This window comes from Myroides sp. LJL115 (assembly GCF_054871665.1).
The window spans coordinates 1-57,671 of sequence record NZ_JBTXLS010000007.1; the positions used below are offsets into that span (position 1 = coordinate 1).

At 33.3% G+C, this 57,671-nt stretch carries 44 protein-coding genes and 1 tRNA gene (1 of these 45 running past the window's edge); 16 read left to right on the forward strand and 29 right to left on the reverse strand.

Annotated features, from left to right (window positions below):
- Positions 1-604: 604 nt before the first annotated feature.
- From ACYSNX_RS02915 to recO, 4 genes are all read right to left on the reverse strand, one after another.
- On the reverse strand, positions 605-1,198 hold the full coding sequence (locus ACYSNX_RS02915; protein ID WP_461753190.1) for a lipoprotein signal peptidase: 594 nt from the start codon (positions 1,196-1,198) through the stop codon (positions 605-607).
- A gap of 81 nt (positions 1,199-1,279) precedes the next feature.
- Positions 1,280-1,666 carry a TraR/DksA family transcriptional regulator gene (locus ACYSNX_RS02920; protein WP_461753191.1) on the reverse strand — a complete coding sequence of 129 codons (387 nt, stop codon included), beginning with the start codon at positions 1,664-1,666 and terminating at the stop codon, positions 1,280-1,282.
- Positions 1,667-1,673: 7 nt separating this feature from the next.
- Complete coding sequence (ileS, locus tag ACYSNX_RS02925; protein WP_461753192.1) at positions 1,674-5,075, reverse strand: isoleucine--tRNA ligase; 3,402 nt, start codon at positions 5,073-5,075, stop codon at positions 1,674-1,676.
- A 100-nt stretch (positions 5,076-5,175) separates the two neighbouring features.
- Positions 5,176-5,889, reverse strand: coding sequence for a DNA repair protein RecO (recO, locus tag ACYSNX_RS02930; RefSeq protein ID WP_461753193.1), 714 nt, complete (start codon positions 5,887-5,889; stop codon positions 5,176-5,178).
- 276 nt (positions 5,890-6,165) lie between these two features.
- Between recO and ACYSNX_RS02935 the strand changes: the two genes are divergently transcribed.
- Positions 6,166-6,915: a PdaC/SigV domain-containing protein gene (locus ACYSNX_RS02935; RefSeq protein ID WP_461753194.1), complete on the forward strand. Its 750-nt coding sequence runs from the start codon at positions 6,166-6,168 to the stop codon at positions 6,913-6,915.
- Positions 6,916-6,949: 34 nt separating this feature from the next.
- Positions 6,950-8,410: a lipopolysaccharide biosynthesis protein gene (locus ACYSNX_RS02940; RefSeq protein WP_461753195.1), complete on the forward strand. Its 1,461-nt coding sequence runs from the start codon at positions 6,950-6,952 to the stop codon at positions 8,408-8,410.
- A 55-nt stretch (positions 8,411-8,465) separates the two neighbouring features.
- Here ACYSNX_RS02940 and ACYSNX_RS02945 read toward each other — a convergent pair whose 3' ends face one another.
- The 7 genes from ACYSNX_RS02945 to ACYSNX_RS02975 form a co-directional block, all read right to left on the reverse strand.
- Positions 8,466-10,064, reverse strand: a complete 1,599-nt coding sequence (locus ACYSNX_RS02945) for a DUF4139 domain-containing protein (protein ID WP_461753196.1) — start codon at positions 10,062-10,064, stop codon at positions 8,466-8,468.
- A gap of 10 nt (positions 10,065-10,074) precedes the next feature.
- Positions 10,075-11,448: a DNA repair protein RadA gene (gene radA, locus ACYSNX_RS02950; RefSeq protein WP_461753197.1), complete on the reverse strand. Its 1,374-nt coding sequence runs from the start codon at positions 11,446-11,448 to the stop codon at positions 10,075-10,077.
- 96 nt (positions 11,449-11,544) lie between these two features.
- Entirely contained in the window at positions 11,545-11,826 is a 282-nt protein-coding gene (locus ACYSNX_RS02955; RefSeq protein WP_461753198.1) for a F0F1 ATP synthase subunit epsilon, read from the reverse strand.
- Between the two features lie 22 nt (positions 11,827-11,848).
- Positions 11,849-13,360, reverse strand: a complete 1,512-nt coding sequence (atpD, locus tag ACYSNX_RS02960) for a F0F1 ATP synthase subunit beta (RefSeq protein WP_461753199.1) — start codon at positions 13,358-13,360, stop codon at positions 11,849-11,851.
- Between the two features lie 154 nt (positions 13,361-13,514).
- Entirely contained in the window at positions 13,515-15,359 is a 1,845-nt protein-coding gene (gene glmS / locus ACYSNX_RS02965; protein WP_461753200.1) for a glutamine--fructose-6-phosphate transaminase (isomerizing), read from the reverse strand.
- 12 nt (positions 15,360-15,371) lie between these two features.
- Positions 15,372-17,054, reverse strand: coding sequence for a DUF4270 domain-containing protein (locus tag ACYSNX_RS02970; protein ID WP_461753201.1), 1,683 nt, complete (start codon positions 17,052-17,054; stop codon positions 15,372-15,374).
- 32 nt (positions 17,055-17,086) lie between these two features.
- Complete coding sequence (locus ACYSNX_RS02975; RefSeq protein ID WP_461753202.1) at positions 17,087-17,890, reverse strand: glycogen/starch synthase; 804 nt, start codon at positions 17,888-17,890, stop codon at positions 17,087-17,089.
- Positions 17,891-18,000: 110 nt separating this feature from the next.
- Between ACYSNX_RS02975 and panC the strand changes: the two genes are divergently transcribed.
- From panC to ACYSNX_RS02990, 3 genes are read left to right on the forward strand one after another with little or no spacing between them, the layout of a single operon-like run.
- Positions 18,001-18,849, forward strand: a complete 849-nt coding sequence (panC, locus tag ACYSNX_RS02980; protein WP_461753203.1) for a pantoate--beta-alanine ligase — start codon at positions 18,001-18,003, stop codon at positions 18,847-18,849.
- Between the two features lie 12 nt (positions 18,850-18,861).
- The gene (gene panD, locus ACYSNX_RS02985; protein WP_461753204.1) at positions 18,862-19,212 is read left to right on the forward strand and encodes an aspartate 1-decarboxylase; all 351 of its coding nucleotides are present in this window, start codon (positions 18,862-18,864) and stop codon (positions 19,210-19,212) included.
- 10 nt (positions 19,213-19,222) lie between these two features.
- Positions 19,223-20,185, forward strand: a complete 963-nt coding sequence (locus tag ACYSNX_RS02990; protein ID WP_461753205.1) for a lysylphosphatidylglycerol synthase transmembrane domain-containing protein — start codon at positions 19,223-19,225, stop codon at positions 20,183-20,185.
- 166 nt (positions 20,186-20,351) lie between these two features.
- On the opposite strand, the gene ACYSNX_RS02995 is transcribed toward ACYSNX_RS02990, so the two are convergent.
- The 3 genes from ACYSNX_RS02995 to ACYSNX_RS03005 all read right to left on the reverse strand — a co-directional run bounded on the left by ACYSNX_RS02995 (position 20,352) and on the right by ACYSNX_RS03005 (position 22,470).
- Positions 20,352-20,425: transfer RNA gene (locus ACYSNX_RS02995), tRNA-Asn, on the reverse strand.
- Between the two features lie 87 nt (positions 20,426-20,512).
- The gene (locus ACYSNX_RS03000) at positions 20,513-21,151 is read right to left on the reverse strand and encodes a trimeric intracellular cation channel family protein (RefSeq protein WP_461753206.1); all 639 of its coding nucleotides are present in this window, start codon (positions 21,149-21,151) and stop codon (positions 20,513-20,515) included.
- A gap of 23 nt (positions 21,152-21,174) precedes the next feature.
- Positions 21,175-22,470, reverse strand: a complete 1,296-nt coding sequence (locus ACYSNX_RS03005) for an NAD-dependent succinate-semialdehyde dehydrogenase (protein ID WP_461753207.1) — start codon at positions 22,468-22,470, stop codon at positions 21,175-21,177.
- Between the two features lie 92 nt (positions 22,471-22,562).
- Between ACYSNX_RS03005 and ACYSNX_RS03010 the strand changes: the two genes are divergently transcribed.
- Complete coding sequence (locus ACYSNX_RS03010; protein ID WP_461753208.1) at positions 22,563-22,733, forward strand: hypothetical protein; 171 nt, start codon at positions 22,563-22,565, stop codon at positions 22,731-22,733.
- 239 nt (positions 22,734-22,972) lie between these two features.
- Here ACYSNX_RS03010 and ACYSNX_RS03015 read toward each other — a convergent pair whose 3' ends face one another.
- Positions 22,973-23,926, reverse strand: coding sequence for an NAD-dependent epimerase/dehydratase family protein (locus ACYSNX_RS03015; RefSeq protein ID WP_461753209.1), 954 nt, complete (start codon positions 23,924-23,926; stop codon positions 22,973-22,975).
- Positions 23,927-24,079: 153 nt separating this feature from the next.
- Here ACYSNX_RS03015 and ACYSNX_RS03020 point away from each other — a divergent pair, with 153 nt between their 5' ends.
- From ACYSNX_RS03020 to ACYSNX_RS03030, 3 genes are read left to right on the forward strand one after another with little or no spacing between them, the layout of a single operon-like run.
- Entirely contained in the window at positions 24,080-24,664 is a 585-nt protein-coding gene (locus tag ACYSNX_RS03020) for a hypothetical protein (RefSeq protein ID WP_461753210.1), read from the forward strand.
- Between the two features lie 16 nt (positions 24,665-24,680).
- Positions 24,681-28,031 carry a transcription-repair coupling factor gene (gene mfd / locus ACYSNX_RS03025; protein ID WP_461753211.1) on the forward strand — a complete coding sequence of 1,117 codons (3,351 nt, stop codon included), beginning with the start codon at positions 24,681-24,683 and terminating at the stop codon, positions 28,029-28,031.
- A 33-nt stretch (positions 28,032-28,064) separates the two neighbouring features.
- Positions 28,065-28,757: an HAD family hydrolase gene (locus ACYSNX_RS03030; RefSeq protein ID WP_461753212.1), complete on the forward strand. Its 693-nt coding sequence runs from the start codon at positions 28,065-28,067 to the stop codon at positions 28,755-28,757.
- A 272-nt stretch (positions 28,758-29,029) separates the two neighbouring features.
- Here ACYSNX_RS03030 and pafA read toward each other — a convergent pair whose 3' ends face one another.
- The 7 genes from pafA to ACYSNX_RS03065 form a co-directional block, all read right to left on the reverse strand.
- Complete coding sequence (gene pafA / locus ACYSNX_RS03035; RefSeq protein WP_461753213.1) at positions 29,030-30,679, reverse strand: alkaline phosphatase PafA; 1,650 nt, start codon at positions 30,677-30,679, stop codon at positions 29,030-29,032.
- 222 nt (positions 30,680-30,901) lie between these two features.
- Positions 30,902-31,582 carry a porin family protein gene (locus ACYSNX_RS03040; protein WP_461753214.1) on the reverse strand — a complete coding sequence of 227 codons (681 nt, stop codon included), beginning with the start codon at positions 31,580-31,582 and terminating at the stop codon, positions 30,902-30,904.
- 7 nt (positions 31,583-31,589) lie between these two features.
- On the reverse strand, positions 31,590-32,882 hold the full coding sequence (locus tag ACYSNX_RS03045; RefSeq protein ID WP_461753215.1) for a TolC family protein: 1,293 nt from the start codon (positions 32,880-32,882) through the stop codon (positions 31,590-31,592).
- A 4-nt stretch (positions 32,883-32,886) separates the two neighbouring features.
- A complete protein-coding gene (locus tag ACYSNX_RS03050) occupies positions 32,887-35,997 on the reverse strand; it encodes an efflux RND transporter permease subunit (protein ID WP_461753216.1) in 3,111 nt (1,036 codons plus the stop codon).
- A 16-nt stretch (positions 35,998-36,013) separates the two neighbouring features.
- Positions 36,014-37,132, reverse strand: a complete 1,119-nt coding sequence (locus ACYSNX_RS03055) for an efflux RND transporter periplasmic adaptor subunit (protein ID WP_461753217.1) — start codon at positions 37,130-37,132, stop codon at positions 36,014-36,016.
- A 409-nt stretch (positions 37,133-37,541) separates the two neighbouring features.
- Positions 37,542-38,906 carry a sensor histidine kinase gene (locus ACYSNX_RS03060; RefSeq protein ID WP_461753218.1) on the reverse strand — a complete coding sequence of 455 codons (1,365 nt, stop codon included), beginning with the start codon at positions 38,904-38,906 and terminating at the stop codon, positions 37,542-37,544.
- A complete protein-coding gene (locus ACYSNX_RS03065; protein ID WP_461753219.1) occupies positions 38,896-39,582 on the reverse strand; it encodes a response regulator transcription factor in 687 nt (228 codons plus the stop codon). Before ACYSNX_RS03065 ends, ACYSNX_RS03060 begins: the two co-directional genes overlap by 11 nt.
- Before the next feature lie 134 nt (positions 39,583-39,716).
- Here ACYSNX_RS03065 and ACYSNX_RS03070 point away from each other — a divergent pair, with 134 nt between their 5' ends.
- The 3 genes from ACYSNX_RS03070 to ACYSNX_RS03080 all read left to right on the forward strand — a co-directional run bounded on the left by ACYSNX_RS03070 (position 39,717) and on the right by ACYSNX_RS03080 (position 43,483).
- Complete coding sequence (locus tag ACYSNX_RS03070) at positions 39,717-41,246, forward strand: bifunctional GNAT family N-acetyltransferase/carbon-nitrogen hydrolase family protein (RefSeq protein WP_461753220.1); 1,530 nt, start codon at positions 39,717-39,719, stop codon at positions 41,244-41,246.
- Positions 41,247-41,522: 276 nt separating this feature from the next.
- Positions 41,523-42,692, forward strand: coding sequence for a PCMD domain-containing protein (locus ACYSNX_RS03075; RefSeq protein WP_461753221.1), 1,170 nt, complete (start codon positions 41,523-41,525; stop codon positions 42,690-42,692).
- An 11-nt stretch (positions 42,693-42,703) separates the two neighbouring features.
- Positions 42,704-43,483, forward strand: coding sequence for an outer membrane beta-barrel protein (locus tag ACYSNX_RS03080; RefSeq protein ID WP_461753222.1), 780 nt, complete (start codon positions 42,704-42,706; stop codon positions 43,481-43,483).
- Positions 43,484-43,665: 182 nt separating this feature from the next.
- Here ACYSNX_RS03080 and ACYSNX_RS03085 read toward each other — a convergent pair whose 3' ends face one another.
- The gene (locus ACYSNX_RS03085) at positions 43,666-44,934 is read right to left on the reverse strand and encodes an alkaline phosphatase family protein (RefSeq protein WP_461753223.1); all 1,269 of its coding nucleotides are present in this window, start codon (positions 44,932-44,934) and stop codon (positions 43,666-43,668) included.
- 100 nt (positions 44,935-45,034) lie between these two features.
- On the opposite strand from ACYSNX_RS03085, the gene ACYSNX_RS03090 reads away from it, so the two are divergent.
- On the forward strand, positions 45,035-45,826 hold the full coding sequence (locus tag ACYSNX_RS03090; RefSeq protein WP_461753224.1) for an NAD-dependent epimerase/dehydratase family protein: 792 nt from the start codon (positions 45,035-45,037) through the stop codon (positions 45,824-45,826).
- Between the two features lie 86 nt (positions 45,827-45,912).
- Positions 45,913-46,785 (forward strand): universal stress protein, encoded by an 873-nt coding sequence (locus ACYSNX_RS03095; protein ID WP_461753225.1) that lies wholly within the window; start codon positions 45,913-45,915, stop codon positions 46,783-46,785.
- Between the two features lie 36 nt (positions 46,786-46,821).
- Here the strand turns inward: ACYSNX_RS03095 and ACYSNX_RS03100 are convergent, their stop codons facing one another.
- The 5 genes from ACYSNX_RS03100 to ACYSNX_RS03120 all read right to left on the reverse strand — a co-directional run bounded on the left by ACYSNX_RS03100 (position 46,822) and on the right by ACYSNX_RS03120 (position 52,678).
- Positions 46,822-47,478, reverse strand: a complete 657-nt coding sequence (locus ACYSNX_RS03100) for a CoA transferase subunit B (protein ID WP_461753226.1) — start codon at positions 47,476-47,478, stop codon at positions 46,822-46,824.
- A gap of 20 nt (positions 47,479-47,498) precedes the next feature.
- Complete coding sequence (locus tag ACYSNX_RS03105) at positions 47,499-48,200, reverse strand: CoA transferase subunit A (protein ID WP_461753227.1); 702 nt, start codon at positions 48,198-48,200, stop codon at positions 47,499-47,501.
- Between the two features lie 73 nt (positions 48,201-48,273).
- Positions 48,274-50,589, reverse strand: coding sequence for a penicillin-binding protein 1A (locus tag ACYSNX_RS03110; RefSeq protein WP_461753228.1), 2,316 nt, complete (start codon positions 50,587-50,589; stop codon positions 48,274-48,276).
- Positions 50,590-50,607: 18 nt separating this feature from the next.
- Positions 50,608-51,117, reverse strand: a complete 510-nt coding sequence (locus ACYSNX_RS03115) for a gliding motility lipoprotein GldH (protein WP_461753229.1) — start codon at positions 51,115-51,117, stop codon at positions 50,608-50,610.
- A complete protein-coding gene (locus tag ACYSNX_RS03120) occupies positions 51,089-52,678 on the reverse strand; it encodes a PSP1 domain-containing protein (RefSeq protein WP_461753230.1) in 1,590 nt (529 codons plus the stop codon). Before ACYSNX_RS03120 ends, ACYSNX_RS03115 begins: the two co-directional genes overlap by 29 nt.
- 265 nt (positions 52,679-52,943) lie before the next feature.
- On the opposite strand from ACYSNX_RS03120, the gene ACYSNX_RS03125 reads away from it, so the two are divergent.
- Positions 52,944-53,705 carry a 5'-methylthioadenosine/adenosylhomocysteine nucleosidase gene (locus ACYSNX_RS03125; RefSeq protein ID WP_461753231.1) on the forward strand — a complete coding sequence of 254 codons (762 nt, stop codon included), beginning with the start codon at positions 52,944-52,946 and terminating at the stop codon, positions 53,703-53,705.
- A gap of 68 nt (positions 53,706-53,773) precedes the next feature.
- On the opposite strand, the gene ACYSNX_RS03130 is transcribed toward ACYSNX_RS03125, so the two are convergent.
- Positions 53,774-54,841 (reverse strand): endonuclease/exonuclease/phosphatase family protein, encoded by a 1,068-nt coding sequence (locus tag ACYSNX_RS03130; protein WP_461753232.1) that lies wholly within the window; start codon positions 54,839-54,841, stop codon positions 53,774-53,776.
- A gap of 170 nt (positions 54,842-55,011) precedes the next feature.
- On the opposite strand from ACYSNX_RS03130, the gene ACYSNX_RS03135 reads away from it, so the two are divergent.
- On the forward strand, positions 55,012-57,671 hold the 5' portion of the coding sequence (locus ACYSNX_RS03135; RefSeq protein WP_461753233.1) for a carboxypeptidase-like regulatory domain-containing protein. It continues 115 nt past the right edge of the window; 2,660 of the gene's 2,775 nt are visible here — the first part of the coding sequence; it begins with the start codon at positions 55,012-55,014; the stop codon falls past the right edge of the window.

Consider the following 57,671-nt stretch of genomic DNA (forward strand, 5'->3'; position numbering starts at 1 on the left):
CCTTCATTAGGTAACATTCATTTACTACTCATTTAAATTAAGTTCAGTCCTTCAGTATTTCGTAAGACTTCTTGGTATTGCCAAGCTTGTATCCATACCTACTATGACTTCTGCTGACTTCTTACAGCAATTGTTATCCATAGTTCTGTAAAAAAAAACTTTCCTATGTCTGTAAGACCTCCCCAGGTAAGAACAGTAACTTTCCCCTCATATACCTGCTATATTTACCCTAAATATCTCCGTACAACTTTGGACTTCAGTTTGTTTAGCAACCTTATCCGATATTATTGAGCCTGATATAGTTTCTGTTCGTCAGGTCAAGGGTTTGCCTAGCGCTTCCTTCAGATTCCACCTTGCGATGGACACCCTTGCATTTGGCTAACACTTCCCGTTGTAAAGGCGTGTTCGGGACTTACACCCTAGAGTTACTACCCATGCTGGGCACACTAAAAAAGGGGCTGTCTCACAATTGAAAACAGCCCCCTTTTTTGTTTAATACATATCGTATTTTACTTAGTATAATTTAATTTGGAATAAAAAACTATAACTAACAAATAGCCTCTGAATGACAACGAAGTAACCTTTATCAGACAAACTCTTTTGCTTATTTCTTAAAAATAACTTTATTAAAAACTATTAATATTCCGACTCCCACTGAAATGGCAACATCTGCTAAATTAAATATTGCATTAAAAAAAGTGAAATAACTTCCTCCCCATATAGGTAACCATTGTGGTAGATAACCCTTCCAAATAGGAAAATAAAACATATCTACAACCTTACCATGAAATACAGTACCATATGGATCTTGAGAAAAGATACTTGCTAATTGATGTGTACTATCATTAAAGATAATTCCGTAAAAAACAGAATCAATAATATTACCAACTGCCCCAGCTAAGATAAGAGAAATAGCGATAATTAAATAATTAGACATTTTCTTCTTAACCGAGTCTACTAACCACCAACCAATTCCACATACTGCAACAATTCTGAAAAGAGTTAAGGCTAATTTCCCATAATTTCCAGGTAACTCAACTCCCCATGCCATACCGTCATTTTCAATAAAATGAATTCTAAACCAATCTGCTACATAGTACTCCTCTCCTAATAAGAAATTTGTTTTTATAAAAATTTTCAACCATTGATCTAATATCAATACTACAACAACAAGTAGGACAGCTCTTTTTAATGACATTTTCGATTATTTACAAAAGCAAATGTAAATTATTTTAAGGTAAAAAAAAAACGCTCTTTAAAAGAGCGTCTTTATATTTTACTAACGTTGTAGGTTCTTTGCCTCAATACTCATTGTTGCGTGAGGAACAAGTTTTAAACGTTCCTTATCGATCAATTTTCCTGTTACTTTACAAATACCATAGGTTTTGTTTTGAATCCTTACCAATGCATTACGCAAGTCTCGGATGAATTTTTCTTGACGGATTGCCAATTGTGAATTTGCCTCTTTCGACATAGTTTCACTACCTTCTTCAAAAGCTTTAAACGTTGGTGAGGTATCATCCGTCCCATTGTTTAAATCATTCATGTAGGCACTTTTAATCAATTCTAAATCTGCTTGCGCTTTCAAGATCTTTGCCTGAATCAGCTCTTTAAAATCTGCTAATTCCGCATCAGAGTATCTCACTAATTCATTAACTTCTCTCATAACTAAATTATTTAATAACTACTACACGCGTTTTTAGCTCATCAAATTCTAATTCAATTCCTTCCTTCAGACTTGGAACAAAATCTAATTCACTTGTTAGCGTCTCAGATTTTATGTACTCTTGGTTGGCTAAAACCGCCTTTTTAATATCTTCTTGTTCTTCTAAAGTAATCTTTATCTTGTCTGTAACTTCAAAACCAGAATCTTTTCTAATATTTTGAATACGATTAACAAGTTCACGTGCTATACCTTCATCTCTTAACTCAGGAGTTATTGTAATATCTAATGCCACTGTAAGACCAGCTTCATTAGCAACTAACCATCCTTCTATATCTTGAGAAGTGATTTCCACATCTTCTAATGTTAAGATAATACTTTTTTCTGTTAAATTAACTTCAATTTCTCCATTTTTTTCAATTAAACTAATATCCCCTGGAGTAAATTCTTGTATCTTCTTAGAAATCAACCCCATATCTTTACCAAATCTAGGCCCCAAAGTCTTAAAGTTAGGTTTAATGTTTTTCACTAAGATACCTGAATCATCGTCTAATAACTCTATCTGTTTTACATTAACCTCTGCTTTGATAAGATCAGCAACAGCCAAGATTTCTTGACGTTGGCTCTCTTCTAAGATAGGAATCATTACTCTTTGTAATGGTTGACGAACCTTAATCATCTCCTTCTTACGTAAAGATAAAACTAAAGAGGAGATTATTTGCGCTTTATGCATTCTACTCTCTAATCCCAGATCTACCAACTGTGGTTGGAACTCAGGGAAGTTAGCCAAATGTACAGATTCAAAAGACTCTTTATTCGTTACAGAGATTAAATCTTTGTAAAGCTTATCCATGAAAAATGGTGCAATCGGAGCCGAAAGTTTCGATACTGTTAACAAACAAGTATATAAAGTCTGGTAGGCAGCAATTTTATCTGGTCCATATTCCCCTTTCCAGAATCTTCTCCTACATAAACGAACGTACCAGTTACTTAAGTTCTCAGAAACGAACTCGGAAATAGCACGAGCAGCTTTTGTTGGCTCATATTCGTTATAAAATTCATCAACTCTTTGTACTAAAGTATTTAGCTCAGAAAGAATCCAACGGTCTATCTCTGGTCTACCTTCTATAGCAATGTCTTCTTCTTTATAAGAGAAACCATCAATATTAGCATATAATGCAAAGAAATTATACGTATTGTATAACGTTCCAAAGAACTTTCTTCTTACTTCAACTATTCCTTCTAAGTCAAATTTCAAGTTATCCCATGGATTAGCATTTGAAATCATGTACCAACGAGTTGCGTCAGGTCCATGTTCTTGAAGTGTCTCAAATGGATCTACTGTGTTACCCAAACTCTTAGACATTTTCAAGCCATTCTTATCCAATACTAGTCCATTAGATACAACATTCTTATAAGCATTTGTATCAAATACCAAAGTTGATATAGTATGTAGAGTGTAAAACCATCCACGCGTTTGGTCTACTCCCTCAGCGATAAAATCAGCTGGGTAACTCTTATTTTGATCAATTAATTCTTTATTCTCGAAAGGATAATGCCACTGAGCATACGGCATAGAACCAGAATCGAACCAAACGTCAATTAAGTCCGCTTCACGATACATAGGCTTACCTGTACTAGATACTAAAACAATAGAATCCACTACATTTTTATGTAAGTCTACTTTATCATAGTTTTCTTCACTGTTATCTCCAACTACAAAACCTTCAAAAGGATTTGTTTTTTGAATACCAGCCTGCATAGATTTTTGTATCTCATTAACCAATTCTTCCATAGAACCAATTAAAATCTCTTCTGAGTTGTCTTCAGTTCTCCAAATTGGAAGTGGAATACCCCAGTAACGAGAACGGGATAAGTTCCAATCGTTGGCATTTTTCAACCAATTTCCAAAACGACCTTCTCCTGTAGCCTTTGGCTTCCAGTTAATATCTTGGTTTAATTCAAACATACGGTCTTTCACTTCCGTAACCTTAATGAACCAAGAGTCTAATGGATAATATAAAACAGGCTTATTAGTTCTCCAACAATGTGGATAACTATGCACATATTTTTCTACTTTGAATGCTTTATTCTCTTCTTTTAAACGGATAGCAATTTCTACGTCTACAGAACGCTCTGGCTCTTGACCTTCATCATAGTATTCGTTTTTCACATACTTACCTGCTAAGTCTCCCATCTGAGAAACAAAACGCCCTTGTAAATCTACTAAAGGAACTGCGTTTCCTTCTTGATCTAGGATAAGCATAGCTGGAACCTCAGGAGTAGCTTCTTTTGCAACTCTAGCATCATCTGCACCAAATGTTGGAGCAGTATGAACAATCCCTGTTCCATCCTCTGTAGTAACGAAATCTCCTGCAATTACGCGGAAAGCATTTTCTGGATTTTCGTATGGTAAGGTATAAGGTAAAAGTTGTTCATATTTAATACCAATAAGATCAGCTCCTTTGAAATCCTTAACTACTAAGTAAGGGATTTTCTTATCTCCATTTTGGTAAGCTTCTAATTCTTGCTCTGTTTCTACTTTTTGGAATTTTCCACTAAACTGTTTACCAATTAAAGCTTTAGCTAAAATTACAGTAATTGGAAGTCCTGTATATTGATTATACGTTTTAACTAAAGTATAATCAATTTTTGGCCCAACTGTTAATGCTGTATTCGAAGGTAACGTCCAAGGTGTAGTCGTCCATGCTAAAAAGTCTACATCAGAAAATTCACTTAAGAAATCTGGAAGGCTATCTTGAACAGCGCGGAACTGAGCTACAACAGTAGTATCGGTAACATCCTTGTAACAACCTGGTTGATTTAATTCATGAGAAGACAAACCAGTTCCTGCCTTAGGTGAGTAAGGTTGAATCGTATATCCTTTATAAATTAAATTTTTATTATATATCTGTTTTAATAACCACCAAACAGACTCCATGTACTTAGGTTTATAAGTAATATATGGATTTTCCATATCTACCCAATACCCCATTTGCTCTGTTAAGTCATTCCACAAGTCTGTATAGCGCATTACTGTTTGCTTACAAGCTTGGTTATATTCCTCAATAGAGATCTTTGTACCTATGTCTTCTTTGGTAATTCCTAATTCTTTTTCTGTACCTAATTCTACTGGTAGACCATGCGTATCCCACCCAGCTTTTCTTTTTACTTGGTAACCTTTTTGTGTTTTATATCGACAAAAAATATCTTTAATCGCACGAGCCATCACGTGGTGAATACCCGGTTTTCCGTTTGCTGAAGGAGGTCCCTCAAAAAACACAAATGGCTTATTATCGTCTCTTGTACTAATACTTTTTTCAAATATTGATTGTTCTTTCCAAAATTCGCGCATCTCTGACGCTACTCCTGACAAATCAAGATTTTTGTATTCTGTAAATTTAGTGCTCATCGTTATTAACTATAATATTTTTTTATCAATTTCGCGAATTTAAACAATTTCCTCTAATAATTAGCTAATTAATTGGTAGGAAAATCTTTAATGTAAATAATTATTCAAAAACTTCGTACAAAACCTCCAATGACTTGGGTTTTTTGAACGAACTTAAATGCTCTTCAAAGTAGATTAGCAACAAGTTTAGTAATTTTTTTCTATCCTTGCTATTAAAAACATTTTGTTCTACTTGAAAAGTCAAATTTAATAAACGCTTTAATAAATATGTTTGTTCTTTATCAAAGGTTTCTAGATCTTGTAAAGAAGTAAAATTACCCTCCCTCCAATTAAAATATTCCAAATCCTCACTAGATCTATCTGGATAGAAACCAAAGTGCTTACATAGCTCTATGAGTAGAACTAAATGAAAATTACTTGGATTATCATGGGTATCAAGCCATAGTAAGGCTGTTTCTATATAATCAAAGAAAGCCAAATCTTTCTCCTGAAGACTAATGGAGTTATGCAAAATCTCTCCAACAAAAATAGCAATGCTGTTTTTATAAAAATCATAATAAATAGATTGATATACATGTCCTACTTTAATTTCTTTAAAGTATTCCATACTTCCTTTATTTTTAAAGGTAAACTCAATTTCCAAATTCATCAATGGTTGAAAATATGCTATTTTTTGTGTGGATTTACCTTTTGAGAACGCATTAGGCACATAAAAGGTCTGTACACCTACCTCTTTAGTTAAACACTTTACTATCAATCCTTTCTCTTGATATTTCAAAGCACTTAACACGATTGCTCTAGTCTTTACTATCATTGTGCTTTACTTCTATTTGTTCTTTGAACTCAACTAACTTATGATTATTATTCAAACATAGCAAATTTACTCTTTTTTAGAATCACTTTCCTATTTGAAGGCTAAGTTGTCTACCTTTTTAAATTTTATAAATACCACCACCTAATCCTCTTACATTTTTCTCTTATAATCTCCCTGTTCTCTTAGCTAGAAAACTAAGGTAGTTCATGTTCTAAACTTTGCTTTATAAGCCATAATTGATTTTAATTTATATAGCTTTGTAGTAAAACCATTTTTATGAAAAAGATTTTCCTTTTTATTGTCTTTGCAGCTTTTGCTATGAGTTGTGAAAACAAAGTTGATCCAGGATTAGTAATAGAACAACAATCCTTTAAAGCCAAGGCAAATACTGGCTGTCAAGATTTAGAATGTACAAGTATTTCCATTAATGTACCTATTATCAGCTCACCGCAAAATATTGCCAATACAGCCATCAATACAATTACATTAGATACTATTGCTGATTTGATGTCTTTTGAAGCAGATTTAACCCATATTACCTCCTATGATTCTTTAGTTAAGGATTTTATAAAGACCTATGAACAGTTTATCGTTCAATTTCCAGATGATACTATTCCATGGAAAGCAGAAGTAGAGGTGCAAAATACTTTTACTAATAAAACTATTTATGCAAGCGCTGTAGAATACTATACTTTCGCAGGTGGAGCCCACGGATATAATTCTAAATTCAGCCTTATTTTTGATTTTACTACAGGAGAATTAATCCCAACTAAAAAGCTTTTTAAGAATTGGGGCAATTTAATGACTTTAATAGAACCTAAACTTAGCTATGCGCAAGAGTTGAAAGATAAACACGGAGTATTAGCTTTACCTTCTAATGTTTACATTTTCCCAGATAAAGTACTATTAGCTTATACCAATGAGGATCTATTTTCTACTAAAGAAAAAGTAGACTATATAGAGTTTAGTATAGAGCAAATTAGTCCTTTTATCACTTATGATTTAACTCCTACTCAACAAGAGTAGTTATATTATTAAAAAAGCCAAATACCTAGAGCAAGTGAGTATTTATAAAAAAATATTTAAACAAACCGTTATATATGGCCTAGCGGCAGTTTTTCCTAAAGTAATAGGATTTTTCCTAGTACCTTTTCACACACAATTTATGCCCGACCAAGCATACGGTCAATATAGTGTTGTATTTGCGATTATTACATTTTTCAATGTGATTCTTGCTTTTGGAATGGAAACAGCTTTTTTTAGGTTTTACAATATGCAGGATAATAAAGTAGCTGTAAGTAATACAGCTACTTTATTTCTACTTTTCACTACACTTTGCTTTTTAGCTATCTGTTTATTTACACAGGAGTTTTGGGCAGATTTATTAAATATCTCCCAGCAAGTATTTCAATATGTTATTTGGATTCTAGTCTTTGATACCTTAGTGATTATTCCTTTCGCTAAATTAAGAGCTAACCAAAGGCCTATGGTATATAGTAGTATAAAGATAATAAATGTACTATTATTCACAGGATTAAACGTATTCTTTTTATATCTTCTACCCAAGGCAGCTTTCAATAACCCAGCTTCCTTTTGGACAGAAATATACAAAGAGGATTATCAAGTTGCCTACCTATTTTTAGCTAATCTAATTGCAAGTTTATTGACCTTTTTATTCTTTATTAAAGAATATTTTAGCCTAAAATTATCCATTGATATTACCCTTACTAAAAAAATGCTACGCTATGCCTTTCCAATAATGATTGGAGGATTGGCTTTTGCTACAAATGAAGGTTTTGATAAAATATTATTGGAAAGACTTTTACCTAAAGACGTTGCATTAGCACAAATTGGTCAGTACGCAGCTTGCTATAAGCTTGGATTATTTATGGTATTATTTCGTCAAGCTTACACCCTTGGTATTGAGCCTTTTTTCTTTAACTATGCCAAAAACGCAGATGCTCCTATCAAATACGCTACGATTACGAAATACTTTACCATTTTCGGAAGTTTAATAATGTTAGTAATTGTAGTGTTTTCAGATATTTTAAAAATATTCGTAATTAGAAATCCAGAATACTGGGCGGCAATGAGCATTGTACCATTGATTATTCTAGCCAATTTATGTATGGGAATTTATACTAACTTATCGGTTTGGTATAAGTTAAAAGATAAGACAATGATGGGTGCATATATCTCTATTATAGGAGCCATCTTAACTCTTATTTTTAACTTTGCATTGATTCCTTATCTTGGCTATATTGGATCGGCAATAGCTACTCTAATAGCCTATGGAGCGATGATGATCATTTCTTACCTACTAGGTCAGAAGTACTATCCTATACCCTATGATATAAAAGCTATAAGTGGTTACTTAATTGCTTCGATTAGCTTTTGTTTTATCTACTTTTATTTCTTCAGAGAAAATTATTTTATAGGTATTACTTTCATCCTTTTATTTACCTTACTTATCCTTAAGGAACAATATCCTGTATGGAGAAAAAAAGTAAATAATAGATAAATACAAAAAAAGGACTCTAAATTAAAGTCCTTTTTTTGTATTTAAAAGTAAAGATTTAATTATTTAAAGCCTTTTCTTTATTATATTTGAGAGTATAACTAAAATCCACCTTAGAAACTTGGTTGGCCTTAACATTCAAATTCCAACTTAGTATTCCTTTTTGCGCATCTACTTCTGCTTGATCTCTTTTGAATAAATCTACTTCAATATCCGTATTCTTACTCACAGGAATTTGATCTTGGATTAAAATATCTATACTTTGCTTCTTATTGTTCTTAACAAGTATTTCATACGCTAAAGTTTCATTCTTGCGATTCGATAACACCCTATTACTTGCCTTATCGCTGATTAACCTTCTAGAAACTTGTACTTGAGAGTCTTTACCCAAATTAAGTTCTAAAGTCTGCTCAGTATTATTGGTATCTAAGAAGGTACTTCCAATATAAAACCCTTCAAAAATTACATTGGCACTTCCACTTAATAAGTTATAGTCCTGGTAATCATTTACTTTTGCTACTAAATAAGCATTAGGGTCAACTTTTACTGCACTATAATACTGGTAGTTAGCTTGTAACTCAAATGTATCTAAACTTACAAAATGAGTTTTAGAATCGGATAAAATTCTAGAAGAAGACTTAATATCAAAAACAATATTCATTTGCTTCTGGCTGATAGCTACATTTGGTTGTAATACATTATTTGCAGGCATACTAACTACACTTTTAGCCCTAGCAAAAGCATTAGAACTACCAACAAAATATTCTTTTTCCTCTACTATATTTTCTTTATAATCGATAAACCAAGTATCTAAAACTGGTTTAATGTTATCTTGATTTGCAAAACCACTAACTAAACTAAGCTTGAGATTATTCCAATCTAGCCCTGTATTTTGTTTAATACCTGCTTTATAATTTACCTGTATAGGAGTGTTTAGCTCTTTAATATTTAAATCATAAGCTGCAAACCATTGTGCTGTATTAGTAAAATACCTTAAATCAAAAACAACTTCTTGTTCTATATTACTCTCAACTTGAACAATGATTTGACCTTTTCCATAATTACTTCCTAGTTCATTTCCTGCCTCTAATCGCAGTTGCAAACTTGAGAGCAATTGTTCTAGCTCTATCTTCTTTTGTCTCTTTTGATTTAACTCTAGACTAAGATCGGTTCTTTTTTTAGTATAAAAATCCACTAAGTTTCCTAGTTCTACAGAAAAATTAGTTCCATTCCCACTTGGAATAGTCTGATTGGCATCTAAAATATTGAGCGCATTTGATACAGAGGTCGTTGAAATAGACAAATGTTCTAATTCTTGACCAATAGTATAAATACTATCCGTTAATGTATTACCTGTTAAGCCTTGCTTTATAGCTTTATCATAATTAGTTGCAAATACAGTAGATAAAATATGAACTGGTTTACTACTACCTATGTGAATACTGTTTTGATTCAAGGAGGATGATAAATTACTAATTAACACCTGGCTCTTACCTTTAGGCAATTTAACTTTGACTCTATGTTGTAAATCCGCACCATTAAAATAGATACGTACATCCTGTATAGATGCAACAGCTTTTACTTGGTTTTGGGCAAAAACCACTGCGCTTTGTAGTCCTAATAAAACCATTATAAAGGTGAAAATAATCTTTCTCATAACTAAATAATTAACGTCCAAACAAGGCACTTACTACATCTTCGATTTTACTAACATAAACAAGCTTTATTCCTTTACCAGAATAACTCACTTTATTGTACTTTGAAATAAAAATATATTCGAAACCTAACTTCTCTGCTTCTAAAATTCGTTGATCTACACGATTAACAGGTCTAATCTCTCCCGATAGTCCAACTTCAGCAGCAAATACAACATTACGACCTATTGGAATATCTTGATCCGAAGATAAAACAGCAGCAACAACACCTAAATCTATAGCGGGATCATCTACCGTAATACCACCGGTAATGTTTAAGAATACATCTTTTTGTCCTAAACGAAAACCAGCTCTTTTCTCTAAAACGGCTAAAATCATATTTAAACGCTTCAGATTGTACCCTGTACTACTTCTTTGTGGGGTACCATAAACTGCAGTACTCACCAATGCTTGTACTTCTACCATTAATGGTCGCATCCCCTCTAAGGTCCCAGAAATTGCGGTTCCAGATAACTGTTCTTCTTTATGAGATAAAAGAATTTCTGCCGGATTAGAAACTTCTTTTAAACCAGATCCTCGCATTTCGTAAATACCTAGTTCAGCTGTAGAACCGAAACGGTTTTTGTTTGCTCTTAAAATTCTAAAAACATGATTGCGATCTCCTTCAAACTGCAAGACTGTATCTACCATATGCTCTAGCATTTTTGGCCCAGCTATACTTCCATCTTTAGTTATATGTCCAATTATTAAAACAGGAGTGCCCGTTTCTTTTGCAAACTTGGTTAATTCTGCTGTACACTCCTTAATTTGAGAGACAGTCCCAGAAGAAGCTTCTATATAATCGGTATGCAAAGTTTGAATAGAGTCAATAATAAGAACTTCGGGTTTAATTTCCTCTATCTGTCGAAATATATTCTGCGTATTAGACTCGGTAAGAATAAAGCAATTATCATTATTGGGATTAATTCTCTCTGCTCGCATTTTTATTTGCTTTTGACTTTCTTCCCCAGAAACATATAAAACCTTGTAGGGTAACTTTAAAGAAATCTGTAGCAAAAGCGTACTTTTTCCAATACCAGGTTCACCTCCTAATAAAATCATTGACCCCGGTACAATTCCCCCTCCTAGAACGCGGTTTAGCTCACCATCTAAAGTATCTAAGCGCTGTTCTTCACTTGCATCTATCTCACGTATTAAAACTGGCTTAGCAACCCTATTGCTACTATTTCCAGCTGTAGCAATTCCCTTCCAACCACTAGCCTGCTCTTTTTGAACTACTTCTTCTACTAAGGTATTCCATTCCTTACATCCTCCACATTGACCCATCCATTTTGGATATTTAGATCCACAATTTTGGCAAAAAAAAGCTGTTTTTACTTTAGCCATCCCTCAAAATATTAATAGATTATACTTTCTTAAGCAATTTAAAAAAAAAAGCCGATTCATAAATGAATCGGCTTTGTATTATGTGTCTTTAACTAATTAATTAGCTAAAATAATAATCTTATTATCGTTTAATTCTAATGTACCAAAGTTTACTGGTAAATGATAAGTATCATTTGAAACTTTAGTAAATCTTGAACTAAATGCTTCTTTTATAGAAATGTTACTTCCTGTAAACTTAATCTCACCTTTAGTTAAGACAGATACAATAGAAGCGTGATTGTTTAGCATCTGAAATTCTCCATCAGCTCCCGGTACAGATACAGAAGTAACTTCTCCAGAAAATAAAGTTGCCTCAGGCGATACGATTTCTAACTTCATGATCTATATTTTTTAGTGATTATTAAAATTCAGCATTCATTTTCTCTCCAGCTTCAATTACTTCTTCAATTGAACCTTTTAAGTTAAATGCAGCTTCTGGTAAATGATCTAATTTACCATCCATAATCATGTTAAATCCTTTGATTGTATCTTTAATATCAACTAATACACCAGGGATACCAGTAAACTGCTCCGCTACGTGGAATGGTTGAGATAAGAAACGTTGAACTCTACGAGCTCTATGTACAGCTAATTTATCCTCTTCTGACAATTCTTCCATACCTAGAATTGCAATAATATCTTGTAATTCTTTGTATTTTTGAAGGATTTCTTTTACTCTTTGTGCACAATCATAGTGCTCATCACCTAAAACTTCTGGAGATAAAATTCTTGAAGTAGAATCTAATGGATCTACTGCAGGATAAATACCTAACTCAGCAATCTTACGAGATAATACAGTAGTAGCATCTAAGTGAGCAAACGTTGTTGCAGGAGCTGGGTCAGTTAAGTCATCCGCAGGTACATATACCGCTTGTACAGAAGTAATAGATCCTTTTTTAGTTGAAGTAATACGCTCTTGCATCGCTCCCATCTCAGTTGCTAATGTAGGTTGGTACCCTACTGCAGAAGGCATACGTCCTAATAAAGCAGAAACCTCAGAACCCGCTTGTGTAAAACGGAAAATGTTGTCTACGAAGAATAAAACGTCTTTACCTTGGTCATCACCTGCACCATCACGGAAGTATTCAGCAATAGTTAATCCTGATAAAGCAACACGTGCACGTGCCCCTGGTGGCTCATTCATCTGACCGAATACGAATGTAGCTTTAGATTCTTTCATTCCAGGTCTATCTACTTTAGATAAATCCCATCCTCCATTTTCCATAGAAGTCATGAAATCATCACCATATTTAATAATACCTGACTCTAACATCTCACGTAATAAGTCGTTACCCTCACGAGTACGCTCACCAACTCCTGCGAATACAGAAAGTCCACCGTGTCCTTTAGCGATATTATTGATTAATTCTTGAATCAAAACAGTTTTACCAACTCCAGCACCACCGAATAATCCAATCTTTCCTCCTTTTGCATAAGGCTCAATTAAGTCGATTACCTTAATTCCTGTGAAAAGAACTTCAGTTGAAGTAGATAAATCTTCAAATTTTGGAGCCTCACGGTGAATTGGTAAACCAGCAACACCGTCTTTTGGTAAGTTTCCTAGACCATCAATAGCGTCACCAACAACATTAAACAATCTACCAAATACTTCTTTCCCAATAGGAACTTGGATAGGAGATCCAGTAGCGATAACTTCATATCCTCTACTTAATCCGTCTGTTGAGTCCATTGAAATTGTACGAACTGTATCTTCTCCAATGTGTGATTGTACTTCAAGTACTAATTTAGAACCATCTGGTTTAGTGATTTCTAATGAATCATAAATTCTCGGAAGTTCGGAATTCTCTGTGTTGAAGACTACATCAACAACAGGTCCGATGACTTGCGCAACTTTTCCTGTAACTTTAGACATTGCTTATGTATTTATTTAACAGCTATTTACCTTTAATGAAAAATACTACTTTTTCAGAGTGCAAAGATAGTTTTTTTATCGTAATATAAAAAGCCTCAAAATTTATTTTTTATAAAAAAATGCGACGCCTTAAAAAGGGTCGCATTTATACCTCTTATTCTACAGTAACTGACTTAGCCAAGTTCCTCGGCTGATCCACATTACATTCTCTTAATACAGCTATATGGTAGGATAATAACTGTAAAGGAATCGTCGCTAATATAGGCGTTAAAGCCTCAGATATACCCGGTACCTCGATAACATGGTCTGCTAAATTGCGAACTTGAGTATCTCCTTTTGTAACTACAGCAATAATTTTACCATTTCTAGCTTTGATTTCTTGAATATTACTAACCACTTTATCATAATGCAACTGGTCAGGAGCAATTACAATAACAGGCATATGCTCATCAATAAGAGCAATTGGACCGTGTTTCATTTCAGCCGCAGGATAACCTTCAGCGTGAATATATGAAATCTCTTTTAATTTAAGAGCACCTTCCAAAGCCACAGGATAGTTATACCCTCTACCTAAATAAAGACAGTTATTAGAATTCTTATATACTTTAGAAATCTCTAATATTGCTTCATTTTGGGTTAAAGCTTCTTCTACTCTCTCTGGAATAAGTTCCAGTTCATGTAGATATTTTAAATATTCTGAATTAGCCAACGTACCTTTAGCCTTAGCTAAGCGCAAAGCTATTAAAGTCAAAATAGTTATCTGAGTAGTGAATGCTTTTGTAGAAGCAACCCCAATCTCAGGCCCAGCATGAGTATAAGCCCCAGCATGAGTTTCTCTTGAAATAGAAGAACCTACTACATTACAAACCCCAAAAACAAAAGCACCTCTGTTTTTTGCTAATTTAATAGCAGCTAATGTATCCGCAGTTTCCCCAGATTGAGAAATAGCAATAATTACATCATCACTATTTATAATCGGATTTCTATATCTAAATTCAGAAGCATACTCCACTTCCACAGGAATTCTTGCAAACTCCTCAATGATATATTCTGCGACAAGTCCAGCATGCCAAGAAGTACCACAAGCAACAATGATTATCCTTTTTGCATTAAGGAATTTCTCAATATTATCTTCAATTCCAGCCATCTTAACGATCCCTTTATCGGCTAATAATCTTCCTCTAAAAGTATCTTTAATTACCTCTGGTTGTTCGAAAATCTCTTTAAGCATAAAATGGTCATAGCCATTTTTTTCGATTTGCTCCAAATTCAATTGAAGCTCTTGAACATAATGATCTACCAAGGAATCATCTTTTATTTTCCTAATAATTAATGGCTTATGTAAACGAATAATAGCCATTTCTTCATCTTCAAGGTAGATAGCATTATTTGTATATTCAATAAATGGAGAAGCATCTGAGGTAATGAAATATTCATTATCTCCGATACCAATTGCTAAAGGACTACCAAGTCGCGCAGCTATTATTTCATCAGGCTTCTTTATATCCATAACAGCAATAGCATAAGCTCCTACTACTTGATTTAATGCAATCTGAACAGCCTTTCCAAGCTTTACACCTTGCGTTTTTTGTACATCTTCAATTAGATTGATCAGCACTTCTGTATCAGTCTCTGAATGAAAAACATACCCTCTTTTAATTAATTCTTGCTTTAAAGAATCGTAGTTTTCGATTATCCCATTATGAATTAGAACTAATTCACCTGAGTTCGAAAAATGTGGATGTGAATTAATATCATTAGGAACTCCATGAGTAGCCCAACGTGTGTGTCCTATACCAACAGTACCGCTTTTGATTTGATCTGAACACTTTTGTTCTAAATCAGCTACTTTACCTTTAGTCTTACACAAATTAATTTTATCTCCGTCAAATACAGCTAATCCTGCACTATCATACCCACGGTACTCTAGGCGTGTTAAACCTTTGATGATAACAGGATAAGCCTGTCTATGCCCAATGTAACCAACAATTCCACACATATATTGTCGTTGTTATTTGATTTTGGTAAAAAATATTTCTAATTGCATTTTACTTTCTTCAGGGACACCATTTGTCGTTCCATGTAAAACTGTTCCCAAAGGGGTTGTAATACTAAAAGAAGGAATAGTGGCGATATCACGAGGAATATTAGTGATCGGCGTCTCAATTTTCATGAACTTTAATTCACTTACTGTATTTGTAAACTCATTACTTACAACCAATCCTAACTTAGGGCTTCTCACAATATCACTTTGCAGTAAATATTGAATATGTTCCCTTACTCTTATTCTATAGGTAAAAACCTCTCTTTTACTAATTTCTTGATCTTGATTTTCTTCATCTACTTCTTGCACAGCAATAAACTCACCACCGTAGAAGCTCTTATCGTTACTACTATCACTAGCAAAATCTGCTAATACCGTAGAATCATCATAATTATACAAAAATAACCTTGGAGGATTTATAGAATTCTCCATGATATTTCGATTAACATAAACAGTTAAAAAAGCATCGTTAACAAGGATATCCATGTCACGTAGAGCCTTTAACTCACTAAAATCATCTTCTGTAAATAATTCGATCACTCCTAAACTTCCTTCACCACCTTTTAAATAGATAGCATCATCTCCCAAATCTTTATTGGAATTCTCCACCTTTGATTGGTAAGATTGGTCGTTCTCACTTTGGGTTAAACTGATAATATTATTACTAGTTGCAGCAAGTGATCCACTTGAAGATCCAGCAAAATTAGCTAGAGAAAACTTTATTTCTCCTCTTACTTTCTCTTTGGTTTCTGTTCCTTCTGCATCTGTCTTAGTTTCTTCTTGCTCATAAGTAGCTCTTAAATACCCTTGACCTAAAGCCAATAATCCAAGCGCTCCTTTAGAACCATTACTAGAAGCCTTCAAGTATAAACCTCTAAATGCATTCTTCTGTAAATCTGAATTAGCTAAGCTAGCTTGATTATCTATAAAGAATTTTTGGAAATAAGGCATATTTAAATCTATCCAAAACCCAGGACTAAGTCTATCTTTAACTATTTCTTTCCCTTCTTCATCTCTTTCAATCTTACCGTCCTTATCATATTTATAAATATTAATTGCGGCTTTACTGAATTCAACATGTGTATTTTGAACAGCTTTATAAGAATCGTTTAAAACAACCCCAGTATTATTGTTGTCAAATAATCCAAAATCATTGTTGTAGAAATAGATAGATCCTCCTGCAATTGGATTATCTAAGGAGATTAAATAAGAATTTTGATAAACTTTCAAATTAAAAGAACCATCTCCATACACACTCCCTAGTTTATAATTGTAAGTTTCCTCCTCTAACTTCTCTGGAAGAGCGTTGTAGAAAGGAATATACAAGTAAACAGAATCAAATACAGCGGTGTTATTCAATTTTGTAAAAGCACTAATGTCTGTAGATAAATCTAAGGCTAAACTATTAGATACTGTTCCAAAAAAATCATCACTTAAGGATCCTATACTGTACTCTGGCAACTTATTTGCCTCTACAGGACCTGTAGCCTGATTATAAGCTTTAATATCTTTTACAAGATATGTTTCCACTGGATAATCCCCTCCTCCGATAATATCGGAACCAGCACTAGTATAATCACTATCACAAGACTGAATTGCAAAAAATCCTAGAGATAGGACTAGACCTTTAAATATATTTTTTGGGCTCATGTATTCTAATACAAAATTGGTTTGTTAAAATTTTAAAGGAATTTCTTATAAAACTCACTATAAGCTTCTGCGAACTCCTCTTTAGGCACGTAAGGTAAAAAAGGTTTTTCAGAAGATTCTATAATTTTTGTTAAATTTGAACCTATTTTTTCTGAAGCAACAATAACTCCATCTGAGTTAATGATTGCATTTTTCATAATGTTTTCATAAGTAGGCTCGCCAAAATCAGCAATAATATCTTCTGACAATCCATCAAAAGCAATTTTAGCTCTCATTTCATCACTTAATTGTCCTTCAAAACCTTCCTCAAAAATGGATGTAACAATCTTTGTTTCACCAAAAATAGCTTCATCTTTATAGTAATGTTTTAAATAAACTGGCAATAAGGAAGCCATCCAACCTTGTACATGGATAACATCTGGAACCCAATTTAGCTTTTTAACTGTTTCAATCACTCCCTTAGTGAAGAAAATTGCTCTTTCGTCATTATCTGGAAATAGATTTCCATCATCATCCGTAAATGTAGATTTACGTTTGAAGTATTCGTCGTTATCAATAAAATAAACTTGAATTCTTTCTTTAGGAATAGAAGCAACTTTAATAATCAATGGCATATCCATGTCATTAACCACTAAATTCATTCCTGATAATCTAATTACTTCGTGCAATTGATGTCTACGCTCGTTTATACTTCCGTATCTAGGCATAAAAATTCTTATTTGCCCGCCTTGGTCATTGATCATCTTTGGAGCATCATAAGACATTAATGAAACTTCATTCTCTGCTAAATAAGGTACCACCTCAGATGATACGTACAATATCCTCTTTTCTTTCATATTCATTCGTAATTTCTTTGGGTGAAATAAATAAACGTTGCAAATTTACAAAAATTTAGTGAGTTATTTTCTAAATAACTAATTTTGCCATTATTTTAAACAGAAAGCTAATGTTTCTTTTTAGTACAAAAGCCGAATTACAGGAGTATTTAAACTCCTTCAGACAGGCTAGAAAAACAATAGGTCTTGTACCTACAATGGGGGCTATACATCAAGGTCACCTATCTTTAATGCAACAATCTATTACTGAAAACGACTGTACAGTTGTAAGCATTTTTGTTAACCCTACTCAGTTTAATAATTCTGAGGATTTAGAAAATTACCCGAGGACATTGGATAGAGATATGCAAACAATAGCTACTATATCTGACAAAATAGTAATTTTCGCACCTAGTGTTGAAGAAATGTATAGTGACAATGCTGTGGCTCAAAACTTTGTATTTGACGGATTAGAAAGCCAAATGGAGGGTGCTCAGCGCCCTGGACATTTTAATGGTGTAGGAACAATTGTGAAAAAATTATTTGAATTAGTTAAGCCCACCAATGCTTACTTTGGAGAAAAAGATTTTCAACAATTACTAATTATAAAAAAATTAGTAAAAAACTATAATATACCTGTAAATATCATAGGTGTACCTATTTTTAGAACTTCAGAAGGTTTAGCAATGAGCTCAAGAAACGAGCGAATTTCAAAACAAGGCTTAGATTCTTCTCTTTTCCTTTATCAAGTATTAAATAAAGCTAAAGAAATTTTCCAAAGTGAAAGTATTGATAAAGTTAACCTATTTGTTGCCAATGAATTTAAAAATAATCCTAACTTTGAGCTCGAATACTTTACAATAGCGGAAGAAGAAACTTTACTAACTGCAACCCAAAAAGAAACAGGTAAATCTTACCGAGGTTTTTTAGTGGCACATATTGAAGGTATTCGTTTAATTGACAATTTAAAGTTTAACTAAAACTAAAGCGAAATGCAAGTTGAAGTAGTAAAATCAAAAATTCACCGTGTAACAGTTACAGGTGCTGATTTAAATTACATTGGTAGCATAACCATTGATGAGGCTTTATTAGAAGCTGCTAACATGATCGAGGGAGAAAAGGTTTCTATTGTTAATGTGAACAATGGAGAGCGTTTTGAAACTTATATCATTCCTGGAAACAGAAACAGTGGAGAGATTTGCCTTAATGGGCCAGCTGCTAGAAAAGTACACAAAGGAGATATCATAATTATTATCTCTTATGGAATATTGGACTTCGAGGAAGCTAAAAGCTTTAAACCAGCTATCGTTTTCCCTAATGAAGAGGATAATTCTCTAAGATAATCGTGTTTTTTTGAATAAGAATTTAAGTAAAATAGCCAATATAACACTCCCACTACTTTTGGGAGTGTCTTTGGTTTTTTACGCTTACACCCAATTCACTGACCAACAGTTAAAGGAAATTTTATCCAATTTTAAGCATGCGAATTATTTTTATATACTATTAGCATCTTTATTTACTTTACTCAGTTTATGGGCTAGATCCTATCGTTGGAAATTCGTTTTATCTCACATGGGCTATACTAGCTCTACTTCCTCTAACTTTATGGCTATCTGTATTGGCTACCTTCTTAATTTAACTGTTCCTAGATCAGGAGAAGTATCTCGAGCATTAGTTTTACAGAAATACAATTCCGTTCCCTTTGACAAAGGCTTCGGAAGTATTATAGCAGAACGAATTATAGACTTAATTTGCTTACTACTTTGTGTAAGTGTTACTCTTTTATTGCAATTTGATATACTAAAATCTTTCTTAGGTAAATATATTTCCTACGAGCAGATTTACTTACTCATTGGATCGTTATTTTTTATAATAGCATTATTGTGGATCCTATTTTTCTGGATAGAAAACAAAATAATCACTTTTATTAAAAGAAAGATAAGCGGATTAATTGAGGGAGTTTCAAGTGTACTTCTTATGCCTAATAAGCTTGCCTTTATATTGCTTACATGTATAATATGGATAGGCTATATAGCAACTTTCTATTGCGCTACATATGCATTGGAGCAAACCTCATCTCTTAGTATTGGAGCGGTAATGGCTGCATTTGTTGCAGGTAGTTTTGCTATTTCTTTTACAAATGGAGGAATTGGAGCTTTCCCTTTAATAATTACTGAAATACTGCGCTTTTACTCTATCGATGCAGTAGGCGCTGCTTCTTTTGGGTGGATAATTTGGAGTACGCAAACCGCTATAGTTGTGGTTTTAGGTGCTCTTTCTTTCCTTCTTCTACCCTTGGTATATACTAAGAAATAAAAACAAATTAGTTTTAAACGATTTAAATACATTTCATAGATCAAAATAGCTCTCTTTCTTAGCTTACGATGCCTTTTATACTGTATTTAATGATCCTGATTCATCCAATACTACATAAGCCCAATTACTGGACAAAAAAAAAGCTAGACATTTCTGTCTAGCTTTGCTCCCCCTCTTGGGCTCGAACCAAGGACCCTCTGATTAACAGTCAGATGCTCTAACCAACTGAGCTAAGGAGGAAGGTGATGTATTACCTTTATTGCGATGCAAATATAGTTGTTTTTTTTACTTTGCCCAAAAAAAGTCCTAACAATTATACATATTTTTTCATTCTTGTTTTAAAGTTGGAAGCATCCATTTATAACGAGTTGCCAATAAGCGAATTACAAAAACAAAGGTTGCTGTAATAATTTGTACAATTACGATGTCTACACTCAAATAAGTTAAGAGATAGTAGACACATACCCCCAAAACACAAGTAACTGCATACCATTCCTGCCTAAATATAGCGGGAATTTCATTGATTAGAATATCCCGAATAATACCCCCTACTACTCCTGTACAGGTTGCCATAATCATAACTACCCAAATTGGATAGTCCAATAAAAGTGTTTTTTCTGTTCCTACTACTACAAATAAACCTAACCCTATACTGTCAAACCATAAAAATGTACTATTTAGCTTTATTAATTGTTTAGAAAAAATAACTACAATAAGAAGAGCAATAATCGTTCCCCAAACATATACAGAGGACAGAAGCCAGAATGGAGTTAGTCCCAATAGAATATCCCTTAAAGTACCTCCTCCTGTTGCGGTGGCAAAACCAATAAACAAAGCTCCAAACCAATCTACATTTTTAGCAGAAGCCAATCGAATACCCGAAATAGCAAAGGCAATAGTACCTAGAAACTCTATAATATCTACAAAATAGATAGAGTCCCATAAATATATTAATGAATCAGACATAAGAAAAACACATTATTACAGCTTTAATTATTTATAATAACAGACTTTTGGTTAACAAAATTAAGCAATCCTTCTTTAGACATTTCCCTACCTATTCCAGAAAGCTTTGTCCCACCAAACGGTACTCTCGGATCAGAAATAACCATTTCGTTTATAAATACTGCCCCATCTTCAAACTCAGCAACCTGGCTTTTTAAAAAGTCTACGTCTTTGGAAAAAATGCTAACTCCTAATCCAAAAGTAGAATCATTACTCATCTTTATAGCATCTTTAAAGTCATCAAACCCAACTACCACTGCTAAAGGGCCAAATGTTTCTTGAGTAAATGCAGGCATTTCACAAGTAACGTCTGTTAATAAAGTTGGCTCAAACCAATTTTTATCCCTCTTACCTCCAAAAACAACTTTAGCTCCTTGACTTACAGACTGAGTCATTATCTGTTCTAGCTCTATAGCCAAATCTTCTCTAGCCATTAAACCTATCGTAGTTGTCTTATCCATTAAATCGCCCTTTTTAAGGGATTTCACCTCTTTTGAAAACCTTTGGATAAAATCATCAACAATTGAATTATGCACTATAAAACGCTTAGCAGCTATACAGCTTTGTCCTGTATTTTGAAAGCGTGCTGTAACAGCTAGTGGAACAACAACATCTAAGTCTACATCTTGACGAACAATAAAAGCATTACTCCCGCCTAGCTCTAACACAACTGGCTTGATATATTGCCCAGCACTTTTCGCTACCGAACTACCAGCATGTTCACTTCCTGTTAAAGAAACACCTTTAACTTTATTGTTTTGTATTATCTGTTCTACTTGGCTTGCAGCAATAGGTAAGTTCTGATAAAGATGTTGGTACCCCTCTATCGTAAAACAATCCTCTAAGGCCGCGGCAGATAAAGGGACGTTACTTGCGTGTTTTACAACTACAGTATTTCCAGAGGCTATTGTAGGAATCGCAAATCGAAATACTTGCCAAAATGGAAAATTCCAAGGCATAACCCCTAAAATAACACCTAAAGGCTCATGAGAAACAAAAGTCTGGGACCAATTGGTAGTAATATCTCTAGGCTTTAAAATTTCTACAGAATTCTCTATGTAATAATCAATTAAAACAGCACATTTCTTTACCTCTGCAATACTTTGAGAAATAGGCTTATACATGTCTTTTGTCATACACTCACTGTAATATTCTAAATTACCTAAAAGCTTATCTTTAACTTTCTTCAGATAAATGATTCGCTCTTCTACATTAACTTTCTTCCAGCTTAGAAAAGAGTTATCTGCTTGTTGCACTAGTGCTTGGATATCTTTTTGCATATATAAATTTTTATAGACCAGAAAGTTATCATACTTTCTTGTTCAATTATTGATTATAAACTACCTTAGTGTCCAGATTCAAATTCCCACTTATGAAAAGAAACACAAAAATATTTCTTGTTGGTATTATACTATTAATAGCAACAATAACCTTATTTGCTTTAGGTTTTTTAAATGATCAAACAGCGTATTTTTTTGGATCCGTTTGTATGGTAATGATTGCAATGCCAATTGTAATCTATATTTTTAATAAAGCAGGCTAGTTTCAAACGTACTAATTGTAAATTTACAAATAAATGAAAAAAAACCTTATTCTATTAACGATAGGTTTACTACTGATTGCCTTAACGCTTGTTTTACAAACTCAAAACATTCTAAATCAAACAGATAGTTCGATTGGCTTAATAATAGCTCTAATTATAACGGTTATTCCTTTGTTTAACCTAGTATTTAAAAAATTAAGAAAATAAAAAAACCGGTATGTTAATATACCGGTTTTTATTTATTTTTTCAATACTTTTTCTAAATTTTCCAACATTACATCCGTCATGGTTGCTAAGTCGTAATGATGTTTCCATCCCCAATCTTCAAAAGCGCGAGAGTCATCAATACTAGCTGGCCAACTATCTGCAATAGCTTGACGGAAATCAGGCTCATAAGAAATAGTAAAATCAGTAATGTGTTTTTTTATCTCGTTGTAAATCTGCTCTGGTGTAAAAGAAACACCTGCTAAGTTATAAGAAGATCTAATTTTCACATCCTCTTTCTTTGCTTGCATAATACCAACAGTTGCATTTAAAGCATCTTCCATATACATCATTGGTAAGGCAGAATCTTTAGATAAGAAGCAATTATAATGTTTATCTTGTATCGCTTTATAAAAAATATCTACTGCATAATCAGTAGTACCACCTCCAGGAGGAGTAGTCCAAGAGATTAAACCTGGATAACGAATACTTCTAACATCCACTCCAAATTTTTCAAAATAATATTCACACCAACGCTCTCCTGCTTGTTTTGAAATACCATACACTGTACTAGGTTCCATCACTGTATATTGAGGAGTATTAAACCTAGGTGTTGTAGGACCAAAAACAGCAATAGAAGATGGCCAAAATATTTTCTTTATTTTTCCTTCTTTAGCTAAATTCAATACATGAAACAAAGAGTTCATGTTTAAATCCCATGCAAAAGCAGGGTTCTTTTCTGCTGTAGCGGAAAGCAACGCTGCCATTAAATACACCTCATCAATTTGGTGCTTTTCTACAACTGCAGCAACCGCATCAAAGTCCATCGCATTAATAATCTCAAACGGTCCTGATGTCATTAAGTTATCATTACCTTCTCTAATATCAGAGGCTATTACGTTTTGATTTCCGTATATCCCTCTTAATTTTAATGTAAGCTCAGACCCTATTTGTCCGCATGCTCCAATGATTAGAATTTTGGTTCCCATTAAACTACTGTTTTTATTCCCTACAAATATAACAGAACTAAAACCTAATTATCAAAATAATTACGTTAACTTTCTTACTTAGGTAATATTATGTTTTTCTGTAGCATTTCTTAAGTTATAACTTTGTAAATTTGAATCATTATTTATTTTACAATGAAAAAAGGAATATTTCTTACCCTACTAATAGTTTTATTTTGTTTAACTGCTTTCTCTTGTCAACAAAAGGACAATTCACAACAAAAGCTTAACGAGTCTGTTATGCAACACAATGATAGTGTTTTTGCTTTTTTAGAAACAAATTGGCATTTTCAAGTCAAACAAAATTCACAAGAATTACAAACTATTCTAGATGATTGGAAAATTTGGCAAGAATTCGCTCAAGAATTGGCTATAAAGCCTGTAACTTCTATTGGAGCATATCAAAATAAAATTAAAGTTTTAGACAATAAGCTTTCCTCTTTAAGTTACTTAAAGTATCCTGAAGCACTTGATACACCTGATATAAAAGCTAGGGTGACTGTTTTGTCTACATCAATAAAGAACTTAAATATGTTTCTACAATTGAACCCAATTGACATTGACAAAGTGCAACAATCTTTAGATCAGGTAAATGAGAATTTAGATATCTTACTTTCTCAAATGCAAAACAACCTTAGTAAGCCAACTCTTAATGCTAATTCTGCTGTTGATTTTCAACAACTTTTAGATACTGTAAGAAGAGCTAATCCGACGAATTAAAAGTGAATGACCCAAAATGGAAATTAAAAATATATTTGGTAAGTCAACTAAAACACAACAAATTTTAAAAGACTTACAAAACAGCGCTCAAAAATTATACTGTAAAGGACTGATTGGGTCTTCTGTTTCTTTCTTGATTGAAAGTATTTTCAATCAAGACAAGCAGAACTTCCTATTTTTACTAAATGACAAGGAACAAGCTGCCTATTATTTAAATGATTTAGAAAACTTAATCAATAAACAAGAGGTACTCTTTTATCCTAGCTCTTATAAAAGACCTTATCAAATTGAACAAACAGATAACGCAAATATTTTATTAAGGGCAGAGGTTTTAAACCGAATTAGTACTTCTAAAAAATCATTGATTATTGTATCCTACCCAGAGGCAATCTTTGAAAAAGTTGTAACTAAAAAAACATTAGAACAAAACACTCTAACTGTAAAGGTTCAAGATAAATTAAATATAGAATTTCTAAACGAAACCCTATTTGAATATAATTTCAAAAGAGTAGATTTTGTTTCTGAACCTGGAGAGTTTGCTTTACGTGGGGGAATAGTAGATGTATTCTCTTTCTCTAATGATCATCCTTACCGTCTTGAGTTTTTTGGAGATGAAGTAGATAGTATTAGAACCTTTGATGTAGAAACTCAATTATCATTAGAGCTGCAAAAGAAGATAACAATTATTCCTAACTTAGAAAACAAGTTCACACAACAAACCAGAGAAAGTTTTCTAGATTATATTAGTTCTTCAACAGTAGTGATTACTCAGGATCTAAGTCATATTAGAGAACAATTAGACAATTTCTTTTCCAAGGCAAATGATGCTTTTAAGCAACTTTCTAAAGATATTAAGCATAGTGAGCCTAGTGATATGTTTATCGACTCTAAGGAGTTTACAAATCAACTAGAATTATTTAAAACAATTGAACTGTCCTCTAGTGGTTGCTTTGATAATACCAAAACTTATGAGTTCCATATAAAGCCACAACCTTCTTTTAATAAGCAGTTTGATCTTTTGGTAGCTAACCTGAACCAAAACACACAAGATGGTATAACTAACTATCTATTTTGCGCCAATGACAACCAAGCAAAGAGATTCAAAGAAATTTTCAGTACACTAAAACAACAAAACACAGCTGTTGAATCCTATAAAACACTTGTATTTCCATTATACGAAGGGTTTATAGATGAAGAAAATCAAATAGCTTGTTACACGGATCACCAAATTTTTGAGAGATACCATAAATTCACGATTAAAAATACCACTTCCAAAAAACAAAATATTACTCTAAAGGAACTAAATTCCCTAGCAGTAGGAGATTATGTTACTCATATCGATCATGGTATTGGGAAGTTTGGAGGCTTACAAAAAATACAGGTAGAAGGTAAAACCCAAGAGGCTATTAAATTGGTCTATGCGGATAATGACCTTGTCTATGTAAGTATACATTCCTTACATAAAATTGCAAAATACAATGGTAAGGATGCCACTACCCCAAAAGTCCATAAACTTGGTTCAAATGTTTGGAAGAATTTAAAAAATAAAACAAAAGCAAGAGTCAAGCATATTGCCTTTAATCTTATACAGTTGTATGCAAAGAGAAAAGCACAAAAAGGTTTTGTATTTCAACCAGATAGTTATCTGCAACATGAATTAGAAAGCTCCTTTATCTATGAAGATACTCCAGATCAAATTACAGCTACACAAGATGTGAAAAATGATATGGAAAGTGATCGTCCAATGGATAGGTTAATCTGTGGAGATGTTGGTTTTGGTAAAACAGAGGTTGCAATTCGTGCAGCGTTTAAAGCAGTTGAAAATGGTAAGCAAGTTGCAATTCTTGTACCAACTACCATCCTAGCTTTCCAACATTATAAAACATTTACCGAAAGGTTAAAAGACATGCCGGTTCGTGTAGATTATTTAAATCGCTTTCGAACAGCTAAAGAGAAAACTGAAATTCTACAACAACTAGCTCTAGGAAAAATCGACATCTTGATTGGAACCCATCAAATAGTTAATAAAAGCGTTTCATTTAAAGACTTAGGTTTGCTTATTATTGATGAAGAGCAAAAGTTTGGCGTGGCAGTTAAAGATAAATTGAAAACAATTTCTGAAAATGTAGATACCCTTACTCTAACAGCAACTCCAATTCCTAGAACTCTACAGTTCTCCCTTATGGCTGCTAGAGACCTATCTGTGATTTCAACTCCTCCACCAAACCGATATCCTATTGAAACATCCGTTATCGGATTCAATGAAGAAATCATTAGAGATGCTATCACCTATGAAATACAACGAGGAGGTCAAGTGTATTTCATTAACAATAGGATTGAAAACATCAAAGAAGTAGCCGGAATGATCCAACGATTGGTTCCTGATGCTAAAGTGGGAATAGGTCATGGACAACTCGATGGTAAAAAATTAGAAGAGCTTATGCTATCTTTTATGGATGGGAAATTTGATGTACTAGTAGCTACAACAATTATTGAAAGTGGTCTAGATGTACCAAATGCAAATACAATCTTAATCAACAATGCTAATAATTTCGGATTATCTGACTTACATCAAATGAGGGGTAGGGTTGGTAGAAGTAATAAAAAGGCGTTTTGTTATTTTATATGTCCACCATTTTCGGTAATGACAGAAGAAGCCAGAAAGCGTATTCATGCTTTAGAACAATTCAGTGATTTAGGTAGTGGGTTTAATATCGCAATGAAAGACTTGGAAATTAGAGGAGCTGGAGACATACTTGGCGGAGAACAAAGTGGTTTCATCAATGAAATCGGGTTTGAAACCTATCAAAAAATTATGCAAGAGGCAATCGAAGAGCTTAAAGAAGACGAATTTAAAGACTTATATGCCCAAGAAGATAAACAAGGTCCTACTTCTTTTGTAAAAGAAACTCAAATTGACACCGACTTTGAAATCCTATTTCCAGATGAGTATATCAATAATATAACGGAAAGGCTTAACCTTTATAATGAATTAAGTCAGTTAGAGTCAGAAGAACAATTAATAGAATATCAAAAAAGATTAATTGACCGTTTTGGTCCATTACCTCAACCTGCTATTGCTCTTTTAAATAGTCTTAGAATCAAATGGTATGCAAGTAAAGTGGGCATTGAAAAAGTTGTACTAAAACAAGGTAAGATGTTATGCTACTTTATTGCGGCTCAAGATTCTGGTTTTTACCAGTCCTCTGCCTTTTCAAAAGTACTTACTTTTGTGCAACAGCATGCTAACCTTTGTAAATTAAAGGAAAAACAAACCAAACAAGGACTTCGTTTGATTTTGACTTTTGATCATGTCAAATCAATAAAACAAGCCTTAGAATTTACAATGCTATTGAATCAAAAATAAGCATTGAAAAACTAATTATATATTTAAAAAACAATGAATTCAACTATAAAAGTTATTGCTTTTGATGCGGATGATACTCTCTGGATTAATGAGCCTTTTTTTAACCAAGCAGAAAAACAATTTTGCATTTTAATGGAAGACTACTTAACCCATCAAAGTATTTCACAAGTTCTTTTTAAAACACAAATTGACAATCTTCCTCTTTATGGTTATGGAATTAAAGGTTTTACTCTTTCTATGTTAGAAGCCTCAAATTACATATCTAAAGGACATATCACAGCTAAAACGACCCAGAAAATCATACAAATAGGTAAAGAACTACTTACTAAACCTGTGGAACTTTTAGATGATGTACAAGGTGTACTTGAAGAACTTCAAAGTAAATATAAATTAGTAGTTGCTACTAAGGGTGACTTAAAAGACCAACATAGGAAGTTACATAAATCAGGGCTTGGAAAATACTTCCATCATATTGAGGTAATGACAGACAAAGAACCTACAGATTATGTACAACTACTAAAACGCTTAGATATCAAAGCAGAAGAGTTTCTTATGATTGGAAATTCTTTACGTTCAGATGTACTACCAGTTCTAGAGTTAGGAGGATATGCAGTGCATGTACCTTTTCATACTACTTGGTTACATGAACATGTGGATCACGAGGTGGTACATCCTAATTTTAAAACAATTAAGCAGCTTTCTCAAGTCGTAGACTTATTACCATAAAATAAAAAAGGTTTGTCTCAAAAAGGTTACTTCGTTGTCATTCAGAGGTAATTTGTTAGGTATAGTTTATATTTCAAATTAAATAATTAAATTATACTAGGTAAAATACGATATTTATTAAACAAAAAACGGGGCTGTCTTCAATTGTGAGACAGCCCCTTTTTTATACTAAAGCTCAACTTTTTTTAAAAAAATTAAAAAAAGCAATTTCCTTATTATAAAGAAAATTGCTTTTATAGAATTGTTGAGTCTTCACTCAACCACTGAAATTACTAATCTTGAATCGCTTCAAAAATAGGAGTACCTATGTTACCATTTGGCATTTCTATTTTTAAAATCTCTGCGATAGTAGGTGCAATATCTGTCATATTTGTAGGGCGTATAGTCTTTCCTGGTTTTACTCCCCATCCCATAAATACAGCAGGAATATGTGCATCGTATGATCCCCAAGTACCATGAGTAGTACCTGTACTATTTTCACGTCCACTATACCATTGTGGCTCTAGAATAAATTGAACAACACCACTTCGCTTTAAATTATATCCATTAATAATTCTTTCTTTAATTTGCGAAGGAATACTTGAAGATGAAGTATTATCCATATCTGTTACAAAAGCGATACCATCCACTTTTTTAAGCTCTTTTACAATCAATTCACGAATAGCAGATTCGTCCAAATCTTTCTCTGCTATTAGCTTATTATCTAAATGAACCTGGTAGTTACTCATGCTTATTATAAGCTTAGGCTCTCCAAATTTTTTCTCTAATTTTTCATTTAGCATATTTCGAGTAACAGAGGTATTAAAATAACCAGCATTTCCGCTTTGATCCTTATAATAACGAGGATTATGCGCTGCTCCGTGGTCAGCACTTAAAAACAATGTATACTCTCCTTTTCCTATTTTATTATCTAAATAAGTTAAAAATGCTGCTAAGTCTTGATCTAATCTTAAATAAGTATCTTCAATTTCAACAGATTCGATTCCAAACTGATGTCCAATATAATCTGTAGAAGATAAACTAACAGCTAAAAAGTCTGTTACATTTTTAGGATTATTACCCAAATTCTCTGCTTCAATAGCAGCAACAGCAAAGTCCAAAGTTAAACTGTTACCATAAGGGGTTGCCTTAATCAACTCATAACCTCCTTGTTTTTTCAATTTCACTAAGTTTCTAGGAAAAACAGGTTTGTCCTCTCCATCAAACTTTCCTTCGTATATGCTATTGTCTGGATTACTTAAAACATAAGTGTCTATATCGTATAATGTATTCCAACCTTTCTTATAATACTTATCCACATTTTTTTGATCATTGAACTTCTTTACCCATTTAGGTAAATCTTCCATATAATAAGTACTTGTTATCCAATGTCCACTATTTCCGTCTAACCAATAAGCAGCATTGGCAAAATGACCTGCTGGTAAAATTCCACCTCTATCTTTGATAGAAATTCCAATTACCTTACTCTGAAAATTAGTCGCTAACCTTAGTTGATCCGTTACCGTGGAAACTAATAAGTTCTTAGGAGACTGTTGTCCTACACTACCCTGTCCTCCGACTCCTTGTACACTATCATCTTGAGTACAGTACATACTCTCACCTGTAGCTTGAATAATAAAATCATTACCTGCTATACCATGAATTGCCGGTACACTTCCAGTATAAAGAGTACTGTGTCCAATAGCAGTAAAAGTCGGAACGTAATCAATATTGGTATTTTCACTAGTAAACCCTTCGTTTAAAAGACGTTTAAAGCCATTGTCTTGGTAGCGATCATAATAGCGATATAGGTAATCCCAACGCATTTGATCTACTACAACTCCCACTACTAATTTTGGTTTATCCTTAGTAGAAGAATTAGCTAAACCTCCTAAAGAAAACAAACAGCAAACTGCTGCAAAAATGCTTGAACTGAATTTCATTTTTTTGGATTTTAATACAAATAAGCCCACCTATTATTTAAAGTAAACTATATTCTATAACATTCATAAATCTATTAAAGCAAATGTAATAAAAACGCTAAATAACCAAATCAAAATTGAGATTATTTTCATTAAAACATATTACCTATAAATTAACCTTTCTTTACTAAAGTATTAAGTCTTATTACTTTAACACAACACTAACATTTAAAAATACTCTACTTATAAATTATAGCTAACAAACACTCCAAAACTAGAATTATAAACACTACTCTTAGCTCGGTTGTCATTTTCATATGCATTAGAATTATCTAATAGGGAAGCAAATCCTCTTGTATATTGGGCTCCCAAACTAAGGCCAAAACCAAAATTATAGCTTAATCCACAAACTAGCCCATAGTCCATCTTTTGAAGATAATCCCCTTGGCTTTGATCATTAGAACTATCTCCATAAATGGAATAATCCTTATAGGTATTTCCATTTTGATCCACTCCGGTTATACTTGAATTTAAAAGCACATTAATATAAGGCCCTGCATATAGATCAAAGCCTGTACTCTTTACACTAAAACTAATAGGGTTAATCCGAATACTATGCATTTGTAGTTTTGACTTTATTGTCCCATATGTTTGATGCTCTACATCAAAACTTACTCCATAATTTTGATAAAAGACTTCGTGTTTGAAACCAATATGCCTATTAATAGGATTATCAACTTGTAAACCTGCAAAGAAATTATTGGAAGCTTCAATCTTCCCTTTAGAGGCAAAAACTTCTTTATCTTTTCCTATCAGGGTAGATTGTAGCCATCCAGCTTTTACCCCAAAAGAAACTTTATCTTGATTCTGCGCACTTAAAGCTAAAGTAAAACTTAAAGTAAGCCATAAAATATATTTGTTCATACTCTTTTTATTTAAATTCAATATCCCAAATTCCAGCAGCTCTTTCTAACTCTACCAATGAGATGGCATATTCCAATAAAGTATTTGCATAGGATACCTGAGTATCATTATAAGTTCTTTGTGCTTCCAATACTTCTAGTAAGCTACTTGAACCTCTTAAATAACTATATCTAATTCCTTCAAAAACTTGCTTAGCTTCTACTAGCATGCCGCTTTGATAACGATAAATCTGTTTTTGTTTAGTTAGGTAATTTTTGAAGGCTCCCTGTATTTCTGTATTAGCTTGAATAAGTAAATTTTTATATTCAAGTAAAGCCATCTCATGGCTATATTGAGCAGATTTCACCCCACTTTCTCTTTTATTAGAAAATTTTAAAGGCACACTTACACCAGCTTTAACTACAGTATGGCTCGGAGTTGGTGCAATGATGTTTTGGGCATAAGAATTAGTCTCAACTCCCAAAGTAAGACCTAGATCTATGACTTTTTCTTTTTTAGCCAATATTATTTCTTTATCCGCTACACTTATACTTTGCTCAGCTACCATTAAATCCACTCTGTTATATTGAGCCGTTTGCAGTAATTCTTCTAAAGAAAATAAACGCTCAAAATGATTAAAATCACCTAATGGGCTAAATAATTCATTGGTATTAGTGTTAGATACAAGAGTGTTTAAATCAAGTAGACTAGTATTTAACTCATCTAAAGCATCCTCTAAATCATGTAACATATTGCTAGCCTCAAGTTTACTTTGTATAGCAGAAACTTGACTAATTTGTCCTAAACTATATCGGATACTATCACTTTGAGAAACCTGTAGTATAGATTCATAAGAGCTTTTCTGTATAGCAACAATTTCCATGTTTTGCAGTGCCTGGAAATAACTAATGGTACTTTGAGCACGTAAATTCTCAAAAAACTCCCTGAGTTCTAACTGGGTTAATTCTAATTGATTTAAAGCCAATTGATTTCTTGCTTTTCTTTTTCCACCTAGTTCTAGATCCCAAGATACTTCCGCTTCAAATCCATATCCCATATCAAGCCTTTTTTGTTGATTATCAAACCAAGCAAAACTTAACTCAGGATCTGGCATTATCTTAGAGGCTACCACTTGAGCATTAGCAATATCTACTTCGAAACGCTGAGCAGCAAGTGAAAAATTATCCGAAAAGACTCTTTGCAAGAATTCTTGATAAGTAATAGGTGTCGTAACTACTTGCTCTATTTGTTGAGCCCTTCCAAGAGGACTCAACAAAAACACGCTTATACAAACTAATAATTTAATATATTTTAACTTCATTATTCTACTCTTTAACTTGTTCATCCTTTATAAAGTCGCTATCCTTACCCCATTTTAGCTCTACCATATAGTACAGTGCAGGTAGAACAAATAATGTTAGTATAGTGGCGAAAAGCAACCCATAAACAATCACTGTTGCTAAAGGTCTTTGTACATCTGAACCGATTCCAGTTGCCAAAGAAGCTGGAAAAAGTCCTAAAATAGCAACTGTTGCTGTCATTAATACAGGTCTAAAACGCTGTTCTGCTCCCTCTATCACAGCTCTTTTCAAAGCAAAACCTTTTTTCCTTAAATCATTAATATGGGAAATCATGATTACTCCATTTTGAATGGCCACCCCAAATAAAGCGATGAATCCAACTGCAGAAGAAACATTTAAAGACATCCCACGAATATTCAAAGCAAGCATGCCTCCAAAAAGTGCTAATGGCACTACAATCATAAGCATACCTGCTTGACGGAATTGACCAAAAGCTCCATAAAGTAACACAAACATTAAACATAGGGTAAGTGGTATTATAACCGATAACCTACTATAAGCGCGATTTTGGTTTTCAAACTGACCACCCCACTGAATGTGAAACTTATCGTGATCATAGCTAATGTTTTGTTCTATTTTAGCTTGGGCCTCACTAATTAGAGAACTTAAATCTCTATTTCTAACATTTAATTTTACAGTCAAATGCCTCTTATTCATTTCTCGTGTAATAGTGCTTTCTCCAGTACTTGTACTTACTGTAGCAACTTGAGACAATGGAATCTTAGCCCCTGTTGCACTTGTAAGCATCAAATTGGCAATCTTCTCTGGTGTATCTCTAGTTTCTTCGGTATATCTTGCACTAATATCATACACTTTATTATCTATAAATACTTGAGAAATAGCTTTACCACCGATAGCTACTTCGATTAATTCAGCAACATCAGCAACATTTAATCCATATTGAGCTATTTTATCTCTATTGGCATGTATTTGCAATTGAGGTAAAGGAGGCTCTTGATCAATGGCTAAATCTACTGCACCTTCCACCTCTTGAAGTGTTTCTAAAACCTGTTCAGCAATTCGTCTTGTCTCTTGAAAATCTTCACCATATACTTTTACTACTAATTCACTATGTGCTCCAGAAATCTTATCCATAACCCCATCAATCATAGGTTGTGCAAAACCAACACTAAACCCAGGAAGGCTTTCATATTCTAAAGCTAATTGCTCAATCAAATCTTCTTTGGTTTTTCCTCTTGGCCATTCTTTATATGGCTTAATACCAATTGAACATTCAAAGTGGGAGGCGGTAAAAGGATCTGTACCATCATCATTCCTTCCTGCTTGCACCATAATATAAGTTACCTCATCATATTTCATGGTTCTTGCTCTTAAGCTATCACTAAGCTCTTTGGATTTATCTAAAGATATACCTGGAGGTAAAGTAACTTGTAACCAAATCGAACCTTCATCTAAGGGTGGTAAAAAATCTTTACCAACATGAATCGATAACGCTATAGTAGCTACTAAAATAAGACCAATAGGCGCGAAAACCCTTTTAGGTCTATTGATAAGACTCACAATTCTCTTGTCATAGAGTTGTGTAAGTTTATCTAGCCATCTATTATGATAGATTTTTCTAGGCTTTCTATAAACTGCATATGCAAGTCCTGGTATTAAAATAAGAGCCACTAAAAGTGCTCCTATTAAAGCATAACCAACTGTAAATGCCATTGGAGTAAATAGCTTTTTCTCCACTCTTTCAAAAGCAAACAGTGGAAGATAGGCAGTGATAATAATGATTGTGGCAAAAAACACAGGTCTAGCAACTTGTTTGGCCCTCTCTGCAATACTTTTCTCCTTTAATTCTCCTTCAGGCTGTTCTTCCCTTTTTTTCAAAATAGATTCCATCATCACAATAGCCCCATCTACTATAATCCCAAAATCGATTGCTCCTAGAGATAATAGATTGGCAGGAATATTAGTGAAATGCATCATAATGAAGGCAAAGAGTAGAGAAATTGGAATGGTTATAGCTACTAAAAGAGCTCCTCTCCAACTTCCTAAAAACACGATTAATACGATAACCACCAAGGAGATACCCTCAATTAATGTAGTAGAAACAGTATGCAATGTCGTATCTACTAAATCTGTTCTATCTAAAAAAGTATGTATTCTAACTCCTTGGGGTAAAATATCTTGATTCAATTCCTCTACAGAGGCATGAATTTTCTCTAACACCACAGAAGGGTTTTCTCCCTTTAATAAAAGTACTATTCCCTCTATACTATCGGAGTAATCTCTTTCTCTATCACTATAACCTAAAATACCTTTACGCTCTAGATTACCATATTTTAGGATCCCTACATCATTTAAAAAAATAGGAATACCATCTTGAGCTTTTACAACAATTTTTCCCAGATCTTCTAAATCCTTGATCAGACCAATACCTCTTACTACATATCCTAAATCTCCTCTGTTTAAAATACTACCTCCAGCATTAACGTTATTATCTTGTACTGTCTGTGTAACATCACTTAATGACAAATCGTATTGCTCCAATTTTATAGGGTCTAATTCTATTTGAAATTGAGTTGTAATTCCTCCAAAGTTAGTTACCTCAGCAATTCCTGGAACTTGGTTTAACTTAGGTATAATTACAAAGTTTTGTAAATCGGTTAATTCTCTTAAACTATACCCATCACCTTCGATAATATATCTATAAACTTCTCCTATTGGAGAGGTTAAAGGGTCTAATTCTGGCTTAGCTTCATAGGGTAAGTCTACTTGATTCAATCTCTCTTGAATACGTTGACGAGCAAAATAATCTTCAATTCCATCTTCAAAAACAAGAGTAATCATTGATAGCCCAAAAGTACTATTACTCCTCATTACATGCATTCCAGGCATTCCGTTCAAAGCTCTCTCGATAGGAATTGTGATTTGCAATTCTATTTCCTCTGCAGCTAAACCAGGAACTTGGGTAACTACTTGTGAAGTAGTGTCTGCAATATCAGGATAAGCCTCAATCGAGAGTTGTTTCCAAGAATAATATCCGAAAATACATAACAAAGAAAACAACGCTACCATAAGCCATCTTTTGTTAATGGCTATATCAATAATATTTTTTTTCATTTCTGTTTTTTTTTTCCTAATGTAACTTAGGTAAATAAATACCACCTTGGCTAACTACAACATCCTCTGGAAGTAAACCAGATGTAATCACTGTATTGTCTTGATCTACCCCACCGATAATCACATTTTTTCGCACAAATTCAAAAGGAGCAATCTCTACAAATACAAAAGAGTCTTTTTCTCCTTGCATAATAGCACTTGTTGGTACTAGTAAAACCTTTTGAGGCTTATCAATGAACCTAACACTAACATACATTCCTGGCTTCAAAATTCTTTGTGTGTTATCCACTTCAATTAAAACATCAATACTTCTAGTTTGCTCATCTACTATTTCACTGATATGATAAATCTCTCCTATTAAAGGAGTATCAGGCATAGCTGCTAACTCCACTTGGACTTTATTTAATCGAGTTAAATGCAATAAGTCTTTTTCCTTAATTTTACCTACTATCCATATCTTATTTAAAGAAGCTACTTTAACTACAGGCTCAGAATCTTGTTGAATATATTGCCCAATAACAATATTATCCTCAATTACTTCTCCTTGAATAGGTGAACTAACCTTTAAAGGCTGCCCTAATCTAAGGTTCTTAACATCTACATCATAAATTTTCATAGCTGCTATAGCATTATCAAAAGCAACCCTGGCAATTGATTTCTGAGTTTGAGCTTGCTCGAACTCTTGTAAAATTCCCACACCATTATCCAGTAAGTCCTTTTGTCTATCAAAATCTAAAACAGCTTGGTTGTATTCTTGCTGAGAATCTAAATATTCTTTCTGTGTTTGATAAAACTCTGGAGAAGATACCTCAAAGAGTACCGTACCTGCTTCTACCTTTTGACCTAACTTAATAGAGGATTTCAAAATTCTACCAGAAAAAGGAGAAGCTACTTCTGCATACTTATTGGGAATCGCCTTTACAAGACCCGCAGTAACTAAATTGAAACTAAAGTCCTTTTGAATTACAGTGTCCATTTTCAAACGCGAACGCAAGTTAGAATCCTCTGGTATATTTATTATTTGATTCTCTATGGTAAAGGCTACAGAATCCTGTACTTGCTCCTGTTTTTTAGAACAAAAAGTAAGAAAGAATCCTAAAAACCCCACCATTACTTTGAATACAAATCTTTTCATACAATTACATTTTACTAATTCCTAAAAAATATGTTTTTCATTAAAACATTAACTTTATCTATAAAGTTAATAAACTTATTTTCCTTTTCAATCTGTTTTTCAATCAATTATCCTTATTCTTTTGAAAAAGGACTAATCCGTTGAATTTTTTTTTTAAACAACACCGCAAAACTACTGCTTATACCACTTACCTATCATTAGAAAGGTTATAGAAAAAAATTAGAAAACCATTAGAAAAACAAAAGGGACTATTTCATAAAGGTTATATCGCTATTATTCTGAGGTGATTTATTAGATAGAGTTAATATCTCAGATTAAATAATTAAACTATACTAAGTAAAATACAATATTTATTAAACAAAAAAGGGGTTGTCTTCGATTGAGAGACAGCCCCTTTTTTGCTTTTCTATTATAAATTTAAACGTAAAGTAAAACAACTCCCATGACCAAGTTGTGACTCTACTTGTAAATCTGCTTTATGTAATACTACGATTTTATGTGTTAATGCAAGCCCGATACCGCTTCCATAGACTTGGTAACCAGAAGCTCCTCTGTAGAAAGCTTTAAAGATATGTGGTAAGTCTTTTGGACAAATTCCTGGGCCTTTATCTGTGATTTTAATAACTAAATACTCTAACTCATAGGATAAAAGAATAGTACACAATTGGTTTTCTGAAAACTTACAGGCATTATCAAGTAAGTTTAAAAAAGCTACCTGTAAAAGATAGGCATTTCCAAAAACTTCCAAATACCCCTCTTCACTTAAGGAAGGATCTAAAATAAAGTCAAATTTACTTTGTGGATTCTTTCTTTGAATCTTGTGAATACAATCTAGAATTACCTCATCTATTCTAATGTGTTTAAAAACTATCTGGGTTGGGTCATAACTTGCCTTAGCTAAATCTAATAAACTATTGGAAAGGTGTACTAATTTATTAGAGTCTTGTAAAATATTAGTAAGAGTCACTTTATAGTTCGCAGGGCTTTGAGGTTCAATTAATGCCAATTCAATCTCTGCGATTACGGCAGCCAAAGGGGTTCTTAGCTCATGGGACATATTAGAAACAAAATCTTTTTGAGCTGTAAATGAAGCTTCTAAACGATCTAACATTAGATTAAAATTATTTGCTAAGTCACTAAGCTCATCTTTATTACTATCCCCTACTACCCTAGTGTGTAAACTACTTGCCGAAATACTTTTTATTTGTTTATTAATACTTTGAATCGGTCTTAGTATACGATCAGCAAAGAATCCTCCAATATAAAAGATTACAATTAAAGAAATTATAGACATTACTATAATGCTCACTAAAAGATTATGTAATTTGGTATATCCGTATTGATCATAGGAAACTGCAGTAATAATAAACTCCTGTCCCTGATAAGGATAAACAATAGCTATAATTTGCCAGTCTTCCTGTCTTAGATGCATACTACCTTGGCTACGCACTAAATCAATCATTTCCTGGGTTTCCTTTACTCTATCTACCAATAAGTCATCATGGTATATAAGTTGGAAATCACTACTATACACTGCTACCTCTACCTCATTGAGTTCCTGATTATTATTTTTATAAATCTGCTGTAAGATATTGGGTTTTACCTTAGCCTCTAATACAAGTCTTGCTTTTGTAATGGCTTCTTTTTCTAATTCTTGGAAAAACTCAACTTCCCTATTTTTTGCAGATGACCAATAAACCACTGTAGCAAACACTAAAAGTAGCGCCCCAACCAAAATGGAAAACCATAAACGCAATCTAGCTTTAATCTTCATTTTTCTTCAAGATAAATCCCATACCACTTTTAGTATGAATTAATTTATTTTCGGGATTGGTATCCACCTTTTTTCTCAAGTAGTTTATGTAAACATCTATAAAGTTTGTACCTGTATCAAAGTGAGTATCCCATACGTTTTGAGCGATTTCTGCTCTGGACAAAACCCTCTCTTTATTTTGCAATAAATATTGCATTAAATTGAATTCCTTTGGAGTTAAATGAATTTCTTTGTCTTCTTTGTAAAATTGTTTTTGATTAATGTCCATCTTAAGATCGGCATATAATAATATACTCGATGTATTCTTAGCACTTTCAAATCGTTTTAAAAGAGCCCTAATACGTACATATAACTCTCTTAACTCAAAGGGTTTTACCAAATAATCATCCGCTCCTGCATCGAATCCTTCTACTTTATCATCTGTGGTGCCCAAAGCTGTTAACATGATAATTGGAAGGCTAGGCAATTGGCCTTTTAATTCCTTACAAAGATCTACCCCATTGATTTTGGGCAAAATAACATCTGTGATAATTAAGTTGTAATTATTTTGCAGAGCAAGCTTACGCCCCATATAGCCATCATAAGCTACATCTACTTGATAATTTTTGGCTACAAGACTTCGCTGAAGTAATTCTGCAACTCTAACATCATCTTCTATTACTAAAATTTTAATCACAACTAAAAAATTTACTTTTAATACTCATGCAAGATACGGTATTTTTCAAAAATGTTAAATTTTAAATCTCAACTAAAGGGATGCTTTTTACCTCATTGACAAATCGTTATTCTTTGTATCTTGCATAGAAAAAAATGGAAAACCCAATCAACAAGATTAAATTAAGAAATCTTCATATTGATGATTACATGGAATTGAAGAAGTCTATGCTAGAATCTTATCCAGAATTAAGTGACCCCTATTGGGATAAAGACGAACTTAAGATGCTCTTAAAGGTTTTCCCTGAAGGGCAATTAGTGATTCTTGTAGATGATGTGGTAGTTGGCTCGGCTCTATCACTGATAATTGATGAGAAACAAGCTATGTCAGCTCACACCTACGATCAAATTACAGGATATTCTACCTTCAATACCCATAATAAAAAAGGTAATGTATTATATGGAATTGATGTTTTCATCCATCCTAAATACAGAGGATTAAGACTTGGGCGAAGACTTTATGATGCAAGAAAAGAACTTTGTGAACAATTAAATTTAAAATCCATTGTATTTGCAGGAAGGATTCCTAATTATTCCAAATTTGCAGACGAGTTAACTCCGAAACAATACATGGAAAAAGTGAAGTCCAAAGAGATCCACGACCCAGTGATGTCTTTTCAAATGGCCAATGACTTCCATATGGTAAGATTAATGCGTAATTACCTAGAAGGAGATACAAGCTCTAAGGACTATGCCATCTTATTGGAGTGGAATAATATTTATTATGAGAAAGAAGTTCAACTTATTAATGCTAAAAAAAGTGTAATACGTCTTGGACTTATTCAATGGCAGATGAGACCACTGAATGATCTAGAAGAGTTCTTTGATCAAGCAGAGTTTTTCATCAATGCTGTTTCTGATTATGAGAGTGATTTTGCAATGTTCCCTGAGTTGTTCACCGCTCCTCTTATGGCAGATTATAATCACTTATCAGAGGCTGATGCGATTAGAGAATTAGCAAGATTTACTGATCCTATTCGAAAAAGATTCCAAGAGTTTGCTATTTCTTATAATATTAATATCATTTCTGGTAGTATGCCTTATTTAATCGACGGTATATTATACAATGTAGGCTTTTTGTGCAAAAGAGATGGTACCTATGAGATGTACTCCAAAATACATATTACTCCTAATGAGGTATTTTACTGGGGAATGCAAGGTGGATCTAAGATACAAACCTTTGATACAGATTGTGGGAAAATCGGTATTATGATTTGTTATGATGTAGAATTCCCAGAATTATCCCGTCTTTTAGCACAAGAAGGTATGGATATATTATTTGTACCCTTCCTAACAGATACACAAAATGGTTATACAAGGGTTAGAAGCTGTGCTGCAGCTAGAGCAATTGAAAATGAATGTTATGTTGCAATCGCAGGTTGTGTAGGAAACTTACCTAAAGTAAATAATATGGATATACAATTTGCTCAAGCTGCTGTATTTACTCCATCCGATTTTGCGTTTCCAACCAATGGAGTCAAAGGAGAAGCTACTCCTAATACAGAGATGACTTTGATAGTAGATGTTGATGTAGATCTTTTAAAAGAATTACACGAACATGGAAGCGTGAAGATTCTAAAAGACAGAAGATTGGACTTATATGAAGTAAAAAAATTAAAGCACTAAAAGACCCAAAAGTAGAGATAAAACAGACTGAAATATGAATTTCAGTCTGTTTTTTTTTTATAAATTTTTCCTAAAAAAACAAGAAAACACTCCTAACAAACAAGCGCAATGCGCTTAAAATCAGTAGTTTATTTTTATTAATTGTTTTACATTAGAGAATAAAAGCAGCATACAATTTCTACACCAAGTAATTTAAGCGTAAATTTGCACCCCTCTTAGCGTTTATAGTAGTTTAAACACTAAAGAAGGTTAATTAAAATTATAACATTTTAAAAAATGAAAATAAAATATTTTTTCTACACCATTATCACCTTCATTGCTATTTCCATGGTTTCATGTATTAAATCAGAAGCACTTAATAATGAAGCAGATATCCTTGAAGCGCAAATTGATCCTGCCCAAGAAAAACTTCAGTCACAATTAACTAATAATGAGGTTACTTTCTTTATCAATGATAGTGCTGACATAACAAAAATGGCTCCTGCATTCAAAATTACCACTGGAGCAACTATTTCACCAGCTAGTGGAAGTGTACAGGATTTCACACATCCAATTAATTATATTGTAACCTCGGAGAGTGGTAACTACACTAAGTCCTATAAAGTGAGTATGTTCAAAGCAGAACTTCAAGGTAAGTACTCTTTTGAAAAACCAAAATTATTCTCAAACGGTGGCTTTTATGAATGGTTTGAAACAGAGCAAATTAATCTCGATTCTTCTCAAGAAGAAGCATCTGTTAAATTATGGGATAGTGGAAATTCAGGTTTCTTTTTAAGTTTCTTAATGGATCCGGATAAAAGGCCAAATGCAGATGAAATGATTACTACCATTGAGCCAAATGGAAAAATAGGTAAAGGAATTAGAATGTCAACGCAAGTAACAGGAGAATTCGGTCAACAATTTGCTCCAATTGCAGCTGGAAATATCTTTACTGGTGTCTTTTCAACTAACATTTTTAATCCAATAGAATCTCCACGATTTGGTATCCCTTATACACAAAAAGAAGAGCCTACTTTGATGACTGGTTATTATAAATATCAACCAGGAGAAGAATTTGTAGTGCATGCCTCTGATGGTAAAACTAATCTAACACAGGATACTTTTGATGCCTATGCTGTATTTTTTGAAAAAACCAAAGCAAATGACTATTTAAGAGCAACCCATAACTTTAGATTTATTGAGAATCCAATGGACGATCCTCGCATCATATCTTATGCAAGAATTAATCCAGAAGACCGTCAAATTACACAAGAATGGACATATTTCGAACTAGACTTCCATAGAATTTTAGATCGTAAAATGGAAGAAGGAAAACAATATATGATTGCAATTGTCTTTACTTCAAGTTTAGAAGGAGATAAATACAATGGTGCTATTGGAAGTACTTTATGTATAGATGAAATCGAAATCCTAACTGTTCAATCAAACAGTGTAAAATCCCTATAAATCTACTTAAAATGAAATTAAAACATATATTAACTCTTGTTGCTTTTCTAGGATTAATCTCTTTTACTCAAGCTCAAGAAGCTACTTTAAAGCAAGACAAATCGTTTTTCACTAAGAATATGGATTACCAGATCCGTGCCCATGTAAGTGTTGGTGGTTCTTCTCCTTTAGGTTTACCTAGAGAAATTAGAAAAATCAAAAGTTACGACCCAACCCTTGTAACTGGTATAGAATTCAATGCTACTAAATGGTTTTCTGATAAAAGTAAATGGGGAATCAAAGTTGGCTTTAAATTAGAGGATAAAGCAATGAAAACAGATGCAAGAGTAAAAGATTATCTTATTGAGATTAATCAAGGTCAAAGCACTAGTAGAGGATATTTTACAGGAGATGTGAAAACCGATGTTAGAAATACATTTTTAACTCTACCTGTATCTGTAGTATATAAAGTAGCTGATAAATGGAATATTTATGCGGGTATGTTCGCTTCCATTGCAGTAGACAGAAACTTTAGTGGTTATGTCTACAATGGTTACCTAAGAGAAGGAACTCCTACAGGTTTCCGCGTTGATTTCGAAGGTGAAGCAATTGGTGAATATGATTATTCAAGAGAAGTAAATAAGTTCGCTTGGGGTTCACAAATAGGATTCGACTACAGTATCGATAGAAACTTTAAAGTATTTAGTGATCTTACTTATGGTATAAATGGTGTATTAAAGAAAGATTTTAATGCGATTTCTTTTACTATGCATAATATCTACTTAAATATTGGAATGGCTTACCAATTCTAAAAATAAAAAAGGAGCTATCTCATAAAGGTTACCTAGCTGTCATTCAGGAGTAAATTATTAGGTATAATTTATATTTCAGATTAAATAATTAAATTATACTAAGTAAAGCACGATATTTATTAAGTAAAAAAGGGGCTGTCTTCAATTGTGAGACAACCCCCTTTTTTATTTTTAAATACCTCTTAATTAAGAAGTACCTTATCTGCTATTTTATCTTCCCCATCAATTTCTTGGGTAATTGGTAAGTTTAATATTCTTGCGACTATAGGATATACATCCACATTTTTAAAAGATTCAACTTTTTGATTCTCTTTAAAATTAGGTCCCTGTCCTATAAAAATACCATCCATCTCTTTAATCTGTTTTGGATCGTATCCATGACTTGCGGGAAATGCTCTATTTGTAAAGTAATACGGTGCCTTAGCTAGCAAAACAATATCTCCTACTCTATTAAATTTATCGGTTCCTGCTCCAAAATTTAAGTGCTTTGGTAAGTCTTGATTTTTATAAACAGTCATGTGATCTTTATTTAATCCCTCTTGGATCTTATTGTACCAAAAGTCTATGTCTTGTTTATCCTTTACAAACACATTCATTAATGTTCCATTACTAACTAAAGTTAATTGCTCTTCATCTGCCTTAATAGGAAAAGATAATAAGGTCTCTTGATCAATATCTAACATTCCATGATCAGATACAATAACAAAGTTAATTGGTAACCCTGTTTTATTTACTCTTGTAACTAATTGCTCTAACGCTTTATCTACATATTGAACCGCTTCATAGGTTTGCTTAGCATCTGGTCCAAATCCATGGCCTGCATGATCCACTTGAGGTAAATAAAAAGTGATAAAGTGTGGGCGTGTTTGCTCTGGCAAGCTTAACCACTGCTCTACCGCTTGAATTCTATCTTCTATATCTGATTTCTCTGAATAAGTATAATAATAAGTAGGTAGAGTATTTTGAATTGCTGCCTCTGAACCTGGCCAATAGTAACATGCACTTAATAAACCTGCTTTTTCAGATAAAACCCATAAAGGAGTTCCACCATACCACTGAGGGTTTCTTACTTGTTTTGCATTTCTTAATGAATAACGTTCATCAATACTCTGATCATAAATATTATTTCCTGTCAAACCATGGTTTGCTGGGTATAGACCAGTTACTAAAGTATAGTGATTTGGAAAAGTTACCGATGGAAACGAAGGAATTAAAGATTCTGCTTCTACACCCTTCTGAGCCAGTTTTGCTAAGAATTTCGCATCATGCTTCTTAATATAATCATATCTAAAACCATCAATAGAAATCATTATAACATACGGCTTATCCACTTGCTCTGAAGCATTAAAGCGATTTTCTATAACTATTTGTTGTTCTTTCTCATGATTTTGTGCCTTTACTACGCTTGTAAAAAATAGTAACGTGCACATTAAATAAACTGCTTTTGTCATGGTGATATTTTTACTTTTGTCAAATATCTACAGATAAATTTAACCATACAAAGTAATTGTGTAAATTTATAGTAAATTTATAATTACTTTTTTTGAGAATATGAAAAAAATAGGTGTACTAGGGTGTGGGTGGTTAGGTCTTCCCCTTGCACAGGAACTAATAAAAAACAATTTCATTGTAAAAGGCACAACAACTACATTATCTAAGATGGGTATCTTACAAGACTGTAGTATAAAGCCTTACTATATAGATCTAAGTGAAAATAAATTAGATTATATAGATTACTTTTTACAAGATCTAGACTTTTTAATTATAGCTATTCCCCCTAAAAGAGAGGAAGAGCTACCAACATACTGTAAAAATTTTACTCGCTTGATTCCTCAAATTAAAAAACATAAAATAAATAAAGTGATTTTTATGAGTTCTGTTTCCGTATATCAACCTGGAAAAGAAATTATTGATGAACATAGCAATGCATTTAGTAGTGATCCAACTGCTCAGCAAATCCTAGAGGCTGAAAAGCTGTTTTTAAATGATTCTTATATTAATGCTTGTATCTTACGTTTAGGAGGTTTATTTGGACCTGATCGCCATGTGGTACGTTATATTTGTTCTAAGCCGGAACTATCTAATCCAGATTTACCAATCAATATGGTTCACTTAGAAGATATTATTGCCTATACACTTAAGATTATCCAAAAAAGTTATAATTCCAATTGTGTTTATAATCTAGTAAGTAACAAACACCTTAGTAGAAAAGACTTTTACACTAAAAGGGCACAACAAGAAAACTTAATTCTACCTTCACTAGGTTTGAATAATCAACAAGACTATAAAAAAGTAAGTGGTCAAAAGATAGTGTCTTTTACCCAAAGAGATTACTCTTTTTAAATCCATAAATATAATGGTACCAGTAAAATAAGAAGATTGATTTACATTTTTTTTGTATCTTGTAGAGAAGACGAAAAAATATTCTTATGAGAAAGATACTATTTCCTACAGACTACTCAGAAACAGCCAATAATGCTTTTAAATATGCATTACATTTAGCTAATAATACTAATTCGGAGCTTTATGTTTTACATATATATGATCCTCCGGTGATTTCTGGAGGTATTTCGCCAAGTCTTGTAGATAAAGTTATTGAGAAAACTAATTTTTTAAAATTAGAACAATTAGAAGCAAACAGTCCTATTTTAAAACAAATACAACAGGAGCAGGATTTGCAGAATGTACAAGTCTATTTTCAAATTAAAGAGGGCTTATTACTTCCAGAAATTTTTGAGGCTATTTCTCAAAACAATATTGACTTTTTAGTCATGGGTACAGAAGGAACCAATGCTAGTTTTCATAAAAAGCTATTAGGAAGTAACGCATTAAATGCTATTTCAAAAGTGGAAATACCCACTTTAATCATACCAAAAGAAGCAACCTTCACTAAACTGCGTAATGTTATTTTCACTTCGTCACTCCAACTAGAAGAGCAATCTACATTGGACGAACTAGTAGACATTGCCCAAAGTATAGGAGCCCATATCAAATGCGTACATATTAAAACCAAAAAGTGTCCAGACTGTATGGAAGTTTATAAGCAGTGGAAAGTTCGCTATCAAGATAAACCTATTAGCTTTCATTTATTTAGTGATGAAAATGTAGAAAAATCCTTGCTTGATTTTATAAACATAGAGCAACCTGTTAGTATGGTTGCTATAATTAAAAAAGATAGAACTTTTTTTGAGGAACTTTTTTACAAGAGTACTACAGAGCATTTGGCTAAGCACTTAAAAGTACCTGTCTTTATTTACAAGAAAAACAAACAAACCTCCTTAGAGAAAATTTTAGATTTATAAAAAAAGCATCCTAAATAGGATGCTTTTTTTATAAATCTAATCGATTTTCATTTCAGGAATTTCTCCATTGATGATTAAATCTACCTGTGTGGCTTTTATAATTTGCTCTACACTTACTCCGGGAGCTCGTTCTAGAAGCTCTATTCCCTTATCGGTTACTTGAAGAACTGCTAATTCAGTTACAATTTTCTTGACGCAATTTACTCCTGTCAAAGGTAGAGTACAATTTTTTAAAATCTTAGACTCCCCTAATTTGTTAACATGCATCATTGCTACAATAATATTCTCGGCAGATGCAACAAGATCCATTGCTCCTCCCATACCTTTTACCATTTTTCCTGGTATTTTCCAGTTGGCAATATCACCTTTTTCAGATACTTCCATTGCTCCCAATATAGTAAGATCTACATGCTTACCTCTTATCATACCAAAGCTAGTAGCCGAGTCAAAATAACATGCACCCTTTAGGGCAGTAATAGTCTGTTTTCCTGCATTAATTAAATCTGGATCCTCTTCTCCTTCAAAAGGAAATGGTCCCATACCTAATATACCATTTTCACTTTGAAATTCCACATTCATACCCTTTGGCACATAATTGGCAACAAGAGTTGGGATGCCTATACCAAGGTTAACATAGTAACCTTCCTTTAATTCTTGGGCTATCCTTTTAGCTATACCTACTTTATCTAACATAATGTAAATTTAAAAATGAATTATTTTCTTGGAACTACAGTAAGTTGCTCAATCCTTTTTTGGTAGTCTTTACCTTGGAAAATTCTTTTTACAAAAATTCCAGGTACATGGATTTCATTAGGATCTAAATCCCCCACTTCTACTAAGTGTTCTACCTCAGCAATGGTAATCTTAGCAGCACCAGCCATACAGGCGTTAAAATTACGCGCTGTTCCTTTAAAGACTAAGTTTCCAGCCTTATCTCCCTTCCAAGCCTTTACAATTGCTATATCGGCGTCAAAGGCAAGTTCTAGAATATGAGGTTTTCCTTTAAAATAGCGTACTTCTTTACCATTAGCTACTTCTGTTCCGAAGCCTGCTGGTGTATAAAATGCGGGGATACCCATTTGAGCAGCTCTACATTTTTCAGCTAGAGTTCCTTGTGGGGTAAGTTCAACTTCTAATTCTCCGCTTAGCATTTGTCGCTCAAATTCATGATTCTCTCCAACATAAGAACTAATCATTTTCTTTATCTGATGTTTATGAAGTAACAATCCTAGGCCAAAATCATCTACCCCAGCATTATTAGAAATACAGGTTAAGTCTTTTACATTTCTTCTGACCAATTCTTCAATGGAATTCTCTGGAATCCCACACAATCCAAAGCCGCCTAGCATAATGGTCATACCATCACTTACATCGCGCAAGGCTTCTTGAACATTAATAACATTTTTTAGTATCATAAGAATTTTAAGGTTAATTAATTGCTCTTAAAAATACAAAAAAAAACGCCTTTAAAAAAGGCGTTTTATATTATTAAAAATCAAACTCATCGGTTTGAAGTACAGATTCATTATTCTGACTACTATCCGATTCCAATGTACTACAGTCAATTCGGATCGATAAATTATCAGGTCTTGGGAATTCCCCTTTAGAAACATGTAATGTTTTATCAGCGTAAACTTTATTCATATAAACTCCCCAGATTGGAAGAGCTAAAGTTGCACCTTGTCCATAAGTCATTGTTTTAAAATGGGCAGCTCTATCATCATTCCCTACCCAAACTCCAGTTGCTAAATCTGGAACCATTCCAATAAACCATCCATCGGAATTATTCTGGCTTGTTCCTGTTTTTCCAGCAATTGGATTAGTGAACTTATAAGGATGTCCTGTTACCCTCTTGTAACCTGCACCTTGCCAAGTTGTACGTAAACGAACCCCTGAACCACTTTCTGTTACCCCTTCTAAAAGCTTAATTATAGCATAAGCAATATCTGGACTTAAGACATCTTTGGTTTCTGGTACAGCATTATATAATACTACTCCATTCTTATCTTGGATTTTAGCAATAAAAACTGGCTTCACATAGACTCCTTGGTTAGCAAATGTACTATATGCTGCTACCATATCACTTACGGTAATATCCACTGCTCCTAATGCAATAGCTGGACTTTCTGGAATATCTGCGGAAATACCTAGATCTCTGGTTAAATCTATTACAGCTTTAGGACCTACTTTATCCATTAACTTAGCAGTAATTGTATTTACCGATCCTGCTAGACCTTGTTTTAAGGTCATAATCCCTTTATAAGAACGAGACGCATTTTGTGGACTCCAATCTTGGCTAATACCATATTTACCTTTAGGCATTGTAAAGGGAGAATCTATAATAGAATCACAAGGTGAGTAGTGTAGTTGTTCAATGGCTGTAGCATAAACAAAAGGTTTGAAAACCGAACCTACTTGTCTTGTTCCTTGACCAACGTGATCGTATTGGAAATGCTTGTAATTAATACCTCCAACCCAAGCCTTAATATGACCCGTTTGCGGCTCCATAGACATCATCCCTGCTTGTAAAAAGTGCTTGTAATACACAATAGAGTCCATTGGAGTCATTACAGTATCTACATCTCCTTTCCAAGTGAATATTTTCATAGGAGTTTTTACCTTAAATGAAGCAAGAATATCTGATTCTGATTTACCTTGCTTTTTCATTTGTCTATAGCGATCTGAATTTTTAATCGCTCTATTCAAAATACCATCTTGTTCTGCAGAGCTAATTCCATAAAATGGTGCCATTTTATTATTCTTTTGCTCAATAAAAAACTGTTCTTGTAAGTTAGCAATATGTGAGGTAACAGCCTGTTCTGCATAATTCTGCATACGAGAATCTATAGTTACATATATCTTTAATCCATCTCTGTAAATGTCATAAGTTGTACCATCTTTCTTTGGGTTTTCTTTCACCCAACGCCTCATAAAATCTCTCAAATACTCACGGAAGTAAGTTGCTATCCCATCACTATGACTCTCAGGAGTATAATTTATGGATAATGGCAGTTGCTGTAATTCTACACTTTGTTCTTGTGTAATATAGCCGTTCTTTGCCATTTGATGCAGAACTACATTTCTTCTTCTTTGTACTAATTCAGGTCTTCTTACTGGATTAAAATAGGAAGGGTTTTGTAACATTCCTACAAACATTGCAGACTCATCTGTAGTTAAATCCGCCAGTTCTTTACCTAAATAAATTCTACTAGCTGAACGGATTCCCACCGCATTATTCACAAAATCCGCCTTGTTTAAATACATAGTAAGAATCTCACTCTTAGTATATTGTTCTTCTAACTTTATAGCAATTACCCATTCTTTGGCCTTTTGCATAATACGCTTAGGAAGACTTTTTGAACCCTCTCCGTGAAAAAGTAACTTGGCTAATTGTTGGGTGATTGTACTTGCTCCCCCATTACTTCCTCCAGCGATAACAGCACGTAAAGTACCTCTTGCATCAATACCTGAATGGTTTAAGAAACGTTCATCCTCTGTTGCTATTAAAGCATTTACAAGGGATTCTGGAATCTCTTCATATTTTACAGGAACTCTATTTTCTAGGTAAAATTTTCCGATGGTTTTACCATCAGAGGAAATAATTTCTGTAGCTACGTTACTAGCTGGATTTTCTAGCTCATCGAAAGTTGGCATTGCACCAAAAACTCCCCAAGAAGCACACAAAAAGAAAAGTGCAACGGCAGCAAAACCGCCAATAAAAATAAGCCAAAAGGCTATTACATAACTTTTAAAACTTTCCTTTTTAGGGGCTGTTTTTTTTGTATTCTCTTTTTTTGAACTCATAAACTTAATTCGCTCTTTTTATTTTTCTTTTTCTATTCTAAGTCCTACCTCTGAAATACCAGGTAATTGGTCTATCCCCTTTACTTCACCTAACTGGCGAACGGCTTGCTCTAAGGTAAACTTATAGGTTCCACTTTGATTAAAAATATAATCTTGTTTTAACCATAATTTACTTTGCTTAATGTCCGTAAAGCCATCTCCCAGTAATTCTCCTTGAGCATTTGCCATTTGGTATTGCAAAGTATCCACAACGATTGTCATATCCGGCTGATACATCTTAAAAATCACATATAAATTACTATATGGATAGTTATTGTTAGCCCTGATATTAATAAATAAATTACTAGGACTAATGGTATCTTGAACCTGATAAACAAAGGTTTTTATATCTTCTTTAGCCCAATAACCTTGGGTTTTATGGTATTGATCAAATTCTACGTTATTATCTTGCTCACAAGATATTAGCAAAAAACATACCACATAAAATAAAACTATAAACTTATTCTTTATCTGTACTTGGTGTATCATTTTGATTATTCGAATTTTTAGCTCGTTTATTCCTATTACGGTTATTTTTGGGTTTTATTATATTGCCTTTCCCTTCAATACCCGAAATATTATCCTGTTTACTTTTGCTTGAATCTACACGAGGTGTCTTAACCTCTTTTACTTCCTTGGTATTTGTATTTCCTTTAGACTCTTTTGGCGTTCTAGTAGGTTTTGGTCCTCTAGGTCCTTTTACTTCCCCTGCATCTTTTGTTGGGCGTTGAACTCTTTCTCTAGTTTGCTTTTCCCCAGTAGAGTTATTTATATTAGTAGGTGTAGCACTTGTATCCGTTTCTTTCTTTGGAGCTCTAGTTCTAGGCTTTTTTACAGGGCGATTTGTTTTTGCATCTGCTCTTCCTTTATTAGCTGTTGTAGTATCTTGCTTTTGATTAGTGCTATCTACTTCCTTCTTACCCTCCTCTTTGATTCTCTTTCTAGCAGGTTTCTTCTTGCGTTTTGGTTGATCAAAGCGAGTTACACTATCTTCTTCTGAGATTTTCACACTTACTTCATCTTCCAATTCTAAAGAATAACTTTCTAATTCTTGACCGCGTTGATCTTTAGCATTCAAATCAACAATCTCTTTTACTTGTTCTGCAGTTAGAACATACCAATTGGCAGAGTTATTTGCATAAGCAAACCACATTTGCCCCTTAAAAATGTCTATCTTCTGACAAATTGCTAAGCCCTTAACTGTTAAGAGTTTAGTATCTGTATCAGGCATATCTTTGATAGCCTCTAAGTAAGTATCTAACTCATAGTTTAAACAACATTTCAATTTACCACACTGACCTGCTAATTTTTGCGGGTTAAGTGATAATTGCTGATAACGTGCAGCTGCAGTGTTTACACTTCTAAAATCTGTAAGCCAAGTAGAACAACATAATTCACGTCCACATGAACCAACACCTCCTAAACGTGCTGCTTCTTGTCTAAATCCTACTTGCTTCATCTCAATTCTAATAGAGAATTCACGAGCAAAATCTTTAATTAATTGTCTAAAATCAACTCTCTCACTAGCAGTATAATAAAAAGTAGCTTTAGATCCGTCTCCTTGAAATTCTACATCAGAGATTTTCATTTCAAGGTTTAAACTAATAGCAAGTTCCCTTGCTCTCATTCTAACTGGCTCCTCTTTACTTCGCGCTTGTTGCCAGATATCGATATCCTTTTGTGTTGCTTTTCGGTAAATTTTTAAAACATCACCATTAATTTCTACATGCTTTTTTTTCATTTGAACTTTAACAAGTTCACCTGTTAAAGAAACAATTCCTATATCATGACCTGGAGATGCCTCTGTAGCAACTACATCCCCCATGCTTATAGTTAACTCTTTAGGGTAGCGATAAAAATCTTTTCTCCCATTTTTAAATCTTACCTCTACTATATCGAATACTGGTGTTCCACTTGGATAAACCATGTTTGCTAACCAGTCAAATACTGCTAATTTATTGCAACTATCTGTTCCGCATGTTCCTCGACTTTGACATCCTCTTGGAACTCCATTACTACTCTTATCTGTTGAACAATTTGTACAAGCCATTTATTTTTATTTATATATTGATTCCCTTTTAGGGAAATTATTTTAACTAAGTCGCTGTAAAGATAGTATTTTTAAAGGACGCTTTTTCATTTTTTTAAAGCTTATATCATTATCACTTAACCTAATGCCTTTACCTGTTTTCTTCTATTTTATTTTAGAACTAGCAATGTAATTTGATAATGTTTACATTTTTAGCAAAATCCTAATTTTAGCCTACAAACAAGTTTTTGTACTTTTGCACTTTACTCTTTATATAAACTCAAAGATGACTGCTAAACAAACCATTGGAATTATAGGGGCAATACCTCAAGAAATTAACGGTATTATAGACTCCCTGCAAAATGTTACACAAACTCAGATTGCAAATCGAATCTATTACAAAGGAACAATTGGCGATCAAGATGTTGTGGTGGTATATTCGCGTATTGGTAAAGTTGCGGCAGCAATTACAGTTACCACTTTATTATTAAACTTTGATGTATCCAAAGTTATTTTTATTGGAGTTGCAGGTGCTATTCACAAAGATGTTCAAGTTGGAGATGTCGTAGTAGCGAGCAATTTAGTGCAATATGATATGGATGTATCTCCATTAAGACCCAAATTTGAGATTCCATTATTGGGCAAAACATTTTTTGAAACGGACTTACAATGGTCTAATCAACTAGTGGAGCAAATTCAACAAATATTAGACCCACAGGTACTGCATACATTAATCAGTAATGAAGACTTGGAAAAATTTCAAATCTCAAGTCCAAAAGTACATTTTGGTATGATTGCTAGTGGTGACCAGTTTTTCTCTACTATGGAGCAAAAAGATAAACTTCAACAGGCCCTACCTCAGGTAATGTGTGTAGAAATGGAAGGTGCGGCTGTAGCCCAAGTGTGCTTTGAATTTGGTGTAGATTTTACTGTTATTCGAACTATATCTGATAATGCAAACCAACATGCGAGTTTTAGTTTCCAATCTTTTGTAGAACAGGTTTCTTTGATCTACGGTAAGGAAATAATTCAAAAAGTTTTAGCATAAACCATATTTAAAAAGCCCCGAAGCACTACACAGTAGATCCTCGGGGCTTTTTAAATATTCCATTACTTTTATTTTGCTTCTCTTATTAAGTAAATATAAACAGGAAAGTGATCGCTAAATCCAGGCTCACCATTACTATTTCTTAAAGGATACCCTTTGTATTTACCAGAGGTTTGAATCATAAATGGTTTCTTAAATATTTGTGCCTTCCAAAATTTCCAAGTATCATACCCATCTTGCAAATAAGGTTCACTTAATATTATTTGATCAAATACGTCCCATGCATCTCTATAAGCAAGAGTACCATTACCTTCTTTTGCCAGTTTTTCAAAAGGATTATATAATCCGAACTTTTCTACTTTACTCTTAGAGTCCTTGGCATTCAATACTTTTTTAATACTATTGTTATAAGGCCCATCATTCATATCCCCCATAGTAATAATCTTAGCATTGGGGTTGATACTTTGTAAAGAGTCAATAATAGTGACATTCAAGGCTGCAGCAGCTTCTCTTAAAGGACTACTTCTTTTTTCACCACCTGAACGAGAAGGCCAGTGATTTACAATAAAGTGTATTTGTTCCCCCTCCAATAGGCCACTTACTACTAACTGATCTCTTGTGTATATTCTTTGTGGCTCACCCGTTTTACTATCTAGCTTTTTATTATCATAGATATACAAGGTATGTACTTGACTACTTAATGGCTGAAAATAAGTTCTTGAATACAAGAATCCAACATCGATTCCTCGTTTATCAGGTGAATCATAATGCACTATTCCATAATTATTAGGAACAAGTAAGGGATCATTGACTAAATCTTCCAAAACTCCACGATTTTCAATCTCAGCAACTCCAATCACTGCTGGCATCTTAGGGTTTTCTAACCTTCCAATTTCTGACATGACTCTTGCCAAATTATGAATCTTCTTCTGATACTTTTCAGTAGTCCAATTTTGCGCTCCTTGCGGAGTCCATTCTTGATCATAAATGGTTGTGTCTCTTTTGGTATCAAAGAGATTTTCGACATTATAAAATGCGATAGTCTGAATTTCATATTCCTTTTCTTGCGAGAAAACACTTAAAGAAAGAAAAAAACTCAGTAAAAAAACCTTATAGCTAATTGTACTATTTAACATATATGTTGATTTTTAATACACAATGAATTAATATTATTTAAAAACAGTTGCTTTTTAATATACAATGAATTAATTCTATTCAAAAATAGTTAATTTTTATTTAAAATAAGTATATTTGATTGTAAATATTATCTTAATATAATGCATAAGTAATTTTAAAATTTTAATCTATGAGAAAACTTTTACTCGGTTTATTTCTATTTTTACAAGTGCATTTAAGCTATGCTCAACAGGTAACTGGAAAAGTTGTAGATGCTGAGTCCTCAACACCTATCAATGCAGTATTGGTAAGTGTAAATGCGACCAACATTTCTACTTTAACGGATAATAGTGGAAATTTTATTCTTTCTGATCTTAATGAAGGACAGCACACTATTGTTATTTCCTATATGGGGTATCTTACAAAAAGACTTTCTTTTACTTTGGATGGTCAGAACATTGACTTAGGTAACATCCAATTGGAACAAGATGTAGCTTCAATGACACAGATGGGGTTAATTTCCCTATCGGAAAATGATTTAGGGGAAGATAATTCAAGTTCGGAGTCCTCCTCTAGTTTACTACAAGCAAGTAAAAACCCATTCCAGCAAGTAGCTGCGTATAACTGGGGACAAGCTTTTTACCGTTTAAGAGGGCTAGACAATGAATATGGCTTAGCTCTAATCAATGGTATTGTAATGAACAAAATTTATGACGGTAGACCTCAATGGTCTAACTGGGGCGGTCTAAATGACGCTACTAGAAATCAAACTTACTCCTCTAGTACTTCACCCTCAGACAATACTTTTGGTGCAATATTAGGTACACAAGAAATTTCTACAAGAGCTTCCCATATTAGAACAGGGGCAAAAGTTGGATTTTCTGGTTCAAATACCAACTATAGTTGGAGACCTTATGCAATTTACTCTTCAGGACTTAATGAAAATGGATGGGCTTATGTTTTTTCAGCTTCCTACCGTGGAGCTAGAGAAGGTTTCTTCGAGGGAACCAATTATGATGCTCCTTCCTTTTTTGCTGCAATAGAAAAGAAGTTTAATGATAACCACAGTTTAAATTTCACTGCAATTTACGCTAAAAACAAAAGGGCTAAAAACTCTCCTTTAACACAAGAGCAAGTAGACTTGAAAAACTACAAATATAATTCCTATTGGGGTTACCAAGGTGGAGACAAACGCAATTCAAGATACAAAACAGTAGAAGAGCCTATTTTTATGCTAACCCATTATTGGAAAATAGACGAAAAAAACACCTTGAATACTTCTGTAGCCTATCAATTCGGAATCATTGCTAATTCGCGATTTGGCTATAAAGATAATATGAATCCAGACCCTACGTATTATAGAAATATGCCAAGCTATGCTTTAAACTACCATAACTCTAATGGGGTTTGGGAACCAAACTTAGAATTAGCAGAGCAAAAGGCGCAATACTTTAAAGAGCATGGTCAAATTGATTGGGATAATATCTACAATATCAACCGCCTCAATGATGGAGAAAGCAAAATTATTCTATATGAAGATGTACAATCTGATCAAACTTTTAGTTTTAATACTAGCTTTAAATCTTTACTTACAGATAATATAACTTTTGATGCAGGAGTTAACTACAGACGTCAAAAATCACATAATTATAAAAAAGCTATTGACCTTTTAGGAGGTGACCGCTACTTAGATGTAGACAATTACCAAACTGGAGAGGCTAGAGAAAACGATTTGAATAATCCAAATAGATATATTGGAAAAGATGATCATTTTGGATACAATTACAACGTATTTGCTGATGTCATTAGTGTATTTACCCAATTTGTATTTGATTACAAAAAAGTAAATTTTTATGTAGGTCAGAATATAGGGTACACCAATTACCAAAGGGAAGGACTTTATAAAAATGGAGTTTATCCAGAAGATTCCTATGGAAAGAGCGGTAACATAAACTTTAACAACTTTGGTTTTAAAGCAGGTGCAACGTATCATATCACTGGTAAACATGCACTAAATGTAAATGCTTCTCTTTACAACCAAGCACCAACAATACGAAATGCATTTGCCAATGCTAGAGTAAATAATAAAGTTACTCAAGACTTAAAGAATGTTGATATTTTAGCCCTAGATGCTAGCTATATATACCGTTCGCCTAAACTTAGAGGTATTCTTACAGGTTATGTTTCAGAAATTAAAAATGGTACAGACATCTCTTTTTACTATGCAGATGGAGCAGGTATTATGAATGCCGAAGGAGAACTACTAACAAAAAGTGGTGGTGCCTTTGTTTCAGAAATTCTTACTGGAGTTAATAAAAGAAACATTGGACTAGAAATGGGAGTAGAATACCAGGTTACTCAAACCTTAAAAGCAACTGCAGCAGCATCTTTTGGACAATCTTTTTACACCAATAATCCAGAGATACGCCTAAATTCAGATAATGTTGCTCAGACCTTTGACTACGGTCATGCTTATCTAAAAAATTACCGTTTATCCAATGGTCCACAAACTGCTTTATCCCTAGGATTAGAATATAGATCTCCTGAATATTGGTGGTTAGGGGCAAATATAAATTACTTTAATGACTTATATACAGATGTTACTGCTTTAAGAAGGACAGATAACTTTGTAAAAGATCCAAGTGCTGGCGGAGATATATTCCCAGGATTAACCGATCAAATAATCCGAGACATGTGGAAACAAGAAAAAATAAGTGATTTTTCTTTATTAAATATTAGTGGAGGAAAATCATGGCGATTACCTAATAGAAATATTATTGGACTCAATGCCAGTATAAACAACGTACTAAATAAAAAATATAAAACTGGAGGTTTTGAACAAGCAAGAAA

Coding starts and splice junctions, on each gene's coding strand:
- glmS (WP_461753200.1), bottom strand. CDS start 15,359: ATGTGTGGAATTGTTGGTTACATTGGGCATAGACAGGCTTATCCTGTT.
- ACYSNX_RS03090 (WP_461753224.1), top strand. CDS start 45,035: ATGAAAAAAATAGGTGTACTAGGGTGTGGGTGGTTAGGTCTTCCCCTT.
- radA (WP_461753197.1), bottom strand. CDS start 11,448: ATGGCTAAAGTAAAAACAGCTTTTTTTTGCCAAAATTGTGGATCTAAA.
- ACYSNX_RS03115 (WP_461753229.1), bottom strand. CDS start 51,117: ATGATACACCAAGTACAGATAAAGAATAAGTTTATAGTTTTATTTTAT.
- ACYSNX_RS03125 (WP_461753231.1), top strand. CDS start 52,944: ATGACTGCTAAACAAACCATTGGAATTATAGGGGCAATACCTCAAGAA.
- ACYSNX_RS02970 (WP_461753201.1), bottom strand. CDS start 17,054: ATGAGCCCAAAAAATATATTTAAAGGTCTAGTCCTATCTCTAGGATTT.
- panC (WP_461753203.1), top strand. CDS start 18,001: ATGTTTCTTTTTAGTACAAAAGCCGAATTACAGGAGTATTTAAACTCC.
- ACYSNX_RS03070 (WP_461753220.1), top strand. CDS start 39,717: ATGGAAAACCCAATCAACAAGATTAAATTAAGAAATCTTCATATTGAT.
- ACYSNX_RS03120 (WP_461753230.1), bottom strand. CDS start 52,678: ATGGCTTGTACAAATTGTTCAACAGATAAGAGTAGTAATGGAGTTCCA.
- ACYSNX_RS03085 (WP_461753223.1), bottom strand. CDS start 44,934: ATGACAAAAGCAGTTTATTTAATGTGCACGTTACTATTTTTTACAAGC.
- ACYSNX_RS03015 (WP_461753209.1), bottom strand. CDS start 23,926: ATGGGAACCAAAATTCTAATCATTGGAGCATGCGGACAAATAGGGTCT.
- ACYSNX_RS03105 (WP_461753227.1), bottom strand. CDS start 48,200: ATGATACTAAAAAATGTTATTAATGTTCAAGAAGCCTTGCGCGATGTA.
- ACYSNX_RS03040 (WP_461753214.1), bottom strand. CDS start 31,582: ATGAACAAATATATTTTATGGCTTACTTTAAGTTTTACTTTAGCTTTA.
- ACYSNX_RS03055 (WP_461753217.1), bottom strand. CDS start 37,132: ATGAAAAGATTTGTATTCAAAGTAATGGTGGGGTTTTTAGGATTCTTT.
- ACYSNX_RS03010 (WP_461753208.1), top strand. CDS start 22,563: ATGAAAAGAAACACAAAAATATTTCTTGTTGGTATTATACTATTAATA.
- ACYSNX_RS03100 (WP_461753226.1), bottom strand. CDS start 47,478: ATGTTAGATAAAGTAGGTATAGCTAAAAGGATAGCCCAAGAATTAAAG.
- ACYSNX_RS03030 (WP_461753212.1), top strand. CDS start 28,065: ATGAATTCAACTATAAAAGTTATTGCTTTTGATGCGGATGATACTCTC.
- ACYSNX_RS03020 (WP_461753210.1), top strand. CDS start 24,080: ATGAAAAAAGGAATATTTCTTACCCTACTAATAGTTTTATTTTGTTTA.
- ACYSNX_RS03075 (WP_461753221.1), top strand. CDS start 41,523: ATGAAAATAAAATATTTTTTCTACACCATTATCACCTTCATTGCTATT.
- ileS (WP_461753192.1), bottom strand. CDS start 5,075: ATGAGCACTAAATTTACAGAATACAAAAATCTTGATTTGTCAGGAGTA.
- ACYSNX_RS02955 (WP_461753198.1), bottom strand. CDS start 11,826: ATGAAGTTAGAAATCGTATCGCCTGAGGCAACTTTATTTTCTGGAGAA.
- ACYSNX_RS02915 (WP_461753190.1), bottom strand. CDS start 1,198: ATGTCATTAAAAAGAGCTGTCCTACTTGTTGTTGTAGTATTGATATTA.
- atpD (WP_461753199.1), bottom strand. CDS start 13,360: ATGTCTAAAGTTACAGGAAAAGTTGCGCAAGTCATCGGACCTGTTGTT.
- ACYSNX_RS03060 (WP_461753218.1), bottom strand. CDS start 38,906: ATGAAGATTAAAGCTAGATTGCGTTTATGGTTTTCCATTTTGGTTGGG.
- ACYSNX_RS03080 (WP_461753222.1), top strand. CDS start 42,704: ATGAAATTAAAACATATATTAACTCTTGTTGCTTTTCTAGGATTAATC.
- ACYSNX_RS03050 (WP_461753216.1), bottom strand. CDS start 35,997: ATGAAAAAAAATATTATTGATATAGCCATTAACAAAAGATGGCTTATG.
- pafA (WP_461753213.1), bottom strand. CDS start 30,679: ATGAAATTCAGTTCAAGCATTTTTGCAGCAGTTTGCTGTTTGTTTTCT.
- mfd (WP_461753211.1), top strand. CDS start 24,681: ATGGAAATTAAAAATATATTTGGTAAGTCAACTAAAACACAACAAATT.
- ACYSNX_RS03045 (WP_461753215.1), bottom strand. CDS start 32,882: ATGAAGTTAAAATATATTAAATTATTAGTTTGTATAAGCGTGTTTTTG.
- ACYSNX_RS02935 (WP_461753194.1), top strand. CDS start 6,166: ATGAAAAAGATTTTCCTTTTTATTGTCTTTGCAGCTTTTGCTATGAGT.
- ACYSNX_RS03110 (WP_461753228.1), bottom strand. CDS start 50,589: ATGAGTTCAAAAAAAGAGAATACAAAAAAAACAGCCCCTAAAAAGGAA.
- ACYSNX_RS03130 (WP_461753232.1), bottom strand. CDS start 54,841: ATGTTAAATAGTACAATTAGCTATAAGGTTTTTTTACTGAGTTTTTTT.
- ACYSNX_RS03000 (WP_461753206.1), bottom strand. CDS start 21,151: ATGTCTGATTCATTAATATATTTATGGGACTCTATCTATTTTGTAGAT.
- ACYSNX_RS03095 (WP_461753225.1), top strand. CDS start 45,913: ATGAGAAAGATACTATTTCCTACAGACTACTCAGAAACAGCCAATAAT.
- ACYSNX_RS02920 (WP_461753191.1), bottom strand. CDS start 1,666: ATGAGAGAAGTTAATGAATTAGTGAGATACTCTGATGCGGAATTAGCA.
- ACYSNX_RS02975 (WP_461753202.1), bottom strand. CDS start 17,890: ATGAAAGAAAAGAGGATATTGTACGTATCATCTGAGGTGGTACCTTAT.
- recO (WP_461753193.1), bottom strand. CDS start 5,889: ATGATAGTAAAGACTAGAGCAATCGTGTTAAGTGCTTTGAAATATCAA.
- panD (WP_461753204.1), top strand. CDS start 18,862: ATGCAAGTTGAAGTAGTAAAATCAAAAATTCACCGTGTAACAGTTACA.
- ACYSNX_RS03005 (WP_461753207.1), bottom strand. CDS start 22,470: ATGCAAAAAGATATCCAAGCACTAGTGCAACAAGCAGATAACTCTTTT.
- ACYSNX_RS02945 (WP_461753196.1), bottom strand. CDS start 10,064: ATGAGAAAGATTATTTTCACCTTTATAATGGTTTTATTAGGACTACAA.